This is a genomic window from Mycobacterium sp. DL99 (assembly GCF_004762045.1).
GTDB lineage: Bacteria > Actinomycetota > Actinomycetes > Mycobacteriales > Mycobacteriaceae > Mycobacterium.
In genome coordinates this window covers 2,193,300-2,247,859 of sequence record NZ_SJOM01000007.1, presented here as the reverse complement: position 1 = coordinate 2,247,859, position 54,560 = coordinate 2,193,300, and the positions used below count along the sequence as shown (strand labels likewise).

The following is a 54,560-nucleotide window of genomic DNA, read 5'->3' as shown; positions in this document are numbered from 1 at the left end:
CCCGCGGTAGTAAGTGTCGGAGTTGAGAATTCGCTTACACCCGGCGCGGTAGCGCGGCGTGAGCTTGCGACGCAGCTCGGGGTCTTTGATGCTGCGGTTGATGTTGTAGCGCCCCATCGCCTCGCCGATCTTGAGCAGCCATGGCTGCTGCGTCATGGCGAAGCCGACGCCCTCGTGGATCCAGTAGATCGCCGCGCGCATCGCCGCACGCGTGCCGGGCACATAGCTGAACATGCGCCGAATCGATTGCGGGAACTTGGTGTTCACCCGGGGCATCACCCAGGCCGGGGTGCGCTGGTAGAGGTGCAGCTCGGCGACGTCGTCGACGATCGCAGGCACGATCTGGATCGCGCTGGCACCGGTGCCGATCACCGCGACCCGCTTGCCCGTGAGGTCGGCACTGTGGTCCCACTGCGCGGAATGGAAAGTCACACCGGTGAATTCGTCGCGGCCTTCGATATCGGGGATCTGCGGGATGTGCAGGCCACCGGCGCCCGAGACCAGGAACTGGGCGATGAACTCCTGGCCGGTGTCGCTGAACACGTGCCAGCGCAGCTCCTGGTCGTCCCAGTGCGCGCGGTCCACATGGGTGTTGAACCGGGTGTACCGGCGCAGCCCGTACTTGGACGCCACACCCAGCAGGTAATCCTGGATCTCGGGCTGGAACGACCACATGTGGCTCCAGTCCGCCTTCGGCTCGAAGGAGAATGAGTACATGTGTGACGGGATGTCGCAGGCGCAACCCGGGTAGGTGTTGTCGCGCCATGTGCCGCCGAACTCGTCGGCCTTCTCCAGGATGAGGAAATCGACGCCGCGGCGTTGCAGCTCGATCGCCATCCCCATCCCCGAGAACCCGCTGCCGATGATCAGGGCGCGGGTGTGGATTGGTTGCTGACCCTGCGGCGAGGGTTGGGCAGCCGTCATAGCTCAGGTCCTTTTCTGGGAACGGCGGTACCGGATACTTCCCAGTCTCCGGACCTGGGACCCGACTGTCAACGAAATGGTCAGCTGGCGTGCTGGCGACGCTGGACACCCTCATGAAGCGGCAGGTCCGGGTCGATCCAGATGCCGAGCAGTTCACAGGTGCCGTTGATGGAACCGACCATGATCGTGGTCAGGTGGTTTACGAATTCCTGGGCCGGCATCCGGCGCGGGCTGTCCTCGTCGGTGCCCAGCCACCAGTCCGTGGCCGAGGCGCACGCCCCGAAGGTGGCGAAAGCGGCGAGTTCGATCGCGGCCCCGTCGAGTTCCATCTCGCGCAGTTCGTTGGAGAACATGTCGGCCATCGCCAGGGTGATGCCGCGGCCTTCGTTGAGTGCCCGCATGGTCGATTCGCTCTGTTCAGCGAACCGGCCCTGAATCAGGAACCGCAACACATTTGGGTGTTCGTCGACCAACCGCACGTACTGTTCGACGCTGCGCCGGATCACTTCCCGGGCCGGGTCTGCGCCGAGGTTGATCACCGGGAAGATCGCCGACCACAGCATATCGCGCAGCCGCTCACCGATTGCCTGGAACAGGTCGGACTTGTCGGCGAAGTGACGGTAGATCTTGGGTTTGGCCGTACCGGCCTCTTCGGCGATCTCCCTCAGGCTGACCTCGGGACCCAACCGGTCGATCGCCCTGAACGATGCTTCGACGATTTCCGAACGCACCTTCTTACGGTGCTCACGCCAGCGCTCACTGCGGGCGTCAACCTTGACGCCCGGGACATCGCTGGAATGTGATCTCGACGTTCGCCGCACGCGATCACTGTACCCGCCCTGATAGCGCTGACCTGCCCAGACCGCCCTACAACACGCGGTTTTACCGTTTGACCCGGGCGTTCGCCCGTCAAGCCGCCGACACCTCGCTTGGGTACTATCGCAGCCACAGTCAACCAATGAGACGAGGCTCATGACGCAGCGATACGACCTGGTCATAGCAGGTGGCGGCCCATCGGGGTCGGCAGCGGCGTGGCAAGCCGCTCAAACCGGCGCCAAAGTATTGGTGCTGGACAAGGCGGAGTTCCCTCGCGACAAACCGTGTGGTGACGGGCTGACCGCCCGCGCGGTGAGCTACCTGCAGAAGATGGGACTGGCCGACGAGGTCGCCAAGTTCCATCGGGTCAACAAGGTGACGGTGTACAGCCCCAGCGAGTGGGAGCTGTCCTTCCCGCGGCGTCCCGGCATGCCCGACCACGGCCACACCGTGAGCCGCACCGAACTGGACACGCTGTTGCTCAAGCACGCCGAGTCGGCGGGTGCCGAGGTGCGCCAGGGCGCCGAGGTGGCCGGGCCCGAGTTCGACGCCGCGGGCCGGGTGGTCGGCGTGGTGCTCAAGAGCGGTGAGAAGGTCTACGGCGACGCGGTCATCGCGGCCGACGGTGCCTACTCCCCCATCAAGCGCGCACTGAAGATCGACTCGGAGTACAACGGCTACTCAGCTATCGCCATCCGGTCCGAGATGCACGCCAACCGTCCCGACAGCGATGCCTTCGAGATCTACCTCAAGCTGATGTTCCAGGGTGACCAACTGCCGGGCTACGGCTGGGTCTTCCCGATGGGCGGCGGCCGGTTCAACATCGGCCTCGGCTATGTCAACAGCTACAAGAACTGGCAGTCCATCAACGCCACCCAGTTCCTCGGCGACTTCATGCGGACCCTGCCGGCCGAATGGGAACTGCCGCCGATCGAGGAACTCAAGAAGAACAAGAGCGTGCGGGCCTGGCGATTGCCGATGGGCTTCACCGCCTGGCCGCCGTGGCGTCCCGGTGTGCTGTTCGCCGGTGACTCGCTGGGCGCAGGCAAGCCGGTGTCCGGTGCGGGCATCTCCAAGGCGCTCGAATCCGGGCTGACCGCAGGCGAGTGCGCGATCGCCGCGCTCACCAACGGCGGGCCCGATGACTTCACCAACTACGAGCAGCGGATGCGCGCCGCGTGGGGTCGTGAATACCGCCGGGGCCGCTTCTTCAACAAGCTGGCCGGGATTCCCGCGGTCGCGGGAGCGGGCCTGAAGGCGTTGGACAACCACACCTTCCGCGACATGTTGCTCAAGTCGCTGTACAAGAAGGCGCAGAGTCCGCAACACACGTAGGCACGTGAGGACGCTCTCGGGACGCGGCGCCGATGCGAATCAGACTGTGGTTCATAGGCGCTTGGCCCCGGGCAGCAGGCCGACCACCCTCACGGGGATACGATCGTGGGGTGGGCCGTCGACTGTCCGGGGTGCTGGCGTTCGCGATCCTGTTGGCAGTAGTAGCCGGCACCGCATGGGAACAGCAACCGCGTGGCCACCGCGATACCTCCGCGCCCATGGAGATGTTCAGCGCCGAGCGCGCGCTCGACACGGTCAATGCGATCGCGTCGCGGCCGCATCCGGTCGGTAGCGCCGAACACGGCCGGGTGCGTGAACATCTCGTCGGCCAATTGCGAAATCTGGGTTTGGACACCGAGATCCGCTATGGCGTCGGCCGATACCCCGCGCAGCTGAAACACGACGTGCTCGGCATGGCGCGCGTGGGGAATATCGTCGCGCACCGACCCGGAAGCGACTCCACCGGCACCGTTTACCTGATGGCGCATTACGATTCAGTGCCGTCGGGCCCCGGCGCGAATGACGACGGCGTCGGAGTCGCCACCATCGTGGAAGCCGTACGCGCGCTGCAGGCGAGCGCAACGGCACTGCGTAACGACCTGGTAGTACTGCTGACGGATGCAGAGGAACCCGGCCTACTGGGCGCCGAGGCGTTTGTGGCATCGGGCGGCGTCGATCCGCGCGGCGGAGTGGTCATCAACCACGAGGCCCGTGGGGCGAGCGGCCCGCCGCTGATGTGGCGGACGAGCCGGCCGAGCAGCATGTTGATCAGGGCGGTAGGCGCTGCCCCGCACCCGAATACCGACTCGCTGACGACTACCCTGGCCGGCGCTCAGACCGGCAGCAATACCGATTTCGCCGCCCTCGACCTCAGCGGTCTGCAAGTGCTCGATTGGGCGTTCGTCGGCCGGAATGCCTACTACCACAATCCGTTCGACGATCCCAGCCATGTCAACCTCGCCACCGTGCAGCAGTTCGGTGACAATACCCTCGCACTGGCCCGCGATTTCGGTCAGCGCGACCTCGGCACATCCATAGAGGAGAACAGCGCGTACTTCCCACTGCCGTTCGGAGTGCTTGTGATACTGCCGCTCTGGGTGATCATCGTGCTCGCGGTCACCACGGTGCTCGTCGTCGGCTGGGTGATGTGGCGGATGCGGCGCAGCGGTGAGGCGAGCATGGTCCGCTCGCTCGGTTCGGCGGCGACGGCGGTACTTTCGGTACCGGTCGCGATGGCCGCCGTCTACGGACTGTGGGAAGCGATCGTCGCGATTCGGCCGCAGTACCGCTCGCTGTTCGTCGATCCGTACCGGCCCGAGTTCTACTACGCGGCCGTACTCGTCTTGTGCGTGGCCGTACTCGCCGCGTGGTATGCGCTGTCTCGGCGGTGGTTCGGAGCGTCGGCAACCGTCGCGGGACTGCTGGGCGGCGTAGCGGTGATCGCCGCGATATCGACGGCCATCGCACCGGCGGCCGCGGTCGTGGTCGTCGTACCTGCCTTCACTGCGGCGCTGGGTGTTTCGCTCACCTTCGTGGTGCCAGATCCGTGGCGGCTACCCATACTCACGATCTTGCTGGTTCCAGGTGCGGTAGTGCTGGGCACGATGGCATTCTCGGGACTACAGGCGGGAATCTCCGGCGCACCGTACCTCACGGCTCCGGCGGTGATGTTGATCGGCGCGCTGTTGCTACCGACGCTCACACACTCCTGGCCGTCGGCCCGGATCGCGATCATTCCGTCCACGGCACTGGCGCTCACCGTGGTGCTGGCGGCCGCGGGTCTGGCTGTCGACCGCTTCGATGATCGGCATCCGCTGATGTCCCAGATGTCCTATGCACTCGACGCTGACCATCATGAGGCACAGTGGGTTTCGCAGCAACGGCCCGATCATTGGACGCGACAGTTCGTCGAGCCGAGCCCGCCACGGATACAGTTCGCCGAGCTATGGCCCGAGGCGCTCGCCAGCGGCTCCGCTCCGGTCCACGCATTGACCGCACCCAGTGCCGAGATCCTTTCCGACACCACCGATTCCGGCTATCGCACCGTCGGACTGCAGTTGCGCTCAACCCGCGGGGCGAACTCCATCGCCCTGCGATACGACAGCCCACCACAGGCGCTGCGTGTCTCCGGACGCGACGTCACACCGGTGCCGCAGAAGGGTTTTCAGTTCTCGGCCGTTCCTGCCGACGGGATCGAGGTGCAGCTCACCGTACCGGCCGGGCCCCTCGAAGTTCGGGTCATCGACTACAGCTGGCTCCCGGACTCGCATCTGGCCGATCCGCCGGTGGACATCTTCTACCGTCAGGACAGCACGGTCGCGGTGTTCACGACCGTCACGGAACCCTGAAGTCAGCGTCGGCCACGCTCGGTCCGGCCCGGCTTGCGGGCGACCTTGCCCGCGGCGGCACGGGCGGCCTGCTTCGCGAGGGTCTTCTCCCGTGCGGTGCGTTTCGGTGCCGGCTGGGCCTGCCCGCGCGATGATCCGGGTTTACGGCCCCGCACAATCCCGATGAACTCCTCGACCAGTGCCGGCTGCTGCCCTTCGGGGAAGGCGAGCGCCACGTGGCAGGTGGGTGCGTCGGTGATCGGCCGGTAGGTGAGGTCCTTGCGGTGATGCAGCCGTGCCAGCGACTGGGGAACGACGAGAGCGCCCATCCCCGCGGCGACCAGTTCGATGGCATCCGCGGTGGTCTCCGGGCGGTGATCGACCGGCGTTCCGGGAGCACGCGCCCAGTCGACGACATCATCGAGTGGCAGCAGCGTCGGCTCGCCGTCGAGGTCCGCGGTGGTGATCGCGTCGACGGCACTGAAAATATGATCGGCCGGCACCACGGCCACCGTTGTCTCCTCGTAGAGCGGGATGACGGCCAGCCCAGAGGTGTCGGCGGGTAGCCGGAGCAGCGCCACGTCGACGGTGCCGGCCCGCACCGCATCGGCCGCGTCGGCCGCGTCGACAGAGCTCAACCGCAGCGGCACGTCGGGGTGGCGGTCCGCCCAGATCCGCGCCCACTTCGCCGGGGTCCCCCCGGGAACGTACCCGAGGGTGAGGGACAGCAGGGTCACTGCTTCAGGCTACCGATAGGCTGGTTCCATGAGCAGGCCGAACGCGCAGTCCATGAAGCCCGCCACGGCGGCGAAGAAGCTGGACGTGTACTTGCCCGCGACACCTGCGGAGTTCCAGGAGAACGCGATCACCAGGGCCGAGCTCGCCGCCCTCCAGGAGGACCCGCCGCAGTGGCTCAAGGAGCTCCGCAAGAACGGGCCGCACCCGAAGAACCTCGTGGCGGCCAAGTTGGGTATCTCGATCGCCGGCCTCGCGCGCGGCGGCGTCGGGGATGCGCTGACCACCGAGCAGATCGATCAGCTGCTCGAGGAGCAGCCGGAGTGGCTGATCGCCGAACGCGAGAGCTACACAAACGTGCTACAGGAGCAGCGCCGCCTGAAGGCGCAGCGCGCGGAGCAGGCTCGCGACGCCTAGACGTCGAATGGCCAGTTATCGCACGTTCTTTCGCGGTACGCGGGTAATAACTGGCCACTGGACGACCGACAACGCTAGCGGTCATATTTCGAGTGCTGTTTCCTTGTCTCCGCCGTTCCACAAGCGGGCGACTCCACGCAGTCGACCGCGGTACGCACCCCGACCCGACCGGCGAGGCTGACGACGGCTGTGCCAGTGGCACATCCAGCACGAGCACCACTTCTGGCCGGTGAAAGTCCACTCCCATCGGCAGCAGCCGGGACCTGTCGTCCAGCCGGCTTCCAGATCAGGAAGGGAGCAGAGCGCCGGATCACCACCACAGAGGTGGACCGGGTGATGGGTTACTTCATCTCGGAGCAGGCGGACGGCGAAGGGAGCGTGAGCATCGGTGCGAGACATGCGGATCCTCGGAACTGGGGCAGCCCCACCGAGTCCGCAGATCCGCTGCGGGGCAGGGCTACCGCGGTCTCCTGAGACCGCCGGCCGAGGTTGTGCGCATGAGCAGGAACGCTACTCCACCGGGATGACATCGTCGGAAAGTTCCGTGTGGAGCAGTAGCCGAAGTGCGGCAGACTACGAGACGTGACAGATTCCGTGCCAGCCACGTACGCGGTCGTCAGTGACGACCCGGAGTACGCCAGCGCGACCTACGTCCTGGACGACCTCGACGACGGCGTCTTGATCTACCTCGAATACCCCGACGGCAGCGCGCTCGATGCCGGCTACCTCTACGAGGAAGACGTGGAGGGCCTCAGCGAGAGCGAGTTGCTCGCCGAGGTCGACCAGGCGCTCCGCGACGGTCAACTGCCGCCGCGCGGCGAAATCGTGACACCGAGCTGACCCGACACTCAACGAGATAATCGTTCGCAAGGAACCAGTAATGGACGAGACGACAATCCGCGAGGTCTTCGGCGACTGGAGCAACGAATACTGGGTCCGGGCAGCAACTGTCGACACTGACTACGTCCCCGACTGCTAGGCGCAGGAATGGGTGGAGAAGTTGGTGACCGAAGCTCTGGCGGTGCTGGCGAACATCGGCATCCAGGTGACCCGCACATCCCTGCGCACGGCCGACGACAAGATTTACATCGCTCTCGACGGTCAGGAGATCCTGGCACGTGACATCAACAACGACTGCCTCGACGCCGTCCACACTGTCCTCGGTCGTCTCGAAGAGATCGCCGCGGAGCGCGGCCGACGCGAACGCTGGTACGTGTGCGGAGCCCCGGCCGGTTCTGCGTTCTTCGTCAGCCCCGAGGAGCTGATCACCTCAGCGGGGGTTGATGTGCGACAGCTGAATATCGGCGAACACTGGTACCAGATCACCTCGAAGTGGTAGGGCGTCCCACGACTACGCCCTGACGCAATGCAGGCTCGGTGTCTGCATCTCCACAGCGATCTCCTCAGCCGATGCCGGCCGCCGATCCCACGCCTCCAGCGACACGCAGATCGACCGCTTCCCCGACCGTCGCTGGTCCGAGTGTGTGTGTCCGTGGATCAACCACATCCCGAGGTTCGTCAACTGGTATTGGTCGAAGTTCTTGCGCGAGAACCTGTCCGGGACGTCGGCGTACGGGAAGTGGCTGAGTATCACGCCTTCACCGCCCACCTTCGTCCGCGCCACCTGCTGCACGCTGGCGAACACAGCGGCATAGTCGGCGAAATGCTTCTGCGCGCCCCCGTACATCGGATGCACCGGATCGTGATTACCGGTCACCAGGTGCATCGGCACCCGCAGCGTGCTCAGCTGCGCCAGAGCCGATTTCATGGACGCCACGCCGCCGGCGCAGATGTCGCCGAGCACCCACAACATGTCCTGTTTCGGATCAAGCTGGTGCAGCGGCGCCATCACCGCGGCGTCGTGCGCAGCCACGGTGTCAAACCCGCGCAAGCCCGCCAGCTTCGGGTGCGCGAGGTGCAGGTCGGCGGTGAAGAAGTCCACGCGCGCACGGTAGCGGGCGGGCCCGATACGTGGCGACCGAGTTTCCAGTCCCCGCCGGAGTCAGAGCGACAGAGTTTGGCCACGTTGTCGGTGTCATAGGCATTACCGCCATTTGCGCACTGCAAGCATCCAGATTCACCTAAATTGACGCTGCCTTCAATCATCGACACCCGAAAAGGACCCCAATGACCGCCAGCGGCACCGGCCGTACGCTTCTCTTGTTCGGACTAGGAATCGTCATCGGCGCAACAACTATCTACGCGCCCGTCGCCAACGCCGAAATTCCTCCGAACTGCGAGAATCGCCCGTGGGGCTTCCTCGGGTCGGAGACGCGTCAGATCTGCGACCAACCGATCCGCCCCGACGGGTCCTGGACACGACACCGAGTCATCGGAGTTCCTCGCCATTATCAGAACCCGACCAGCAGCTGCTCCAACTCCTATTTTGGCAGCAACTGCACCTATTACCCTGGCGGCTGGGTCGAAGACATGGTCAGGAGTGATGACACCTACGAGGTGCGTGCCGACAACGTACTTCCCGACGAACCCGGGCACATGCCCGACCCGGCGCCGGCTCCGCCGGCACCCCCAGAAGCGCCGGCGCCCTAGCTACCGACTCCGCGTGCGGGCTCAATCCGACTACCGCTGCCGGTTTTTCGAGCCCGTCTGGCCGTGCACTCACCCGGGCGCTGTCTAGCCTTCTGGGTAGAAAAGGAACAACACACACCCCTCCGCGGATTGCGGTACATGCCAGGACCCGGCCGGGGCGTGCAGGAATGTGCCTGCGGCGTAGTCGTTCACGCCGTCATTGAAGACACCGGAGACAACATAGACCTCTTCGGGGCCCGGGTCGTGTAGGTCCTCACCGACCCAGACGGCACCCGGCGCGATGGTTGTCACCGCCGCCTTGGCACCGTTGACACCCTGCCAGAGCAGTTGGACGGTGATCCCTGGAAAGACTTCGATCGGTTCGATGTCCGTAGTCGACTTCCATACATATCCAGGCGCATTGGGACCGAACGAAGCAACGTCACCGCTTGTTGTCATATGTGCACGAACCCTGCGCGCCGGCTCACAATTCCCGAACGCTCGGGCGTACTGCGGCGGTCATCACTGCGGCCGGGTGACCGACGCCACGATCACGCCATGCGCGACGCTACCGATCGAACATATCGCTCACGCGGTCGAAGAAGCGATCGATGCGCTGCTCCAGCCGCGTGCCTTTGCCCCACTTCTCCCACGCGTAGATCAGTCCAAATATCGCGACAACGATGCCGAGAACCAGAGCGGTGACAAGGATGGCCTCAACGGTCGTCGACATCGGAACATCTTCGCGTACACGTTCTCCCCTCCGGCCACGCGGCCCAGCCCGCGGACGTCAGCGCTTCCGGCCGAAAAGCGGCACGCCCTCGTACGGGTTCCAACTGGTACTGCCGCGGGTGACGTGGAGGAAGTAGGCCCAGTTCGCGGTGCTGGAGTAGAGCACGCCGATTGCGGCGCCGTAGGCGGCCGGCGGGAAGGTGAAGTTCAGGGTCAACTCGATGAGCGCGATGATGAAGCTCAACACGAACGAAATGCCGAAGAGGGTGAGGCCCTTGCGCCAGGGCCCCTTGATAGCGAAGTAGATCGGGCCGAAGAAGAACGCCGGACCGTTCGCTCCGAGCCGCATCCGCTGTCCGAACGAGAGCTGTTTGAACGCGGCCGTCGCCTCGGGCGAGGACCCGGGCTGGCCGTAGCGTGAGAAGAAGTCGAACCGGCTGCGCCACTTCTCTGGCACCTCGAAGGCCGCCGGACCCGGCGCGGGCGCCCCGTACGGGTTCGGCGCCCCATACGGGTTCTGCGCACCGTAAGGGTTCTGCGGGTCATGCGAGTACTGAGGAGGAACGCTGTTGTCGGTCACCGCGCGATAATAGCTGTCGAGTGAGACCTCGTGTTTGCCTGCGGCGCTGCCGTTCCGGCACCTCCCGCAGTGTGGCGGTCCCTACGCGCTGTGTGCGGCGCAGAGAATCAGTTCACCACTCGCTGTCGTCGTCGTCCTCAAGCGGCGGGCGCGGCTCGCGCATCACCAACACCGCCCAGATCACGCCGCCGATCAACGCCGCGACCATCGCGAAGAAGAGCAGCTGTCCCGCGATGTAGGCCATCGTCATTCCTCCTCGGAGCCGCTCAGCGCGGAACCCCGTCGCGACCGTTCGCGGCGAGCGTCTCCGTCATCGCAGCGACGACGCGATCGGCTGGCCAGTCGACCTGTAAAACATTTGCCATGCCAATCCCCCAACCGGCGAAACCCCTGGTCGTGAGGTTACCGGTGCCGGCAGCCCAGCAGGCCGCCCCCGAACAAAGAAGCAGGCCAGGGGATGTCGTCCCTGGCCTGCGACTCTGCTTGAACGCGCCTACAGCATGCAGGAGACGCAGCTCTATTATCAGCCGTCCGTGCAGGTAGGTGCTCCGCAGGAGACGGGGTCCACTCCCCCATGCCCCACCCGCGCCCCACGCGAAACCTCGACCCGCCGAAGGCATTCAGACCTGCTCACGAGCGCTTGTCACATCAGGTCTGCACAATGTTGACAGGTCGCGACTCCGAGCGTGGCCGTAGTCCCACGGGACTCCGCAGGCGAGTGCCGCACCAGCTGGACATGCCGCTCTGTTCCCGCCTCGGAGGGGACTGCAGAGGGCGCACCAGCATCGTTCGCGATGTCTGGAGTTCCCCGTGTCGAAGCTCGACCTCACCTCTCTCACCGTCGGGGGCATCGCCCCCTCGTTCCTCAGCGTGGAGCACGCCGCGCAGCTGATGGATGTCTCGCACTGGACCGTGCGCCGCTGGATCACCAACGGCCACTTGGACGCCCGCAAGATGCCAAGCGGCGGTCTCCGGATCGCCGTGGCCGACTTGGAGCAGATCGGAGAGCAGGCGCGCCCCGACCGCCACGGCAACGGTGCGGCGTAGCCCACCGGCGCCAGAGTCTGCATCGATGCCGGCAACGGGGCAATTCAGTTGCCGGTCTTACGCTTCGGGTACATGACCGAATCTGACCCTGTCACCGCCGCGATTACCGCGCTCGTCTCCGCCCTTCGGCAGGAGATCCGTGCTCAAGCGCCGCGTGATCGCTGGGCGGCGCCGCGTGAACTTGTCGCTGATCGTGTTGTACGTGCCGCCGCCGACCCTGGACAGGGCCGCGAAGTTCTACGGCGCGCTCCTCGACGCGGAGCCGTACGGGAAGCCTGACGGTGATCGGTGGGCGCCTATCTCACCCGGGACTACGTTCTCTCCATGGCGTGGGCGGAGGTGGCGCCAGACCGCTGCGAGCAGTGCGGTGAACCATTCGGGCCACACCCTCGTCGGCCGGGATCCGGGTAGCCCTGGCCACCGGGTGTATCACTGCGGCGGGTGCGGCACCGGGCGCGGAGCAGCACCGAGTAGCGGGGACACGAACCCGGTCGGCAACGTCGTCGTTCTTCTCGCCGCGCACTACTAGGTGCTCGGATCTAGACTCCGCTTCATGTTCAGCAACCGGCAGATCTTCCGGGACTCGGCCGTCGAACTCACCCCTGCGCAGGAATCCTCGGCCAGGAACGCGGCTCGGCGAGCGGCGCGGGAGGCTCGACGTTCGCTGCGCACTGCTCGTAGGCAGTACCGGCACTATCGCGCGGTCACGGGAGCCGTTTACCTGGACTGGCCGCGGTGGCACGGGGAGTACCTCAACGAGTATCACGGCGGTGGCGGGATCAACGAGGGTGGCCTGCAGGTCGGCACCAACGTTCCCGGCGACGCGATCTGACTGCGGACCGAGCGCGCCGACACGAGACAGTTACCCGCTATTGTTCATCAACATGCGTCCCACGACGTCGTTTAAGTCGTCCATCACCTTCCTGGCAAAGCTGGGCACAGCCATCGTCACCGCGCTCGCCGCGACCATCGCGCTCCCTGCTGCAGCTCCGGCCGGCGCCGAACCGATGACGGTGTGTCCGCCGAACCAGCCGTCGAACTGGAATGGTCAGCCGTGCTTCCCGCAGCCGTGCGTGCCGCCGTACGCGCCGGGCGTTCCGCCGTGCTTCATGCCGCCGCCGCAGATCGGGCCGAACGGGCTGCCGGTGTTCGGGTGAGCCTCGTCGAGCTGACCGGAAGGCGCTACCTCGTCGCGCGGGTCGCTCGCGTCACCGGAGACGTGTCGTGGTGGATCTTCGTCGTCGCCCGGCTCATGACCGAGATGACCTCGTTCGGGATGCCGCGCCGCTACGCCGACTACGACGAGTCGACCTTCGGGGTCGGGTTGGGCCAGAGCGACTTCGGCTGGACCGCCTACGAGCCGCTGACCGACCAGCCGCCGTCGACGTTGACCGACCCGTTCTACAGCGCGAACATCATCGCCACCGTCGCGGCAGCTGCCTTGGCGGTGACCGTGATCGCCGCGGTGGTCGAGGCGGTGGCGGTCGGCCGGTGGCCGGCGGGGATCGCCACGGTCGTCACGCCGATCTTCGGCTCGGCCCTGATCCTCACCGCGCTCCACTACCGGAGTGGGTTCGCAGGTGAGTTGCAGCTGAACCTCACCGCGGTGTTCGTGCTGGTGCTGATCGGGGTGGCAGTGCGTGAGGTGTGGAGCCGTGGGTTCGCGCCACGACCGAAGCGAGAGATCTGACATGGCAACGGATCCCAGGCTACCCGTACCCACCTTGCCCTGGTGCCGGCGTCCACCCGGCTGGCCCCTCGCCGCTCTTGCCGGGCTCGTGGCTGCGGCAATCCTGTACGAGGCCAGCGCTGCTCTACGTGCCCGCCGGGATAGCGGAGCCGGACCGGGACGGCGATCTGCGGATCGGCCCCGAGGTGATGCCGCGCCGGTGGTTCTACGACACCGACTGATCTCAGCGGGTAAACGTGACATAGACGACACCAGCCAGCTGCGCGCTTCTCGCAAGTCTGTGAGTTTTCTGAAAGCGAACCAGACGTTTGCTCGATAGGTTCCACTTGGTTTGCTCGGGGCCGACCGGCCCCGGCCCCTGCCCCTGCCCCGAGTGCAAGGAGATCCCGTGCTGAAGAGGTTTGCCGCAGCTGGCGCGCTGGCGCTGGGCACCATAATGGCCGCCGGCGGCGTCGCACACGCCGATGACGTGGTCGTGAGGGACGCCAACGGCATCCCGTGGAGCTGGCCGACGGAGGCGTCCTGCATCAAGGACGGACCCGACCAGCACCTGCAGAACACCGACGACGACGCGTTCCTCAAGTACTGGTACTGCGTGCAGCACGACGACGGCCTGTGGTACCTGCACAACACCGACAACCCGACCGAGCGGGTGAACTAGCCGCGTGCCATCGCGCCGCGGAGGTGAGGCAGCCCCGGCCGGGGGTTTCGGGGCTGCCGATCGGTGATCTCGCGCCACGGCGCGATCTGCAGCGCCGACTGGTATTCGACGGCGCGTGAACGTGAGGAGTGCGTGATGAATGTTCGTGGACTGGCGCTGGTCGGTGCCGCAGTTGCAGGTGTGTTCCTCGGCGGTGCACTGGCCGCCCCGGGTGTCGCCGCGGCGGATGAGATTCTGCCAACGGGTCCGAACGGGGTGACCTACATCCGAACCGAGTCGGGCCGCACGCTGTGCGGCGTCCAGGGCGACGCGGTGAACTGCACAGTGCAGTTCGTGAATCCACCGGTGACCGCGGCCGGTGATTTCGCGAACTCGGTGACGCTCAACCAGAACGGGACCTTCACGTACCTGGCCGCGGATCTCGGTGTGATCGACCCACCGCACACGATCCGCTACGACCAGACCTACATCGCCAACGGCTGGGCGGTCGAGGCGTTCAGCGACGGCACCCGGTTCACCAACAACCACACCAACGAGGGCTTCTGGGTCAGCGTCACCGACGTCAACGCCCTCGGCCAGATGTGACGTCGAACCGAGCGGCCGTCAAGAGGCTGGGCCTGCGCGGCGCGCTGATCGCGGGAGGGGCCCTACTGCTGGCGATCGCAGCCAGCCTGAGCATGTACCTGGTGCACCGAAATGCGAACTCCTCGACGGACTTCGGTGCAGTAGACGTTCCGGGTCGGGTCAACGTCCAAGTCTGGATCGGACATGTCGACACCACCAGTCAAACCATGTCGGTCGAGATTGTCGACGTGGAACCCACCGGGGCGCTGGCCGGCCCCGACGGCAGCTTCACCGGGGACACGGTTCTGACCACCTCGGCGCTAGGCGCGCCGATCACCATCGGCAAGGGGCAGACTGGCTCTGACGCACCCCAGACATTCGCTGTGAACGGAACCGTCACCGACTACCCGTTCGACCGGTACCACTCGCTGATGACTTTCTCCGCCACCTCCGACGGCGCGACCGTGCCCGTCGCAGTGGTGATCTCGAGTGCGGACCCGTTCTTCCGGAACGTACCCACCGCTCCGCCACCATCGACCGATCAACCCGACGGCCGCGTCGATATCGACCTGACGTCGACGCGGTCGATGCCGACACTGGTGTTCGCCGTGTTCGTGATGGTGCTGATGCTGGGTCTGGCAGCCGCGGCGGTCACGGCGAGCTACTACATCCTGCGGTGGCGGCGGGGGCTGCTGTTCCCCGCCTGCTCGATGATGGCCGCGATCCTGTTCGCATTGATCCCGCTGCGCAACGCAGTACCCGGCAACCCCCCGATCGGCTCGGTGATCGACTTTGCTTCGTTCTTCATCGCCGAGACCGTGATCGCAGTGGCGCTGATCGCCTCCGTGGTCATCGGCTACCGCACGGAGATCGCCAACGAACTCACTGCGGGCGAATCAGTGGGACCCGAGGCCAGAACCTAACGCCGGGGGCGGCGATCAAATGCCGCTCCGGTAGGCGGTCGGCGTCACCCCGACGCGCTGCTTGAATGCGGTAGCGAAGTGGCTCGGGGTCGAAAACCCGACGGCCAAACCAATTTCGGTCATCGACAACATCGTGGTAGCCAATAGGCTTTTAGCCCGGTCGATCCGACGGGTCAGGACGAACTGATACGGCGTCGTCTTGAATGCACGCACAAAAGCGTTGGTGAACTGGTTGGTGGACATCCCGGTGTACCGGGACAGGGCGGCGAGGCTGATGTCCGCGTCAAGTGAGTCTTCGATGAACTCCACGATCCTGATCTGCGTGGCCGGGTCCAGGACGCGGTGATCAGGTCGGCGCCGGATATTCGCATAGTGGTCGACCAAGTGCAGGCGCACGACATCGGTCAAAGACTCGCGGAGCAGTCTCGCGATCAGATCCTCGCGATCGGCGACGCTGCGTACCCGTCGCGTTATCTGATGCAGCAGAGGGTCCCGGTAGCTGAACCGTGGTGCGAGCTCACGATCTTCGAGCAGCTTCGTGGGTACCGTCACCTGGCTGAACTCAGCGCGGTCTCCCTGCGCGGTGATGCCGACATGCTGGCCCGCAGGGACCACCAGGATGTCCCCGATCTTCGGGAGGGTGCGGTGCGAAGGGCCACCGCGGTCGAACTCGGTTTCCTTCGAACGCACGAGACCGCCGGTGTAGATCGCGAGCACGTGGTGGGGTGCGTCGAATACCCAATCCGTAGGTTTCACAATCTTTTCGCTGATGAAGCCGAACTCAAGATCGCTCAACAGCGCCATCTCCATGTTCGGCCCCGCCCACGAATGGCGAGATCAAGGATGTAGACGTTCACACAGGCTGATGCTAATGGGGTGCTCAAGCCCTAACGGCTAGGAACACGGTCACCTTGCTGTCTATTGCGCCGCGTGGGCCGCATGAATCGATCGCCGGCGAGCAGCCGTTAAGGACAAACTTTTTCGGCAAATGCACGGCTGGATCTCGAAAGCCTCAGCAAACGAAGTTGGTTATTCTGGCTAACGCGTCGTACGAATAGGCGTCGTAGACGTGCGATCCGGTTGCCTCTTAATCCATGGGGGCAACCGGATTTCGCGTTGATGCCCGCAGACAGGCGGCGGGCGCGCTGTACCGTGAATCACTCGGCAACATCGGACGGCAGACCACAAGGAATAGACCCGGAACCAGTAGTCCCTCCAAGGAAACGAATGAGGAACCACATTGCTCACGCGCACACTCTTCTTCGTCGCGGCGCTGGTCGCGCTCACTCTCGCCACCACGGCGTGCGGCGACCCCACGAACCCACCCGCGCCGTCGTCCAGCTCCACCACCGCTCCACACGGCGCTGAACGTGGAACAAGTGGCAGCAGCAACGGTCAGCACACGCCCGCTCACGACAACAACAGCACCGAGCCGAACTGCACCGGGCCAGACCAAGGCACGGTCTGCACCAACCCCAACCACGGTGCTGGCGATGACCCATCGGAGAACGGCGGAGCCGTCATGCCAAACCCGAACGGCGACGGATCATCGGTGCCGTGCGAAGGCACCATCTGCACCAACCCCAACCACGGCGCCGGCACGGACCCGGACGAGAACGGCGGTGACGAAAATGCGACACCCGCACCGGAACAGCGGGACGACGATCCGGGCGGGAAGCCCTGCACCACCGGCATGGGTGTCTCCGGCACCTACATCTGGAGCGACGACTCCAACAGCTGGGTGTGCCAGATCAGCTAGGCCATCACAACGCAGATCAGGCCGGGAAGAAGGTGCTGTGCGCCGCCACCTCGTGACGATCTCAGCATGATCGCGAACACCGCGGCCGAGACCGCCCGGGTGGCTCAGACTCAACGTTCAGGATCTCGGCGACGCGGTGGGTAGACCACGAACCACACCAACACGACCACCAGTGTTATTGGGGCAGAACAGGAGTGGTGTTGCCAGGTGCGGACAGGCCGACCGGTCAGTCGCGTGTAGGTCCACGCCGCGTAGGCGTACGACAGCAGTGCCAACGCGAGTAGGGTCACGACGTTGAATCCGATGGCGGCCACGATGTCGCCGTGCTGCAATGAGTAGATCATCCGTAGCGACCCGCAGCCGGGGCAGGAGACACCGAACAGCAACTTAGTGGGGCAGACCGGCAGCGGACCCCCCGGTGTGGTGGGGTCACCGAACCAGATCGCAACACACCCACACCCGGCCGCGAGCGCCACCCCAAGAGCGGCGACCGGACGCCGATGTGTGGGTGTGCTGTTGGTGTTCACCACGATCAGTCGATCAGTATCCCGACGACGACATTCCGGCCATGCCATCCACCACGGCGATGATCACCCAGATCACCGCGACCACGACTCCCGCGGCTGCACCCCAGATAGCGAATTTCTTGGCATCATCGGCCGACTTCTGTGCTTCGGCGTAGCGGCCTTGTGCCCAGTAAGCCCGACACCTGGGTCGACTTTGACGATGGCCACGATGCCCAGCGGCAGACAACACAGCACAGTCGACAGAATCGCCCACATAAGGTTGCTGTCGGGCTGCCTACCTTGCGGCCCCTGAGGAGCGGGGTAAGCACCCGAGGGTGGCGGCGGGTAACTTCCGGGTGGCGGTGGCGGTTGCTGCGTGATGTACACCTTCCAAGATCAGGTTTGCTGAGGAAAAAGCCAGATCACCTCCGCACCAGCCACCCAGAGGAATAGTGCGTGACAGAAACCCAGCATTGGCGCAGCGTCGTGACAGTGCCGGTCAACGGGACATATGTGGTGGCCGCGGTGTCGGGGCGCAGCGGTTGCTCTAATCGCCGGCCTGTTGGACTTCTGAGGTTTGGCGAGTAGTTGAGTCACCGTCGTCGGCAACGATGTCACCGTCATCTACGAAGACGAGGTTTCCGTTGTCTAGGGATACGGCCCAGCGGCGTGCGGGATCGACGATGCGCTGGTCGCCAATGTCGACAGGGAGACCGGCGTCGTTTCCGAAGTCCTCGACAACCACTCCGGCCTGTTCCTCGGCGGTTCCCGGGTGTATCCGCGCCCGGTCACCAACACCCAATCCCATGTCGTCAGCAATCTCATCAGGCTTGCCAGACTCGAGCTCGTTTTCCACGCCGAGAAACCTACCCCGTTCACGACGCGGGACTTGAAGCCCCTGTATCGCAAGCGAGGCTCTGTTTCGAGTGATTTGCCAGGCCACACCGTGTGATGCGACACAGCGCAGATTCTGGCGCGCCGCGTGACCGCAGCCGCCGTGGCCTTGCAGACGCCGAGCACACTGAGCCCGGGACCAGTCGTGCCGGGACGTCGCACATGCGGGCCGCTGCCCGCGACTCGGGATCGTGCACCTGGTAGTGGCCGGAGGCGGTGTGAGGCGCGCCGCGGCATGGCCTCGTCGGATACCCGGGGGAGCTTCCGGTGCATGATGCTCCCGTAGTCGCAGCCGAACGTGAACTGCCGGACCTCCCCGCCCAACGTCGTCGGTTCAATCCCAACCGGGAGCTCAGCGCTCGGCCCCGGCTCCGTCTCGGCGCCCGGTCAGTCGCCCAGCTGGATGTGATCAGCGAGTTGCCTGACGCCTTCGGCGATCTGGGCAACGCTTGCGGCCCCGTAGGAGAAGCGCAGGAACGGCGCGGGTGGCTCATCCACGAAGAAGTGTCGTCCGTCGCCGACGAGCACCCCGGCCCTGTAGGCGTCCGCACACACCCTTCGTGTGTCGGCGCCCAGCGCCAGTCGCGCCCAGAGGTGGAGCCCACCACGCGGGGTGCCGACTATGCGCACCCCGGGCAGGGTGGCCTGGATGGCGGTCACGAGTGCGTCACGTCGTTCGCCGAGTTCGCCGCGGAGTCGTTTCAAGTGCCGCGGCCACACGGTCGAGGTGACCAAACTCAGTGCGATTTCCTGCACGATCGGGGCGACGCAGAGGTCGTCAGCGGTGCGGGATGCCCGGAGCCTGGCACCAGCCGGACCGCGAGCGATGATCGCACCGAGTCTGAGTCCGGGCGAGGCCGGCTTCGAGAGTGTGAGGATGGAAACGACATGTCCGTGCGGATCCTCGGTGAAGAGCGGAGCAGGCGCCTGCCCGTCGATGCCGAGGTGCCGCGCCCAGTCATCCTCGATGATGAACGCCCCGTGCCGAGCAGCGAGTTCGAGCACCTGCGTCCGCCGTTCTGCACTGAGGACCGCGCCGGTGGGGTTCGCGTAGCTGGGTTGAAGGTAGACCACTCGCGCCCGCGTGCGTTCGAGCTCGTCGCCGAGACGGTCGACCAGGATCCCGTTGGCGTCGGCGGGTACCGACGAGAGGTTGAGGCCCGCGCTCTGCGCAGCGAGGATCGCGCCCGGATAGCTCGGACTCTCCGTGATGACCGCCGATCCCGGCTCGGCAAGTGTGCGCATCGCGAAGAGGAGGCCCTGCTGCCCGCCAGATACGACGAGCACGTCGTTCGGGTCGGCGCGATACTCGGAGGCGAGGATCCGCCGCAGTTCCGGCGATCCCGCTGGCGGTGTCATCATCCATGCACGACCGCTCTTCGCCGCACGCGAGCCGAGGCGGTGCAGTTCCTCGTTCGGTAGTAGTTCGGGGGCGAGGTACCCCCAGGAGAGCGGGATGTGCTCCGGTGTGCCGTAGACGCCCAGGCGTGCGGCCCGGTCGGCGTCGACTCTGGCGTGGCCGAGAGCCTGGGACTGCCAGGAAAAGTCCGGTTCTGGTAGTCGTTCGCGGCCCGCTACAAACGTTCCCCGTCCGGGCTCTGCCCGCACCAGCCCGGCTGCGCTCAGTTCCGACAGCGCTGCAGAGATGGTCGCCGCGCTCGCGTGGAACTGCGCAGAGAGTTCCCGCACGCCTGGGAGCTTCTCGCCGGGGTGCATCGTCGTGATCCATTGTTGGAGCTGCATCGCAATGGCGGACGACCTGTTATCGTTGGACATGGAAATAGTAGATAACGTTACTCCGATTGCGGCAAGTCCGTTACTCTTCATAGAGAGCGCGGAACCGACTCCCCCGCTCACACAACCGTGACCGGCCGCCGTTCGATGTTGCGGGATGCGTCGGTCTCCGCCATCGTCGCAGGCTTCCTGTCAGCGCTCATCAACTTCGCAGGCCCGTTCCTGATCGTGCTCGAAGCCACCCGCGCAGCGGGTCTGGACGAGGCGCAGACCGCATCCTGGGTCTGGGCGTTGTCGATCGGAAACGGCGTGTGCAGCATCGCGTTGAGTCTGTTCACCCGCATCCCGGTGATCGTCGCTTGGTCGACGCCCGGAGCGGCGCTGCTGATCGCCTCACTCGGCGGGTTCTCCTTTGCTGAGGCCGTGGGAGCATTCCTCGTCGCCTCGGTCGCGGCCGCGGTGGTCGGGTACACGGGATGGTTCGGTTGGTTGCTCGCCAGAGTGCCCAGCCCCGTGCTGCAGGCTCTACTCGCGGGGATCCTGCTGCCGTTCGTCGTGTCCGCCGCAGGCGCGTTCGCAAGCGCACCGCTGATCGCGGGAAGCATCGTCATCGCCTTCTTCCTTGGCAAGCGCTTCGTCGACCGCTATGCCGTACTCGCAGCCCTCATCGTGGGGCTCGCGGTGACGTGGGCGACCGGGTCGTTCCACCCGTTCGCACCGTCGCTCACGCTCGGCGGTCCGGTCATTACGATGCCTGCGTTCACTCCGGCCGCACTCGTGAGCATCGCGCTGCCACTGTTCATCGTCACGATGGCCTCCCAGAACGCGCCCGGACTGACCCTGCTCCACTCGCAAGGGTACGAACCGAACGACCGCCTGCTTGTCGGCTCCATCTCAACGGTCTCCGCGATCCTCGCGCCCTTCGGCTGCCATGGGATCAACCTGGGCGCGATCACCGCTGCGATCGCGCTCGGCCCGGAGTCGCACCCGGACCTGGGCAGGCGTTACATCGCAGGCCTCGCAGGCGGTTGCACCTACCTGCTCGTCGGTTCCTTCGGAGGCGTGCTCGTGGCCGGGTTCCGCACGGTCCCTACCGAGACGGTCTCAGTGCTCGCCGCCGTTGCGCTGCTCGGATCAGCGCTCGCCGCCCTCAAGGGCGCGATGGGCGGTGACGGTCGCGCGGGGCTGGCCGCCCTGACGACTCTCGCGGTCACCATGTCGGGGGTCGCGGTCTTGAGCGTCGGCGCCGCGTTCTGGGGCCTCGTCGCCGGCGGTGCCGTGCACATGATCCTCGCCCCACGCCGGGAGAGGGCCCGCACCGAGGAATCGAAGGAGGCCCCCATGATCACGTAGCCCCCTCAGATACCGCATCGCGCGCTGCGCAAATGCACGACCGTACCGCGCGCGAAGCGCTCGCCCAGCGACCTGGCAGTGCCGATCCACCACTGAGATCCCAACCAATCGGAGCAACCTATGACGACGAACACCACCCCGACGATCCGTCCGCTCGCCGCCGCCGACGAGGCCCGCTGGCGCGTCCTCTTTCGGGCATACCGCGAGTTCTACAAGCTGACCGAGTCCGAAGAGGTCGTCTCACGCGCGTGGGGGTGGTTCATGGACCCCCGACACGAATGCAAAGCCCTTGTCGCCGAAGCGGACGGGGCGATCGTGGGGTTCGCGCATCACCGACGTTTCTCCTCGCCCTACACCGGCACCACCGGCATCTTCCTGGACGACCTCTTCACCGATCCCCAGGTTCGCGGCCGGGGCATCGGACGCGCGCTCATTGAGCGTCTCACCGAGATGGCCCACGCTGAGGGACGGGCCGTGGTCCAGTGGGTGACCGCGGACGACAACCACACGGCCCAAGCCCTGTACAACACCCTCGCCACACGCACGAACTGGGTCACCTACGAGGCCGAACCCGCCGCGAAGTAGTTGAACCGGGCCTGACCAATCCCGTCACTGCCGCCGCGCAACGTCGAGAGATTGTGCCCGGAACACCGGCACCCCCGGCCTTCCGATCCTCATTGAGGCCGGGGGTGCGTCGCGGGTCCCGCAGGGTGACCAGATCGCCGTCGCAATGCCCGTACGCAGCTCATCGCTTGGCGTCGACCGCCGACAGCGGCGCGTCGGAACCCTCCAGGGCCGCGAGGGCCTGGAGCGGCAACCACGCGACCAGGTCAGCGCAGACCCCAGGCGGAGCCAGCAGGTACGGAACGATCGAACGGTCATAGTTGGCGATCACGTTGAGCGACAACATGTTCGGTCGGGTTCGGCAAGGTATCCGGGTTCTCGTCCCCGGTGATGAACACCTACGCGCGGATCCGCTTCCAGCCCAACAAACGGCCCCCGAACAAAGAAGCAGGCCAGGGGATGCTTTCCCTGGCCTGCGACTTAGCTACAACGCGCTTACAACATGCAGGAGACGCAACCCTCTACTTCGGTTCCTTCCAAAGCCATTTGGCGAAGCCGGATGTAGTACAGCGTCTTGATTCCCTTGCGCCAGGCGTAGATCTGCGCCTTGTTGACCTCGCGGGTGTCGGCGGTGTCCTTGAAGAACAACGTCAGGCTAAGACCCTGATCCACGTGCTGGGTGGCCGCGGCATAGGTGTCGATGATCTTCTCGTAACCGATCTCATACGCGTCCTGGTAGTACTCCAGGTTGTCGTTGGTCAGGTACGGCGCCGGGTAGTAAACCCGGCCGATCTTGCCTTCCTTGCGGATCTCGATCTTCGACGCCACCGGGTGGATCGAGGACGTCGAGTGGTTGATGTAGGAGATCGACCCGGTCGGCGGGACGGCCTGCAGGTTCTGGTTGTAGATGCCGTGCTTCTGCACCGACTCCTTCAACTGCTTCCAGTCGTCCTGCGTCGGGATGTGAATGTCCGCATCGGCGAAGATCTGCCGGACCTTGTCGGTGGCCGGCTCCCACACCTGATCGGTGTACTTGTCGAAGAACTCTCCGGATGCGTATTTGGATTTCTCGAAGCCGCCGAAGCTCCTACCACGTTCGATCGCAATGAGATTCGACGCCCGCAGGGCGTGGAACAGCACGGTGTAGAAGTAGATGTTGGTGAAGTCGATGCCCTCTTCGGAGCCGTAGTGGATCCGCTCGCGGGCCAGGTAGCCGTGCAAGTTCATCTGCCCGAGGCCGATCGCATGCGAACTGTTGTTGCCCTGCTCGATCGACGGCACCGAGTAGATGTGGGTCTGATCGCTCACCGCGGTCAGTGCCCGGATGGACACCTCGATGGTCTGCGCGAAGTCCGGCGAGTCCATCGTCTTGGCGATGTTCAGCGACCCGAGGTTGCACGAGATGTCCTTGCCCACCTTGGAATAGGACAGGTCGTCGTTGAACTCCGAGGCCGTCGAGACCTGCAGGATCTCCGAGCACAGGTTGGAGTGGGTGATCTTGCCGGCGATCGGATTCGCCCGGTTCACCGTGTCCTCGTACATGATGTACGGGTAGCCCGACTCGAACTGCAGCTCGGCCAGCGTCTGGAAGAACTCGCGCGCCTTGATCTTGGTCTTGCGGATCCGGCCGTCGTTGACCATCTCGTGGTACTTCTCGGTCACCGAGATGTCGGCGAACGGAACGCCGTAGACCTTCTCGACATCGTACGGCGAGAACAGGTACATGTCCTCGTTCTTCTTGGCCAACTCGAAGGTGATGTCCGGGATCACCACGCCCAGCGAGAGCGTCTTGATCCGGATCTTCTCGTCGGCGTTCTCACGCTTGGTGTCGAGGAACCGGTAGATGTCGGGGTGGTGCGCATGCAGGTACACCGCACCGGCACCCTGGCGGGCTCCGAGCTGGTTGGCGTAGGAGAACGAATCCTCCAGCAGCTTCATGATCGGGATGACGCCCGAGCTCTGGTTCTCGATGTTCTTGATCGGGGCGCCATGCTCACGAATGTTGGTCAGCAGCAAGGCGACTCCGCCACCGCGCTTGGACAGCTGCAGCGCAGAGTTGATGGAGCGCCCGATGGACTCCATGTTGTCCTCGATGCGCAGCAGGAAGCAGGACACCGGCTCGCCGCGCTGCTTCTTGCCCGAGTTGAGGAAGGTGGGCGTGGCCGGCTGGAATCGGCCGTCGATGATCTCGTCGACGAGCTTCTCGGCCAGCTCGGTGTCACCGGCGGCGAGAGTGAGCGCGACCATCACCACGCGATCTTCGAAGCGCTCGAGGTAGCGCTTCCCGTCGAAGGTCTTGAGCGTATAAGAGGTGTAGTACTTGAACGCGCCCAGGAAGGTCGGGAACCGGAACTTCTTGGCGAAGGCCCGATCCAGCAGTGACTTCACGAAATTGCGGCTGTACTGATCGAGCACCTCGCGCTCGTAGTACTCCTTCTCGATCAGGTAATCGAGCTTCTCGTCCTGGCTATGGAAGAACACCGTGTTCTGGTTGACGTGCTGCAGGAAGTACTCCCGCGCGGCGAGCACATCCTTGTCGAACTGAATCTTGCCGTCGGCGTCGTACAGATTCAGCATCGCGTTGAGCGCGTGGTAATCAGTCTCGCCGGGCAGGGCGTGCCCGGGATTGGTTACAGGCTCTGCAGCTGTGACGGTTGGTGGCACGTCTGGTCCTTCCAAAAGTCTTTCAACCCCGCACGGACAGCGTCGACGTCGTCCGGGGTTCCCATGAGTTCGAAGCGATACAGGTACGGCACCACGCATTTGCGCGAGACCACGTTGCCCGCGTAGGCAAACTCCGCACCGAAGTTGTTGTTGCCCGCGGCGATGACGCCGCGGATCAACGATCGATTGTGTTCATTGTTCAGAAACGCGATGACCTGCTTGGGTACATAGCCGCCGTTGTTGAGGTCGGGGGTGGCACGGCCGCCGCCGTAGGTGGGAAGGATCAGAACGTAGGGCTCGTTCACCTCGATGCGGCCGTGCAGCGGGATCCGGGTGACTCGGTCTTCGGGCCACTGCAACTTCTGGACGAAGCGGTGGGTGTTCTCCGAGACACTGGAGAAGTAGACGAGATGACTCATCGTGTTCTCCGTCCTCCCCCGTAGTGATTGCCTTCCGTTACGCGGTGGCCGCGACCGTGCTGAGTGCCTTGATCCGATCCGGCCGGAAGCCGGACCAGTGCTCGTTGCCGGCTACCACAACCGGGGCCTGCAGGTAACCGAGCGCCATGACGTAGTCACGGGCCTCGCTGTCGAGGGTGATGTCGACCTTCTCGAACGCGACGCCCTGCTTTTCCAACGCCTTGTAGGTGGCGTTGCACTGCACGCATGCGGGCTTGGTGTACACGGTGACGGTCATCTTCGGTACGGCTCCTCTTGCGGAAAGTGAACAAACTAGACAGGTGACTGGCAACTGATCGGGTCTTACGTTTCGCTTAAGTTCAGCGACCTTCGGGCCGCCAAAATTCCTGCCGGTCGAAGCCGCCCTCCGGCTGGTCTTGAAACCGACTCAGCCGGATTCGCTGCGCTCCGGCCGGCTCCCGAACTGTGGTGGCCTGTCGGTCTCACAGACACTACACCTAGTGGCCGACAGTTCGAAGTCATACAACATGTTCTGAATAACATTTCTGAAATTCCCAGGTCGTAAGCTTGCCAGCAACCACGTCCACGGCGTGTCGCGCTCGACTTGACAGACCGTGTCGCGCCGCACCACTAGATGTAGCACCAGCCACCGACAAAGTGGCCTGGCACACACCGGGGCGCCCCCCAATAGCAAAGCCGCCGGCCGGGTCGGAGTGACCCAGCCGGCGGCAAGATTTTGCCGGAAAGCGGCGTGAACGGCAAAACGCGAAGACGAACCCTCAGCCGACCTCAACTGTGAGCTTGCCCACAATGTCGCGCAGCGCCTCGGCGACCTCCGCGTTCTCCCTCGGATGCTTGCCATCGAGCGCCTTGGCCGGCACCGAGAGCTTGAGATCCTCGACCACGCGCGGTCCGGCGATGCCGAAGGACTTGCGGGTCTCGTCGTGCGCCCACACGCCGCCGTACTGCCCGAGCGCGGCACCCACCACGGCGAGCGGCTTGTCCTTGAGCGCACCGTTGCCGAACGGCCGGGACAGCCAGTCGATCGCGTTCTTCAACACACCCGGGATGCTGCCGTTGTATTCGGGCGTGACGACCAGCGCGGCGTCGGCCTCGGCGGCCGCCACCCGGAGCGCGACCACGGGCTCGGTCACATCCGCGGTGTCAATGTCCTCGTTGTAGAACGGCAACTCCCCCAGCCGGTCGAAGATTCGCAATTCCACGCCGTCGGGCGCCTGCTCCACCGCCAACTCGGCGAGCTGCCGGTTGATCGACGCCGCACGCAGACTTCCTACCAACACCAGGACCTTGACATCGGCCATGTTCACCACTCCTTGTTCGTCTGACCCGATTCTTGCAACGATCAACCGGACTGTGGTCCGATTAATTCCACCTGAGTTAAAGTGCAGTTGTGGCAGCCTCCGACCGCCCGACCCAGCTCGCGGGCATCGACCAGGTGCCACAGGAACGCGGCGATGCCGCTCGAAACCGCGCCCTTATTCTCGATGCCGCGCGCCGGCTCATCGCCGAACGCGGGCCCGACGCGGTCAGTACCGACGATATCGCGGTCGAGGCAGGCGTCGGAAAAGGAACGGTGTTCCGAAGGTTCGGTAGCCGTGCGGGGCTGATGATGGTGCTGCTCGACGAGGACGAGACCGCCGAACAGAACGCCTTCATGTTCGGCCCACCCCCACTGGGGCCCGGCGCGCCCCCGCTGGAGCGGCTGCTGGCCTACGGCGCGGATCGGCTCCGGTTCGTGCACTGCCACCAAGCCCTACTGTCCGACGCCATCCGCGATCCCGCCCTGCGCTACGCCGGCCCATTCACCCTGCACCGCACCCACGTCCGGATGCTGCTCGAAACCGCGGGCACCACAGGTGATCTCGATGCCCAAACCGACGCCCTGATCGCGCTGTTGAACCCCGACTACCTGGCCCACCAGCTCTCCCTCGGCCGCAGCCTCGACGAGCTCACAGCGGCGTGGCAGGACACCGCCCGCAAGTTGTGTGGCCACTAGCACCATGACCGCTTGGGTGCTGCACGTCGACCTGGACCAGTTCCTGGCGTCGGTGGAGCTGCGCCGTCGCCCTGAACTCGAGGGCCTGCCCGTCATCGTCGGCGGCAGCGGTGATCCGACCGAACCCCGCAAGGTGGTCACCTGTGCGTCGTATCAGGCGCGTGAGTTCGGTGTGCACGCCGGAATGCCGTTGCGCACCGCGGCACGCAAATGCCCCGACGCCACCTTCCTACCGTCGGACCCTGACGCTTACGACGCGGCGTCCGAGCAGGTGATGGGTCTGCTGCGCGATCTCGGCCACCCGCTGGAGGTCTGGGGTTGGGACGAGGCCTATCTGGGGGCCGACGTGAGCGATCCGGTCGAGCTGGCCGAGCGCATCCGCACCGTGATCGCCGCCGAAACCGGGCTGTCCTGCTCGGTCGGCATCAGCGACAACAAACAGCGCGCCAAGGTGGCGACCGGGCTGGCCAAACCCGCGGGCGTCTACGTGCTCACCGAAGCCAACTGGATGTCGGTGATGGGTGACCGTCCGCCCGATGCGCTGTGGGGCGTCGGCCCCAAGACCACCAAAAAGCTTGCCACGCTGGGCATCACCACGGTTGCCGATCTGGCCGCCACCGATGCCACCATCCTCACCTCGGCGTTCGGGCCCAGTACGGGGCTATGGATCCTGTTGCTGGCCAAAGGCGGTGGCGATACCGAGGTGAGCTCCGAACCCTGGATTCCGCGATCACGCAGTCACGTCATCACCTTCGCCGCCGACCTCACCGAACGCAGCGAGATGGACGACGCGATCCGCGAGCTGACCCGGCGGACCCTCGACGAGGTGGTCGAGCAGGGCCGCATTGTCACCAGAGTGGCGGTCACGGTCCGCACCGCGACGTTCTACACGCGCACGAAGATCCGCAAGCTGAGTTCGCCCGGCACGGACGCCGGCGTCATCACCGAGACCGCGTTGGCGGTGTTTGGTCAGTTCGAGCTGGACCGACCGATCCGGCTGCTGGGCGTACGGCTGGAACTGTCCATGGATGACGGCAAATCCGAGCGTCCCATCGGCCCGGTTGTCACCGCCGACCAATAACCTCGACCCCATGTTGCAGACCATCGCGATTCGGGGCTACCGCTCATTGCGGGAGGTGATCCTGCCGCTGGCCGAACTCACGGTGGTCACCGGCGCCAACGGCGCCGGCAAGTCATCGATCTACCGCGCGCTGCGGCTGCTGGCGGACTGCGGGCGGGGCCAGGTAATCGGCTCACTGGCCCGGGAGGGGGGCCTGCAGTCAGTCCTGTGGGCGGGACCCGAACAGCCGAACGAACAGACCCAGGGCACCACCCGGACCCGCCCGGTGTCGCTCGAACTCGGCTTCGCCGCAGACGATTTCGGGTATCTGGTGGACCTGGGCCTGCCGCAGATGGCTGGATCGGGAGGCGAGCCGTCGGCATTCGCCCAGGATCCCGAGATCAAACGCGAAGTGGTGTTCGCCGGACCGGTACTGCGCCCGGCCTCGACGCTGGTGAGCCGCACCCGCGAATACGCCGAGGTGGCCGCGCAATCAGGCCGGGGGTTCGATGAGCTGACGCGCTCTCTGCCTTCCTACCGCAGCGTGCTCGCCGAATACGCACACCCGGACGCGCTGCCGGAACTGTCGGCCGTCTCGGACCGGCTGCGCGACTGGCGGTTCTACGACGGATTCCGGGTCGACGCGGGAGCGCCGGCTCGCCGGCCCCACGTCGGTACCCGCACCCCGGTGCTCTCCGACGACGGCTCAGATCTGGCCGCGGCAGTTCAGACGATCGTCGAAACGACCTTCGACGATCTGGCCCGCGCGGTGGCCGATGCGTTCGACGGGGCCACCATCTCGGTCGCGGTCAACGACGGGCTGTTCGATCTGCAGCTGCGTCAACGCGGCATGCTCCGCCCGTTGCGCGCCGCCGAATTATCTGACGGCACACTGCGCTTCCTGTTGTGGGCCACGGCGCTGGCCAGCCCCCGGCCACCATCTCTCATGGTGCTCAACGAGCCCGAGACATCCTTGCACCCCGATCTGGTCCGACCACTGGCCTCCCTCATCAAGACCGCCGCGAAACAGTCCCAGGTGGTCGTGGTGACGCACTCACGTGCACTGTTGGATTTCCTGGAAACCACGCCCGCAGCCGACGAGCAGCCGAGCACGGCGATCGAGGTGGAGCTCTACAAGCAATGGGGTGAAACGAAGGTGGAAGGGTTCGGCATGCTCAACACGCCCTCCTGGCATTGGGGAAAACGCTAGGGCTGCACGGATTTCGGCCGCAACGCCCGGCTGAACAGCACGTTGACCTGTCGCATCGCCACGCTGTAGGGCCACCACGCGGTGCGTTTGAACGCGTACAAGGCACGGATGTCCACCGAGGTGTAGATCAGGAAGCGGTTGCGTGCCACCCCGGCCAGGATCTTGTCGGCGGCCTTCTCCGCGGAGATCGCGTGGCCGGCGAACCGGTCCACCCACTTCTGCACATTCGGGTCCTCCCGATCCACACCGGCGATCTGAACCGTCTGCACCAGACCGGTTTTCACCGCACCTGGCACCACTACCGACACCCCGATGCGGTGCCGCGCCAGGTCGAAACGCAGCACTTCACTCAACCCGCGCAACCCGTACTTGCTGGCGCTGTAGGCACTGTGCCACGGCAACGCGACGATGCCGGCCGCCGAGGACACATTCACCAGGTGCCCACCGCGGCGGGCCTGCACCATCGGCGGCAGGAACGTCTCGATCACGTGGATCGGGCCCATCAGGTTGACGTCGATCATCGAGCGCCAATGTTGATGGGTGAGTTGGTCGACGGTCCCCCAGGCCGACACTCCGGCGATGTTCATCACCACGTCCATCGCCGAATGCGCCGCATGGATGTCGGCACCGAAGGCCGCCACCTGGTCGTAGTCGGAGATGTCCAGCGCCCGGTGTGCGGGCACCTGGGCGCCCAGCGCCCTGGCATCGGCAACGGTCTGGGCCAGCCCGACTTCGTCCCGGTCGGTCAGGTACAACTCAGCGCCCCGAGCTGCCAGGGCCAGCGCGGTGGCCCGGCCGATGCCGCTGGCGGCGCCTGTGATCAAACACCTCTTGCCACGAAAGTCGGCTCGGCCGTTACCCGCGGTATCACTCCCCATAGCGGTGACCTTACCTGTGACGCTAACCCGCTTGGCCACCCCACAGTGCGTTGAGCCACAGTCGCTCGACCACGTCGACCGCGCGGGCCGGGTCGGCGCCCCGCCCGACAAAGGCCGAGTCGTGCGACAGCGTCATCGCCGTCGTCGCCACCAGGGTGCGTACCAGCGCCGGGAGGTCGTCCGAGATCGGGCGGGCACCCGCATCCTGTTCGACGAGGCCGACGATCTGACCGATCACGGCGTCCTCGTAGTCGTTCATCAACTCCCGGATCTGGGCGTCGGTGTTCTGAGCGACGGTGCAGGCAGACATGATCGGGTCGTTGGTGGCGAACACGGTTGCCGCACTGCCTACCATCCGCTTGGCGAAAGCGGCAGGTGTTTCACCGGTATCCCGGGGCGCGTAGTTGTGCGTCAACGCGGCGAGTTGTTCCATCGCGTCGGACACGATCACGGCCAGCACCGCGTACTTCGAATCGAAGTAGAAGTAGAAGCCCGATCGGGCCACCCCGGCGCGTTCGCTGATGGTGCTCACCGACAAATCGGCGAACGACTGTTCCTCGAGCAGGTCCCGCACGGCCGCCACGATGGCCTCGCGTTGCCGGTCGCCCCGGCTGCGACGGGCCTGCGGACGCCCGGTGGAGCCACTACCGCTCCCCGGTATCGATTCGGCGGTCATGGCACTAGACCTTTGCACCGCGACGCGCCAGTTCAAAACTTGACATGCGTCAAGTCTGGCAGCCAGGATGGCCTCAAGTGGTGACATCGACCACACTTCGTCAGGCTTCAAATGATCAGGAGCGGCCCATGGCAACCATCAGCACCCCGCATTACCTGCTCGATCAGGCCAAGCGCCGGTTCACCCCGACGCCCAACACATTGCCGGGCATGGGCGCGCTGGAGAAGAGGCTGAAGGCCAAGGACTGGGACCAGTTCGTGTTCGCAGAACCGCCGGCCGGCAGTGGCCTCAAGCCGATCCTCGGTGACTCCGGTTTGCCGATCATCGGCCACATGATCGAGATCTTCCGCGGGGGTCCCGACTTCGTCCTGGAGCAGTACCGCAAGTACGGACCGCTCTACTACGCCCAGTCCCCCGCGCTGTCATCGGTGATGGCGCTGGGTCCCGACGCCACCCAGGCGGTCTTCTCCAACCGCAACAAGGACTTCTCGCAGCGGGCCTGGGATCCGGTGATCGGTCCCTTCTTCGAGGGCGGCCTGATGCTGCTCGACTTCGACGAGCACATGTTCCACCGCCGGATCATGCAGGAGGCGTTCACCCGCACGAGACTGAGCGGCTACATCCCCCACATCGACTCGGTGGCCTCGACCGTGCTGGCCGATGACTGGGTGGCCAACGACCCGCGGTTCCTATTCCACCCGGCAATCAAAGAGCTCACGCTCGATATCGCCTCCGAGGTGTTCATGGGCGTTGCCGCCGGCACCGACCGCGCCCTGGTCACCACGGTGAACAACGCGTTCACCACCACCACCCGGGCCGGCAATGCAATCGTTCGGACGGCAGTGCCGCCGCTGAAGTGGTGGCGCGGGATCCAGGCGCGCAAAACCCTCGAGGAGTACTTCGCCAGCCGCATCGGCGAGAAGCGGCGGTCGGAGAGCACCGACATGTTCAGCGTGCTGTGTCACTCCGCCGACGAGGACGGACAGACCTTCACCGACGACCAGATCATCAGCCACATGATCTTCGTGATGATGGCCGCGCACGACACGTCCACCTCGACGATGACGACGATGGCCTATCACCTGGCGGCCAATCCGGAATGGCAGGAACGCCTGCGCGACGACTCCGCGCGTATCGGCGACGGACCGCTGGACTTCGAGTCACTGGAGAAGCTGGAAACCTACGACCTGGTGATCAACGAGTCACTGCGGATGATGACGCCGCTGCCGTTCAACTTCCGCGAGGCAGTGCGCGACACCGAACTGCTGGGCTACTTCATCCCGGCCGGGACGAGCGTGGTGACCTGGCCGTCGATCAACCACCGGTTGCCCGAGCTATGGACCGACCCGGACAAGTTCGACCCGGACCGCTTCGCTGAGCCGCGCAGCGAGCACAAGCGGCACCGCTACGCGTTCGCCCCGTTCGGCGGTGGCGCGCACAAGTGCATCGGCATGGTGTTCGGCCAGTTGGAGATCAAGACCGTGATGCACCGGCTGCTGCGGCGTTACAAGCTGGAACTCGCCAGCCCGGATTACCGGCCGCACTACGACTACGGGGGCATGCCGGTACCGATCGACGGTATGCCGATCGTGCTGCGCCCGCTGCACTGAGGCATTCGATGACCGATTGGCCGGTTATTGCACGGAGTACGAATCACCGTGCGATAACCGGCCATTCGTCGTCTTTGGCGTCTACCGTCGCGACATGACCGCCGACGCCCCCAGGGAGGCCTCCACCCCTCGGGCCACCGACCGCCCCGGCGACGCTTCGCCGTTCGCTCTCGGATTGCTGCTGAGGCGCGCCCATTGGCATGCGGCAGAGGTCATGTCGGAGGCGCTTCATCCGCTCGGAATCGAGTTGCGCCATTTCGCGATCCTCCTCGAGCTCGTCAATCACGGCCCGACCGAACAACGGGACCTGGTGGAGGCAACGGGCTCCGACAAGTCCGCCATCATGCGCGTCATCGACGACCTGGAACACAAAGGCCTCGCGGTGCGTAAGCCGGTTCCCGGTGACCGTCGGGTGCGGGCAGTTGAGATCACCCCCAAGGGCCTCGAACTTTTCGATGAAGCGCACGCTGCCGCGCGGCCACTTGCCGAGCGACTGGTGTCGACGTTGCGCCCCGGCGAGGCCGATCACTTGAAGGAGATCCTCACCCGGTTCAGCCCCCAGCCGGAGTCTTGAGGCCCTGCTCGACCCGGGAATAATCTCGCCTGCGATTGTCTTGAATAAGATAGTCGCAAACGTGACAATAGTAGTCCCGGGAGGCACCCGATGATGGACGTCTATGACGCGGTCACCAGCCGACGGGCGGTGCGCGGATTCACTGATCAACCCGTCTCGACAGAAGTGCTGCAGCGCGTGCTCACGGCCGCCGCATGGTCGCCGTCCGGCTCGAACATCCAGCCGTGGACCATCTATGTGGTCACCGGAGCGCCGCTGGCCGAACTCAAGAAGCGGGCCACCGAACGCGTCGCGACCGGCATGCCGTGGGACGAGCGGGAGTACGAGATGTACCCGGCCGACATGAAGTCGCCGTACCGCGACCGCCGTGCCACCTTCGGCAAGGAGCGTTACAGCGCCCTCGGCATCGGCCGCGACGACTGGGAAGCCCGCCAACGCGCCGCGATCGCCAACTGGGACTGTTTCGGCGCACCCGCGGCGCTGTTCTGCTACATCGACCGCAACCTGGGCCCGGCCCAGTGGGCCGACGCCGGGATGTACCTGCAGACCGTGATGCTGCTGCTGCGCGCCGAAGGCCTGCACAGTTGCCCTCAGATGGCGTGGTCCCAGGTCCGCAGCACGGTCGCCGACGTGCTGTCACCGCCGCCCGAACTCACCTTGTTCTGTGGCATGTCGATCGGCTGCGAAGACCCGGCTGTCAGCTACATCCGCACCGGCCGCGCGCCGTTGAGCGAAACCGTCACATTCGTCGACGGGTAGCCGCTCACGCCGCGGTCATCAGCCGGTTGGCACAGGCGATCACGGCGTACAGCGCCGACTGCTCCGGATCATCGGCGAGCCCCATGGCCCACTCGCTGTGCAGGCCGTCGCAGCCTTCGATGAAAGTCGCGGTCCGACCGCCGGTGGGCAGCTGGTGAAACGACATGGTCTCGACCGTGATCCCCCGCGCGTAGAGCATCTCGGTGAGTGCGGCGATGGGCCCGCTCGCGGCCGCGGTCAAGGTACTGATGGTGTCGCCCAGGGCCAACGTGGCCTGGTAGTGGCGAGCCTGCGGCCCCAGCCTGCTGGCTGAACGCTCCGTATCGGTGCAGGTCCACTGGCCCAGTTTCAACACTCCCGGGCCGGCCGCGTATTCGTCCAGGAACTGGTCCCAGGAGGCGGTCCGGCCGGCTTCGCGCAGGCCACGCGGCAGCGGGTCGGCGAAATGGGCCGCGAACGACGACTGCGGAGTCGTTTCAGGAGAGGTGTGCATGTGCCGGTCTTCTCTGGTTAGAGGAAGTGACCGACGGAAGTAGCGAACGACCCACAGCGAGGGGTCGGTCTGATCAGACCCCGCTGCGGGTTGCTACTACAAGTCGCCTTGGCACGTTGGCGATGCTAGACGCAGCCCGGCCGGTCACGCAAACACCTTGAGTACGTAGTGTCGGCGGAGTGGGGACGGCATGAGCGTCGGTGAGGTCGTCCTGCTCGTCCTGGCCGGTATCGGCGGCGGACTCACCGGCAGTATCGCCGGACTGGCCTCGGTGGCCACCTATCCCGCACTGCTGCTCATCGGCTTGCCTCCGGTCACCGCCAACGTGACCAACACCGTGGCGTTGGTGTTCAACGGCGTCGGTTCGGTGCTGGGGTCGCGGCCCGAGCTCGCCGGGCAGGGGGCGTGGATCAAACGGATCATCCCGGTCGCGGTGGCCGGTGGGGCACTCGGCGCGGCCCTACTGCTGTGCACACCGGCCGAGGGCTTCGAGAAGGTCGTCCCCTTCCTGTTGGCGTTCGCATCGGTGGCGATTCTGCTGCCGCGTGGCCGCCAGCGGGAGTCGCGGGTGGCCGATCACCGTGAGCATCGGATCAAGGTGGCCATGGAGGCCGGGGCGATCTTCCTGATCACCATCTATGGCGGCTACTTCGGTGCCGCGGCCGGGGTGCTGCTGCTGGCGCTGCTGCTGCGGACCGGCGGCGCGACGCTCGCGCATGCCAACGCCGCCAAGAACGTGATCCTCGGTGTAGCCAATTCGGTTGCCGCGGTGGCGTTCATCGTGGTTGCCCCGGTGTACTGGCCGGCCGTCATCCCGTTGGGCGCCGGGTGCCTGATCGGCTCACGCCTGGGCCCGGTGATCGTGCGGCACGCACCCGCTGCTCCGCTGCGATTCCTGATCGGCGCGGCGGGTGTGGCCCTTGCCGTCAAGCTCGCGCTCGACACGTACTGATTTCCCCCGCGGCTCCCCCCGCGCGGATTACTCGGGACTACTCGAACGGGTTGTCCCCCTTGGCGACCCGAGTCCCCAGAGCGAGGAGGTTCTCCGCCGAGGCGTGAAGTTGCTCGCCGGCGTCGCGGCTGGCCCGCCCGGCCAGGTACCGCGACCAGGTGCCCTCGATGACGATGCCGAGTTTGAAACAGGCCAGCGCCACATACCAATCCAGCCGGTCGGTCTGGCGACCCCCGGCGGCGCGGTAGGACGCTATGAGTTCACTGCGGTGGGCCAGACCGCCGAGGGCGGCCAGCGCCGACCCCGCGTTGATCGGATTGGGATCGTCGGGCCAGCACACCAGCATCCACCCGAGGTCGAGCAGTGGATCGCCGATCGTGCACATCTCCCAATCGATGAACGCGGCCAGCTCGGGGGTGTCCCGGCGCAACAGGACGTTGTTGAGGTGTGCGTCGCCGTGCATGATGCCGGGTTCGGCGTCCGGTGGGCGGTTGTCCTCCAGCCACTGCGCCAACTCCCCCACGCCCGTCAACGATTCGGGTGAATACTGCTCATGCCGGTAGCTGTCGAGGAGCCCCAGGAATTGCGGAACCTGCCGGGCCAGAAAGGATCCCGGCCGGCGGATCGCGGCGAGTTCGCTGTTCTCCCAGGCGACGTTGCCCAGTTCGGCGAGGCTGCCGGCATACGACAATCCGACGCGGTAACGCAGGTCGGCATCGGCCTCATACGCCGGACTCACCTCGGTACCGGGGTTGAATCCGTCGACCTCCTCCATCAGGTAGAACACGACGCCGATGACGTCGAGGTCGGTGCAGGCGGCGATGAATCCTGGATGCGGCACGGCTGAACCGGCCAGCGTGCGCAGCACCGCGATCTCCCGCAGCATGGTCTTGTCACTGGTCGGACGGGGGTGTAAAGGCGGCCGCCGCAACACCATTCGACGACCGTCGACGCTCATGCCCACCACGATGTTCTGGGTCCCGCCGGTCAGCGGTGCCACGTCGGTCAGGGTCGTTCCGATCCGCTGATCCTGCAACCACCGCTGAATGGCGTCCTGATCGGTGGCACTGAGTGACGGCAATTCCTGAACATCGTCGGGCATGCAGTCATGGTGCCAGCTGCCCCCGGTCGCCCAGGGTGGTTCGGCCGATCAGCGTACGTCTGCCACTGTCAGCAGGTATTCCCACGGCATCGTGGAATCGGTGAGGAACCGGTCGCCGAGCGCGGCGATCTCGGCGTCCAGTGCCGCGACCCGATCGGTGTCTGCGGCGATGGCCCGGTAGGCCGAGATGGTCGGGCCGTAGTTGGCCTTGAAGTGGTCGCGGAACGCGGTGCCGTCGGTGAACGCGGTGACCTCCAGTTGCCGCCGCTCACAGGTCAACTCGCCGACCCGGTCCCCCAACAGGGTGCGCACATAGTCCTCGTCTCCCCACCGCGGCGGCGGGGACACCCCCGGTGGCGGCGCCGGCACGTACGGCTTCATGGTGGCGAACAGCTGCCCGATGAAACCTTCAGGCGTCCAGGCGATGAGACCGATCCGCCCACCCGGACGGGTCACGCGCAGGAGTTCGTCAGCGGCCCGCTGGTGGTGCGGGGCGAACATCACCCCGATGCAGGACAACACAATGTCGAAGGAGTGGTCGCCGTAGGGCAATGCCTCGGCGTTGGCCTCTCCCCAGTCGATCGCCACTCCGGCTTCCGCTCCGAGTTGACGTCCCTGTTCGACCAGTTCCGGGCACAGGTCGCTGGCGGTCACCCGCGCACCGGTCGCGGCAGCGGGGATGGCGGCGTTGCCGGTGCCGGCAGCCACGTCCAACACGTGGTCACCGGGCCCGACGCCGCTGGCTGCGACCAGCACGGGGCCCAGCGGGCGCACGATGTTCGCGGCGATCGCCGCGTAGTCTCCGAGCGCCCACAGCGCCCGGTGTTTGGCCTCAAGCTCACTGTCGGCGGTCGTGACGTTCATGGCCGGGCTCCCATCGTCCATTTCTCCGGTCGGTTCCATCGTCATCCCGCGAGGTGCGGCCATTCCAGTACCAGATCTGTAGTGGGCCAGGTTCTGGATCTGTACTGGCTTCCGGGCCACGACAGCGGTGTACTTAAGGCACTGCGCACTCTCCCGGGGAGGAAGACCGCCGATGTCGACATATGGCCAGTTCTGTCCCGTGGCCAAGGCCATGGAGTTGCTCGACGAACGCTGGACCTTGTTGGTGGTCCGGGAACTACTGCGGGGCAGCGCCCACTTCAACGATCTGCGCCGCGGTGTGCCGAAGATGTCCCCGGCACTGTTGTCCAAGCGGCTGAAATCGCTGACCCGCGCCGGGGTGATCGAACGCTCCGAAATAGACGGGCGCACAAACTATTCCCTCACTCCATGTGGCCAGGAACTCGCCGGCGTGGTCGATGCACTCGGGTCGTGGGGCGTGCGGTGGATCGGTGAGCTCGGCGAGCAGGATCTCGATCCGCACCTGCTGATGTGGGACATGCGCCGCACCATCCCCATCGGGGACTGGCCGCGCTCGCGCACCACGATCGCGTTCGTCCTCGACGGTGTCGCGCCCAAGTCGTCGAGGTGGTGGCTGACGGTCAGCGACGGGCAGGCCGACGTCTGCGATTTCGATCCCGGCTACGAGGTGGCCGGCACCGTACAGACCCACCTGCGCACGCTGATCGAGATCTGGCGCGGTGACGCCGGGTGGGCGCGTGCCGTGCTCGATGGCAGTGTCGCCTTGTCAGGTTCCGCTGACGTCCGCCGGGCTATCCCGAAATGGCTGGGCCAGAGCACTGCGGCTGCGATTCCGCGGCCGGCCTGAGCGGTCAGTCCAGGATCCGGCGGGCGACGTTGGTGGTGACAAGGTCCAGGAGTTCGTCGGCACGCCCCGCGAGGATCGTGCGGATCGCGTAGAGCGAGAACCCCTTGGCCTGCTCGACCGTGATCGCCGGCGGTATCGACAGTTCCTGGCGGGCGGTGAGCACGTCGATGACGGCGGGGCCGTCGTGCGCGAAGGCATCGGCAATGGCGCGCTCGAGGTCTGCCGGTTCGGTGACCCGCCGGCCGAACACACCCATGGACTGAGCGACTGCGGCGAAGTCAGGATTGACCAGGTCGGTGCCGAACGTGACGATGCCCGCGGCCTTCATCTCGAGCTCGACGAAATTCAACGACGAGTTGTTGAAGACGATCAGCTTGACCGGCAACCGGTTCTGGATCAGCGTCACCAACTCACCGAAGAGCATCGTCAGACCGCCGTCACCGGCCAGTGCGACCACCTGCCGGCCCGGGAACGCCGTCTGCGCTCCGATCGCGTGCGGCAGCGCGTTGGCCATGCTGCCGTGGTTGAACGACCCGACCAGCCTGCGCCGACCGTTCATGGTCAGGTAGCGGGCCGCCCACACCACCGGGGACCCCACGTCGCAGGTGAACACCGCATCGTCGGAAGCGAGCCGGTTGGCAAGCGCAGCAACATATTCCGGCCGGATCGGGGTCTTGTCGCGATCGTTGACGGCGAGCGAATCGAGGGTGGAGCGCGTCTTGCGGTAGTGGCGTAACGACTGGTCGAGGTGCTCCCGGTTGGTCTTGGGCCGCAGCAGCGGCTGGAGTGCGGCCAGGGTGTCGGCGACGCTGCCGCGCAGGCCGAGGTCGATCGGGGTGCGGCGGCCCAGATTGCGGCCGCGGATGTCGACCTGGATGACGGTGGCGCCCTCGGGATAGAACTGCTGATACGGGAAGTCAGTGCCCAGCATCAGCAGGGTGTCGGCCTCCTTGATGGCCTTGTAGCCCGAGGCGAACCCGAGCAGTCCGGTCATGCCGACGTCGAAAGGGTTGTCGTACTCGATGAATTCCTTGCCGCGCAACGCATGAACGATCGGGGCCTGCAGGGCTGACGCCAGTTCGATCAGGGCGTCGTGCGCACCGGCCACGCCCGCGCCGCCCAGGATCGTGACGCGCTCGGCGCTGTTGAGGATGTCGGCGGCCCGGCGCACCGACTCGTCGTCCGGGCGCACGATCGATCGGGTGGGCCGCACCGAGCGTGCCGTCCAACCGGTCTCCCCCGCACGCTGCAGGAAGATCTCACCGGGGATGACGACGACGGCGACGCCGTTCTCCTCGACGGCCGCTCGCATCGCCATCTCCAGGATGCGCGGCGCCATCTCGGGAGTGCTGACGAGTTCGCAGTAGACGCTGCATTCGCGAAACAGGTCCTGGGGATGGGTTTCCTGGAAGTACTCCGACCCGATCTCGGTGCGCGGAATGTGGGCGGCGATCGCCAGCACCGGGACGCGGCTGCGCTGCGCGTCGAACAGTCCGTTGATCAAGTGCAGGTTGCCCGGCCCGCAACTACCCGCACACACGGCCAGTTGCCCGGTCAGTGCGGCGTCAGCGGCCGCGGCGAACGCGGCGGTCTCCTCGTGCCGGACGTGCTCCCAGGTGATCTCGCCGCTGCGCCGGATGGCGTCGGTGAAGCCGTTGAGGCTGTCGCCGGGAAGACCGTAGACCCGTCGTACCCCGCTCAACGTCAGGGTGGAGATGACCTGGTCTGCAATCGTCGCCATGACGCCTCCCCGGTATGCGATTCCGGCGTGATCGGTGACGCTGGGCGCCCTCGATCACGCCGGATTCACTCTACTTGGGGGCGAAGCGCTGGCCGGCGTCCAGACGCAGGCACTGGCCGTTGAGCATCGGGTTCTCGGCGATCGCGACCGCGAGCTTGGCGTACTCCTCGGGCTTGCCCAACCGCTTGGGGAACGCGGCGTCCTTGGTCAGCACCGCGGCGAACTCGTCGGGGATGCCTTCGGTCAGTCCGGTGGCGAACAGGCTCGGCGCGATGGCCAGCACCCGGATCCCCAGGCTGCCCAGGTCGCGCGCCATGGTCAGGCACATCCCGGCGATGGCCGCCTTGGACGCGGTGTAGGCAACCTGACCGATCTGACCCTCGAACGCCGCGATCGAGGCGGTGTTGATGATGACGCCGCGCTCCTCGGCCTCGGCATCGACCGGCTCGTTCTTGCTCATGTGCCAGGCCGCCAGCCGGCTGATGTTGAACGTGCCGATCAGGTTGAGGTCGATGGTGGAGCGGAACGAGTCCAGGCTGTGTGGACCGTCCTTCTTGATGGTGCGCTCACCGATGCCGCCACCTGCGGTGGTCACGATGATGTGCAGGCCACCTAGCGCCGCGACGGCTTCTTCCAGCACCTTTTCGGTGCCGTCGAAGTCGGTGACGTCGACGGGGAAGAACGAGCCGCCGATCGCGTCGGCCACTTCCTGTCCCTTGGACTGGGGCCGGTCCAGCACAGCCACGCTGGCGCCACGCTTGGCCAATGCCTCAGCGGTGGCCCGGCCGAAGCCCGACGCGCCGCCGACGACGATCGCCTTCTTGCCTTCGATCTCCATCTAGCTTCCTTTCCAAAAATGACCGAAATCGTAAAGCAACCTATCCCATCAACCCTTCCGGTAAGCCTTTCGGGTTCCCCCTTTTTTGTTCTTCCTCTTCCGGTTCCCCTGCACCGCGACCGTCCATGCCTGTTCCCTGACACGCCGCATGTCGCCGGCATTCCGCGCTCCCTCACCGTCGACGAGCGTGCGAAAAACCCTCGACGCCGCCCCACGACCCCGTTAAGTTCGCCTGCCATGACACCTGCCCAGCACTGGCGCGACCGACTCCGCGAATCCCTGCTGTCGGCGCGCAAGTCCCGCGACGCCACCAGCGTCACCGCGATCCGATCGGCGTTGAGCGCCATCGACAACGCGGAGACGCCGCACGCCGACCAGACCGATACCCGCATCGGCGGACCGATCGCGGGTGCGGTGTCCGGGGTGGGCTCGACCGAGGTCGCCCGCCGGGCGCTCAGTGACGCCGAGATTCGCGGCCTCATTCAGACAGAGGTCGATGAACGACTCACGGCGGCAGACCAATACATCGCGAACGGGCATCACGAGCGGGCGGCGGATCTGCAATCGGAGGCCACTGTTCTGGCGCAGATGCTCAGCCAAACCCCGGAGGTTGTCTGAGCCCCGTGGCACGCTGAGTGCGTGTTGCTCGCCGACGTCACCGCCGCATCCGCCGACATCGCGGGGACGTCGGCGCGGGTGGCCAAGATCGACCGCATCGCCGCCCTGCTGTCGGTGGTCGCCGCCGAGGGCGACGCCCGCACGGTGGCGGTCACAGTGTCCTGGCTGTCCGGAGAGCTCCCCCAACGCCAGATCGGCGTCGGGTGGGCGGCGTTGCGTTCACTGCCGGCACCGGCAGAGGACCCGGAGCTGACAGTGGACGGGGTCGACGAGCGGTTCACCCGGATCGGCGCGGTCTCCGGGAAGGGCTCGCAGGCCCTGCGCGCCGAATTGGTGCGGGACCTTTTCGCCACAGCCACGGACACCGAGCAGACCTTCCTGCGCCGCCTCCTCGGTGGCGAGCTGCGTCAGGGCGCCCTGGCCGGGGTGATGGCCGACGCCGTGGCCCGGGCCTCCGGCATACCGGCAGCCGAGGTCCGGCGCGCGTCGATGCTCGCCGGCGATCTGCCCGCCGTGGCCGCCGCAGCGCTGACCGGTGGCCGCGACGCGCTGGCCGGGTTTCAGTTACAGGTCGGGCGCCCGGTGGGGCCGATGCTCGCGCAGACCGCGACCGGTGTCACCGATGCGCTCGAACGCCTCGGCGGCACAGCGATTCTGGAGGCCAAGCTCGACGGCGCCCGGGTACAGATCCACCGCAGGGGATCACAGGTGTCGGTGTTCACGCGCAGCCTCGACGACGTCACCCACCGGCTGCCCGAGGTGGTCGAGGCGACGCTGGCATTGCCGGCCACCGATCTGATCGCCGATGCCGAGGCCATCGCACTGCGGCCAGACAATCGCCCGCACCCCTTTCAGGTCACCGCAGCCAGGTTCGGCCGCAAGACCCCGAACGACCTCGAACCGCTGTCGGTGTTCTTCTTCGACCTGCTGCACGTCGACGGCCGGGATCTGCTCGATCTGCCCACCGACCAGCGACTGGCCTCCCTCGACGCGCTGGTTCCGCAGGACCGCCGCGTCGATCGCGTGGCTACGTCGGACACCGCGGTCGCGCAGGAGTTCCTGCACCGCACCCTGGCCGCCGGCCATGAGGGCGTCATGGCGACGTCACCGACGGCACCGTATGAGGCCGGCCGCCGCGGCGCCGGCTGGCTCAAGGTCAAACCCGTGCACACCCTGGATCTGGTGGTGCTGGCCGTCGAGCAGGGGTCGGGGCGGCGCACCGGCAAGCTGTCCAACATCCACCTCGGCGCGCGCGATCCCGACACCGGCGGATTCTTGATGCTGGGCAAGACCTTCAAAGGCATGACCGACGCGATGCTGGCCTGGCAGACCGAGCGCTTCCGGGAACTGCAGGTCGATGACGACGGCTGGGTGGTCACCGTCCGGCCGGAGCAGGTCGTCGAGATCGCCTTCGACGGGGTCCAGCGGTCGAGCCGCTACCCCGGTGGCGTCGCGCTGCGCTTCGCCAGGGTGCTGCGTTACCGGGACGACAAAACCCCGGATCAGATCGACACGATCGACACGGTGCGGTCGTATCTCGCCAGCCCGTGACCACAATCGGTCTCCCATGCGAGGCAGCGTCGCCGAGAATGGCGACGTGGACAATCGGGAGCCCGAGAAGCAGATGGCAGGAGTACGTGCTCTGCTCATGGAGTGGGACGCCATCGGCGTTGCGGACGCCGTCGAATGCCAAGACGAGTACGACTGCATGATCGGTCCGCTTCTCGGCCACATTCGGAGCGGAGCCGACGCCGTGTTCCTGCACGGCTGGATCGCACGCGAACGGGTCGACCACTTCGGCCTGAACCCTGATTTCGGCGCAGATCGCAAACTGGCAGAGGCGCTCGTTTCCTGGCGCGACGGCGAGTAGTCCGATGGGCGAATTCACCGCCGAGGACTACGAGTCCATCGATCGGGCATCCCGCGAACTCCACGCTCGCGGATGGCGCAAGGCATTCACGGTGAATGAGATGTTCGCTGCATGGGCTTCACTCGTCGCAGAAGTCGAGCGGGGCTACGACCAGATGGCGTATGAGTACACCAACGACATGGCTTGCCGGGACTGGCTTGCCCTCGTGTGGCCGATGCTGACCGACCGCGTCCGCGGCGCACGCGTTGGGGAGCTGGAGGCGCTCGACGCCCGCTTCCGCGCCGCAACGGTGGACGACGGAGGCCTCGCAATTGGCAGGTTCTACCGCATCGAGAACAAGGACGGCTGGTGGTGGCATCGCCGGCCGATCAACGTCGCGGGCGAGTTTGCGGCTGACATCGCAGCCAACTGACTTCGCGGGGCTTGACCGCGTGATGCTGACGCGGCAGACCGAGCACGATCGACACCGTGCGCGCATTCCTCACCTGACCTGCCGACGATTTCCCGGTTACGGTTCGGAAACCGGGATTCGATGCCGCGCGGTTTGGCGCGATGAAAAGATCACAGACGACGCGTATGACACTGGGTGAGCGAGGAGAGACCGTGGCAACACCGGACGCCCCACCGGCGGACCGCATCGAGGAGCACGACGGCGACGTCACCTATATCCGCACCGACAAAGATCTTCCGCCGGTGGCGATCATCGACCGCTCTCCGATCACCGCCAAACACAAGGCGATCTTCGCGACAGTCGCGGTGCTGGGCGCAGTGGCCTGGGCGGTCATCGCCTTCTTCCGCGGTGAAACCGTCAATGCGGTCTGGTTCGTGATCGCCGCGATCTGCACCTACGTCATCGGCTTCCGGTTCTACGCCCGGTTGATCGAGATGAAGATCGTCCGGCCTCGCGACGACAATGCCACTCCGGCCGAACTTTTCGACAACGGCACGGACTACATGCCGACGGATCGGCGGGTGCTGTTCGGTCATCACTTCGCCGCGATCGCGGGTGCCGGCCCGCTGGTCGGCCCGGTGCTGGCCATGCAGATGGGCTATCTGCCCGGCACGATCTGGATCATCATCGGCGCCGTGGTGGCCGGCTGTGTCCAGGACTACCTGGTGCTGTCCATCTCGGTGCGCCGCCGCGGCCGGTCGCTGGGCCAGATGGCGCGCGACGAGCTCGGCCTGGTCGGCGGTGTCGCGGCGATCGTCGGCGTGCTGGTCATCATGGTGATCCTGCTTGCGGTGCTGGCGCTGGTGGTGGTCAACGCGCTGGCCGAAAGCCCCTGGGGTGTCTTCTCGATCGCGATGACGATCCCGATCGCCATCTTCATGGGCCTGTACCTGCGGTTCTTCCGCCCCGGCCGAGTGTCGGAGGTCTCCCTGATCGGTGTCGTACTGCTGCTGCTCGCGGTGATCGCCGGCGGTTGGGTGGCCGAAACATCCTGGGGCGCCGATTGGTTCACCCTCTCCAAGGTCACCCTGTCGTGGTGCATCATCATCTACGGCCTGGCCGCCTCGGTGCTGCCGGTGTGGTTCCTACTTGCCCCGCGTGACTATCTGTCGACATTCATGAAAGTCGGCACCATCGCACTGCTTGCCGTCGGCATCCTGATCGCCCGGCCGGTGATGCAGGCACCCGCGATCTCGCAGTTCGCCACCAGCGGCACCGGCCCGGTGTTCGCCGGCTCGTTGTTCCCGTTCCTGTTCATCACCATCGCCTGCGGTGCTCTATCGGGCTTTCACGCGCTGATCTCCTCGGGCACCACGCCCAAGCTGCTGGAGAAGGAAAGCCAGATGCGGCTGATCGGCTACGGCGGCATGCTCACCGAGTCCTTCGTCGCGATCATGGCGCTGATCACCGCGGCGATCCTCAACCAGCACCTCTACTTCGCGATCAACGCACCAACAGCCGCTACCGGTACGACGGCACAGACCGCGGCCGACTACGTCAACGGCCTTGGCCTGTCCGGTCAGCCGATCACTGCACAGGAGATCACCGCAGCCGCCGAGGGCGTGGGCGAGCACTCGATCGTGTCGCGGACGGGCGGTGCACCCACCCTGGCCTTCGGCATGTCCGAGGTGCTGCACCAGGTGTTCGGCGGCGAGAGCCTCAAAGCGTTCTGGTACCACTTCGCGATCATGTTCGAGGCGTTGTTCATCCTCACCACGGTCGACGCCGGCACCCGGGTCGCGCGATTCATGTTGTCGGACGGCCTCGGCAATCTCGGTGGGCCGCTGAAGAAGCTGCGCAATCCCAGCTGGCGGGCCGGCGCCTGGGCCTGCAGCGTCATCGTGGTCGCCGCGTGGGGTTCGATCCTGCTGATGGGCGTCACCGACCCGCTGGGCGGCATCAACACCTTGTTCCCGCTGTTCGGCATCGCCAATCAGCTGCTGGCCGCGATCGCATTGACGGTGGTCACGGTGGTGGTGATCAAGCGCGGGCTGGTGAAATGGGCCTGGATTCCGGGTATTCCGCTGCTGTGGGATCTGACGGTGACGATGACGGCATCGTGGCAGAAGATCTTCTCCGCCGACCCGAAAGTCGGTTACTGGAAGCAGCATTCGCAGTACGTCGCCGCCCAGGAGGCCGGCAAGTCGACATTCGGTGCGGCGAAGAACCCCGATCAGATCGACGCGGTCATCCGCAACACCTTCATCCAGGGCACCTTGTCGGTGGTCTTCGCGGTGCTGGTGCTGATCGTGTTCATCGCGGGCGTCGTGATGGCGCTGCAGGCGCTACGTGGAACCGGGCGACCGCTGGCCGTGGATGAGGAGGTGCCCTCGCGCATCTTCGCCCCATCAGGTCTGATCGCCACTTCGGTCGAGAAGGAGGTGCAGAAGCAGTGGGACGCCTTGCCCGGAGCACACGCCAGGCCGCACGCCACATCGGGTGGTACTGGTCAACATTGATGGGCGACAACCACTATCGGCGCTACCTCGCCCATCGGGAGCGCACCCATCCGGGTGACCCGGTGCTGTCCGAGCGGGATTATTGGAAAATGCGGCACCGCAACACGGAGGCCAATCCAGGGGCGCGCTGCTGCTGAACCGCGAATCTGCTGATGGCCTGGCCTGAAGCCGTCACGCCCGGCTAAACTGTCGTCCATACGGTAAGGCCGTCGTGAATGGAGCGCGTTCGTGAACAAAGACGACATGATCCTGATCAGCGTGGACGATCACATCGTCGAACCGCCTGACATGTTCAAGAACCACCTGCCGAAGAAATACGCCGATGAGGCGCCGCGTCTGGTGCACAATCCCGACGGCAGCGACACCTGGCAGTTCCGCGACATCGTCATCCCCAACGTCGCGTTGAATGCGGTCGCCGGCCGGCCCAAGGAGGAGTACGGCCTGGAGCCACAGGGCCTCGACGAGATCCGCAAGGGCTGCTACAACGTCGACGAGCGGGTCAAGGACATGAACGCCGGCGGCATCCTCGGCTCGATCTGCTTCCCGTCCTTCCCCGGTTTCGCCGGCCGCCTGTTCGCCACCGAGGATCCCGAGTTCTCCCTGGCCCTGGTCCAGGCCTACAACGACTGGCACATCGACGAATGGTGTGGCGCCTACCCGGCCCGGTTCATCCCGATGGCACTTCCGGTGATCTGGGACGCCGAGGCGTGCGCCGCCGAGGTCCGCCGGGTGTCGAAGAAGGGTGTGCACGCGCTGACGTTCACCGAAAACCCCGCCGCGATGGGTTACCCAAGTTTCCACGACGACTACTGGACCCCGCTGTGGAAGGCGTTGTGCGACACCGACACCGTGCTCAATGTGCACATCGGATCGTCGGGCAAGCTGGCCATCACCGCCCCGGACGCGCCGCTGGACGTGATGATCACCCTGCAGCCGATGAACATCGTGCAGGCCGCCGCGGATCTGTTGTGGTCCAAGCCCATCAAGGATTACCCGGATCTCAAGATCGGGCTGTCCGAGGGCGGGACGGGCTGGATTCCGTACTTCCTGGAGCGCGTCGACCGCACCTATGAGATGCACTCGACCTGGACGCACCAGAATTTCGGCGGCAAGCTGCCCAGCGAGGTGTTCCGTGAGCACTTCCTGACCTGCTTCATCTCCGATCCGGTCGGCGTCGCGTTGCGCGACAGGATCGGCGTCGACAACATCAGCTGGGAGGCCGACTACCCGCACAGCGACTCGATGTGGCCGGGCGCCCCCGAGGAGCTGTGGGACGTGTTGACCGAGAACAACGTGCCCGATGACGAGATCAACAAGATGACTCACGAGAACGCCATGCGCTGGTACTCGTTCGACCCGTTCACGCACATCTCGCGCGATCAGGCGACGGTTGGCGCGCTGCGCAAAGCCGCTGAGGGTCATGATGTTTCGATCCAGGCGCTGAGCCACCACGAGCAGGGCACCCGCGGTGACGCGCTGCACGCCGCGGCGCGGGGGAACTCGGGGTCGAGCTAGTCGACACCGGGTCCGACCCGCGAGGCGTACCTTTCCTACTGACCCGCCAAGTGGTTCCCACGAGGGTCAGGAGGGAAGGTGCATCGCATGCTCGATCCACCCCCGGGGTACCACACGGTCACGCCCCGCATGGTTGTCGGCGATGTCGCGGTAGCGGTGAATTTCCTGCGGACAGTCTTCGGTGCCACCGGCGACGTCCATCCTGATCGCCCTGCCGAGATGCGCATCGGCGATTCACTGGTCATGGTCACCTCGGTCGGCGAGCGCGGGCTGTTCCCCGCCTTCCTCTACATCTACGTCGACGACGCCGACCGCGCCTATCAGCGGGCCCTCACCGCCGGCGCGACGAGCATCGAAACGCCGCGCGACACCCCGTACGGCGACCGGCGTGCCATGGTGGCCGACCCACAGGGCAATCTCTTTCAGATCGCCCATCGCAGAGCCGAGTGATGCTCGGCGCCCTACCGCAGCGAGTAGCGCACGGGCAGGTGCTTGAGCCCGCCGACGAACGTAGTGGCCATGTGCTGCGGTGCGCCGGTGAGCTCTGCGGAGCGCAACCGCGGTAGCAGCTCGGAGAAGAAGCTGTTGATCTCCATCCGGGCCAGTGCGGCACCGAGGCAGAAATGCACACCGTAGCCGAACGAGATGTGTCTGTTGGGATCTCGACCGACGTCGAAGCGGAACGGATCGACGAAGACATCCTCGTCGCGGTTACCCGAGACATAGGACAGCAGCACCGACTCGCCCTTCGCAACGCGTACACCGCGAATCTCGTAGTCCTGTTGCGCGGTACGCATGAACTCCTTGACCGGTGTCGACCACCGGACCATCTCCTCGACCGCCAGCGGCATCAGACTCATGTCATTCTGCAGCCGGGCCAGTTGGTCGGGATTCTGCAGCAGCGCGTGCATGCCGCCAGAAATGCTGGCACTGCTGGTGTCATGGCCGGCCGCGGCGATGATCGCGTAATAGGAAACCGTGTCGATATCGGACAGCGGCTCCCCATCCAGGGTGGCGTTGGCGATCGTCGAAGCCAAGTCGTCGGTCGGATTCGCCCGACGCGAGGCAGTCAGTTCGGTGAAGTACTGAAACATCTCGAGCAGCGCCATGCCCTGCTCTTCCATGCTGGTGCCGCGCTTGAACTCGTCGTCGTCGCTGCCGAACAGCTCCTGGGTGAGCTTGAGCATGAACGCAAAGTCGGACTCGGGCACACCGAGCAGCGTCATGATCATGTACAGCGGATAGTTCACGGCGACCTGCTGCACGAAATCGCATTCCGGCCCCTCATCGACCATTCTGTCGACGAACTGCTTGGCCAGTTCATCGGCGCGATCCTTCAACGCGCGCATGGCCTTTGGCCGAAACCAGTTGGCACCGATGGCCCGCAGGTCGCGGTGCAGAGGGTCGTCCGTGTGGATCAGCGTCCGGATTCCGATGGCGGCCTGCTGCTCGTCACCCTCGCGGGTGACCAGTACCGGGCGGGGAGAGTTGGTGAAGATGTCGTTGGCACGCTCGATCTCCATGATGTCTGCGTGCTTGGTGATCGCCCAGAACGGGGCATACTCGGGCACCTCGACCCAGGAAACCGGGGCGTTGGCCCGCAGGTGGGCCAGGTCCGCATGGATTGTCGCCTCGTCGGTATAGGCCGACGGGTTGGCGAACATCTTGGCGACATCGTCGATCGTGCGGACGGTCATACGTTGCTCCTCACTGGCGGGCATTCGCGAAACTCCTGCAACACCGCGTTCACGGTTTCCGGGGATACAGCGGCGGGAAAGCCTGGAAGCACGCGGTCGATGACGCCGTCACAACGGCGCCGCAATGCCACGGCAAGCTCTGGGATCGGGGCGACCACGGCGAAGGTGCCGAGCACTTCGTCGTCGATGAGCTCGCCCATCGCGTCCCACTCCCCGGCGAGCGACAGCCGGTGCAGGTCGGTATGCAGATCGCCCCAGCCGTGCAGCTCCAGGACTTTGCGGTAGGCCGGTGTCGAGCCGTAGAACGCGAGCTGTTTGCGGGTTGCGACCGACGCCGCGGCCATCTCCTGTTCGTCGGCACCGGTGACCAGGAAGACCGGGCAGGACAATTCGAAGTCGTCACGGTCGCGCCCGCTGCGGTCCATGCCCCGCTGCAGCGCGACCGTGGTCACCTCGTCCAGATATCGCCGGGTGGTGAACGCATGGGCCAGCAGCCCGTCGGCCACCTCACCGCACACCTCGGTCATCAGTTCACCCACCGCGGCCAGGAACACCTTCGGAAACGGCAGCGTCGACGGCTCCGGGGTGAACATCGGAGTCATGATCTTGTGGGTGTAGAACTCCCCCTCGAACCGCAGCTTGGTGCCATCGCGCCAGCAGCCCCAAATCGCATGCAGCGCTTCGATGTACTCTCGCATGCGGCGGGCCGGATGACTCCACGGCATGCTGAACCGCCTCTCGATGTGCGGCTGGATCTGGGTGCCCAATCCGAGAATGAAACGTCCTCCCGAATAGGTCTGCAGATCCCAACCCAACTGGGCCATGCTCATCGGATTGCGCGCGAAGGCCACCGCGATGCTGGTGCCGATCTGGATCCGCTCGGTGTGTTCGGCCGCGATCGCCAAGGGCAGGAACGGGTCGTGGTTGATCTCGCCCGTCCAGCACCCGTCGTAACCGCTCGCCTCGAGCTCACGGGCGATGTCCGGGACATCGGCCAACCGGCTGGGGACGCCTCGGTCGACTTTGACAACGCGCGGAACGGGGTCACTCATCGGCGACGCATTCCTTTGCCAGCGTGTTTCACCATGTGCAAAGCGACCACCTGATCGACGCTACAGTAAGCAATTCAGTATGGTCAACGGCGGTAGGCTTGTGCACCCAAGCGCGAACGCTCGACAAAAGGACGGCGGCATGACGAACGACCCGGAGTGGAAGGAAACTCTCGAGGACCTTGCTCGTCGGCGTGAACACACCCATGGCATGGGCGGTCCCGATCGGTTGACCAAGCACCACGCCAAGGGCAAGCTCGACGCCCGTGCGCGGATCGCGCGCCTGCTGGATCCCGGCACCTTTCAGGAGTTCGGGACGCTGGTCGGCGGCGACATCGCCGCCGATGGCCTCGTCGCGGGGGCGGGCCGTATCGACGGCACACCGGTGATGGTGGGCGCCGAGGATTTCACCACCCTGGCCGGCAGTATCGGCCCGGGCGGCAACGCCAAGCGGTACCGGCTCGCCGAGTTGGCGCTTCGCAACAAGATTCCGCTCGTGATGCTGTTGGAGGGCGCAGGTTTTCGCCCCAGCGGTGAGCACTACGGGCGCACGCCGACCGATCTGATCGCCCAGGCGAGATGTTCGGGAAAGGTGCCCACGGTATCGGCGATCCTCGGCCCGTCTGCCGGCCACGGTGCCCTGGTGGCCCCGGTGTGCGACTTCAGCATCATGAGCCGTCAGGGAGCGATCTTCACTGCCGGCCCGCCGGTGGTGAAAGAGTCGACCGGAGAGGATATTTCGAAGGAGGATCTGGGCGGCCCGAACGTGGCATTGGCCAGCGGCGTCATTCACAACTACGCCGAGGACGACGAGACGGTCATCGACGACATCCGGCGCTACCTCTCCTACTTCCCGTCCAGCGCATGGTCGTATCCGCCGACCCGGCTTGCCGACGACACCGCAGACCCGAGACTCACCCCGGAAATTCTCGACATCGTGTCCCGCGACAACCGCCAGATCTACGACATCCGCGCGGTGATCGACGAGATCTTCGACCGGCCCGACTGGTTCGAGGTGCAACCCAAGTTCGGTCGCGCGATCATCTGTGCGCTAGCTCATCTGGGCGGCTATCCGGTCGCGGTGGTGGCCAACCAGCCACAGGTGATGGCCGGTTCGATCGATGCCGACGCCGCCGACAAGGCAGCGCATTTCATCACCGTGGCCGACTCGTTCCATCTGCCGATAGTTTTCCTTGCCGACAATCCCGGAATGCTGCCGGGCAGCCAATCCGAACGCAGCGGCGTGCTGCGCAGTGGGGCACGCATGTTCGCCGCCCAGACCGCCGCCACCACTCTCAAATTGCACGTGACGTTGCGCAAGGCCTTCGGGTTCGGGTCAATGGTGATGTCGCTACTGGGGTTTGACGATCAGGTGGCGACATTCGCCTATCCCGGAGCCACGATGGGCGCGATGGGCGCGGCCGCACTCAGCGCCGCCACCCACGCCGGCGAGGACTACACCGAGGTGCTCAAGCGGATGGAGCTGGAGGCGTCCTTCCGGTCGGCGGGTCACCTCGGTTTCGACGAGCTGATCTCCCCCGAAGAAACCCGCAACGCCCTGCTGACGACGCTGCAGCACGGCATCTTCAGCCGCCAGGCGGTCGCCGAACCAGTGTCGCGCACCGTGATCACGCCCTAGCCCTCCACCGCGCCGCGGCGTCTCAGGACGCCAGCACCTGATCGTCGAGTGATTCCAGCTCCTGCTGGGCGCGGTCGATGTCAGGTGAGCGGTACTGAACCTCGGGGATGGCGGCGAGTCGCGATGCGGCGATTGAGGTGGGCTGCTGGGTGTCGCACCCAGCAGCCCACCTCGCTCGAACGCCTGACCAGATTGCTTGTGGCCGTGATCCGTTGAGCATTCGGGTATCAGGCGTCGGATACGACCGCCTCGCTAGGCCTGCGGGATCAGACCCAGCTGTTTGAGGGCGGTCACACCGTCATCAAGACCGATCTCTTCGACAATCAGGCCGTCGACGACCTTCAGAACACTGGTCCCGGAAAACCGCATCGCCTTGCCGGTTCCCGCCGGCAAGGACCCCACCGGGATGTCATCGAACGCGTCACCAGTTTGGGCGCCGCCGCCGATCCACTGTCCCACCACATAGTCGCCTTCGGCGATCAGATCAGCGGTACCGCCGAACGCCAAATCAGGGAAGGCGGCGCGGAACTTGGTCGCAAATGCGCGGACCTCATCGCGCCCGCGGCACGGTGCATGCATCGAGTACTCGAATCGGATGTCCGGCGCAGCGAGTTCGTCGATGACCTCCGGGTTGAAGTCCCGACCCCAGAACTCAGTGAACCAACGACCGACGACCGCTTTATTCTCCTCAATCGACATTGCTCATCCGTCCTTCCATCAGATTCCGAGAGGTCCCCGAATCAGGTACCTGCCCACGTAGACGGACGGGAACGACGAAACGTGAGATCGCCGCGCAGAATTTTTCAAAAGCCGGACGCTGCCGCGGGAGCAGTAGCGTTATGACACCTTGGTCGCCCGGTACTCGGCGACGATCGGCTCGAGCTCGTCGGGGGTGGCACCGTGCATGATCACCGCGTCGGCGCCGTAGTCGAACTCCTTGCGGATGCGGTCCACACATTGGCGTGCCGATCCGGTGGCCGACGGTTCCAGCCACTCGTCGGGGATCAGGGTCGCGATGTGTTCGATCTGCTCGGCACTCGCCTTGTGGTCGATACCGCCCGGAATCGACGTGACGACAGCGTCTTCCCGGAAGCGTTGCAGCACAGCCGGATCCCAGTTGTTCGTGCCCACCAGCAGGTCGCCATAGCCCTGCAGGTAGGTGGCGAGCCGAGCCACGGTCTTCTTGAGCCGCAGTTCCTCGGGCAGGTGGTCGCCCACGGTGGCAAAGCACGACCAGACCCGCACGCTGGCGGGGTCGCGGCCGGCCTGCTCGGCGGCTTCCTTGACCGTCTTCACCGCGCGTTGCAGCGTCTCGGGGGTGAAGTAGGTGTGCAGGATGACGTCATCGAACTCCCGCCCGCCCAACGCCAGCGTCTTCGGTCCGAAGGCCACGATCGCCAGGCGGATGTCCTCGTTGAAGTCCGGGTCGAGAAACAGCACCTGGTACTTGCCGATCGGGCCGTCGTGGTTGAAGACCACCTCGCCGTGCCACAGTCTGCGCATGACCTGCGCGAAGTCCTCCATCTGCGCGGTGGTCACCGCGGGTACCCCGAATGCGTTGTACATGGCCGCAACGCCGCGACCGATGCCCAAGGTAAATCGGCCGCGTGACAGCCGGTGCATCGTGGTGGCCCATGACCCGGTGATCAGCGGGTGGCGGGTGTTGTGATTGGTTGCCGCCGTCGCGATCTGCATGCGTTCGGTCACCGCGCAGGCGGCGCCGACGAGCGAGGATGCTTCCTTGACGTTCCACCGCTCTGAGATGAACGCGGTACCGAAGCCGAGTTCCTCGCCGCGGCGCGCCTCGTCCATCAGCGTGGCCGGGCCTTCACCGCCGGCGCCGGCCAACAGGTAGTAGCCAAGTTCGTCGAGAACCACTTCGCTCATGCCCAAACTCCTTGTTTGTAACCACAGTTCCACACCTCGGTGATGCGACCGTCGACCACGCGGAAGATCTCCATGCTGCTGACGGTCATGGCGTTGCCGTCCGGGAACGTCATCGGGGATTCGTACACGATCGCGACGTGCTCAGCGTCGTCACCGGCGACGATCAGGTTCAGGTCGAACCGGATCGTCTCGAACATCGCCCAGTGGTCGATCACCCGGTTCACCGCCTCTTCATGGGTGAGCACGTTGACCTCGCCCACATCGTGACGGGTGACTGTGTCCCCCAACAGTTCATCGGCGAGGGCGAAGTCCTTCTCGTTCCAGACCACCCAGTTGTACTGCTCCACGACTTCACGCGCCGTCCTCATGAAAACTCCTCCAAGGCGTCGATGTCCTCGATGGCCGCGACGGCGCGGTCGATGAGCGTCAGACACAGCTGCCGGGACCGCTCCGGTGCGACGTCCCAGGTGAGCAGCGCCACCACCGGCATGTACATCAGCAGGGCGGTCGCAAAGCGATAGTGCCGCCAGGCCTCATCGAACGAATACCCCTCGACCTGGCTGACATACTCGCGCAGCAAC

The 54,560-nt window shown here is 65.6% G+C and carries 63 protein-coding genes and 1 pseudogene (2 of these 64 cut by a window edge); 33 read left to right on the top strand and 31 right to left on the bottom strand.

Going from position 1 to position 54,560, the window contains the following annotated elements:
- Positions 1-924, bottom strand: the 5' portion of a protein-coding gene (locus EYZ64_RS11300; protein WP_135453519.1) for a flavin-containing monooxygenase. 618 nt of this gene lie to the left of the window's left edge; the window shows 924 of its 1,542 coding nt (coding positions 1-924); its start codon is at positions 922-924; its stop codon lies off the left edge, out of view.
- A gap of 80 nt (positions 925-1,004) precedes the next feature.
- Complete coding sequence (locus tag EYZ64_RS11295; protein ID WP_135453518.1) at positions 1,005-1,745, bottom strand: TetR/AcrR family transcriptional regulator; 741 nt, start codon at positions 1,743-1,745, stop codon at positions 1,005-1,007.
- A 151-nt stretch (positions 1,746-1,896) separates the two neighbouring features.
- On the opposite strand from EYZ64_RS11295, the gene EYZ64_RS11290 reads away from it, so the two are divergent.
- Positions 1,897-3,075 carry an NAD(P)/FAD-dependent oxidoreductase gene (locus tag EYZ64_RS11290; RefSeq protein WP_135453517.1) on the top strand — a complete coding sequence of 393 codons (1,179 nt, stop codon included), beginning with the start codon at positions 1,897-1,899 and terminating at the stop codon, positions 3,073-3,075.
- Between the two features lie 110 nt (positions 3,076-3,185).
- The gene (locus tag EYZ64_RS11285) at positions 3,186-5,423 is read left to right on the top strand and encodes a M20/M25/M40 family metallo-hydrolase (RefSeq protein ID WP_167857785.1); all 2,238 of its coding nucleotides are present in this window, start codon (positions 3,186-3,188) and stop codon (positions 5,421-5,423) included.
- A 2-nt stretch (positions 5,424-5,425) separates the two neighbouring features.
- Here EYZ64_RS11285 and EYZ64_RS11280 read toward each other — a convergent pair whose 3' ends face one another.
- On the bottom strand, positions 5,426-6,139 hold the full coding sequence (locus EYZ64_RS11280; protein ID WP_135453515.1) for a LysR family transcriptional regulator substrate-binding protein: 714 nt from the start codon (positions 6,137-6,139) through the stop codon (positions 5,426-5,428).
- Between the two features lie 28 nt (positions 6,140-6,167).
- On the opposite strand from EYZ64_RS11280, the gene EYZ64_RS11275 reads away from it, so the two are divergent.
- The 3 genes from EYZ64_RS11275 (at position 6,168) to EYZ64_RS11265 (ending at position 7,893) form a co-directional block, all read left to right on the top strand.
- Positions 6,168-6,554, top strand: coding sequence for a DUF5997 family protein (locus tag EYZ64_RS11275; RefSeq protein ID WP_135453514.1), 387 nt, complete (start codon positions 6,168-6,170; stop codon positions 6,552-6,554).
- Positions 6,555-7,136: 582 nt separating this feature from the next.
- Positions 7,137-7,394, top strand: coding sequence for a hypothetical protein (locus tag EYZ64_RS11270; RefSeq protein ID WP_135453513.1), 258 nt, complete (start codon positions 7,137-7,139; stop codon positions 7,392-7,394).
- Positions 7,395-7,557: 163 nt separating this feature from the next.
- On the top strand, positions 7,558-7,893 hold the full coding sequence (locus EYZ64_RS11265) for a hypothetical protein (RefSeq protein ID WP_135453512.1): 336 nt from the start codon (positions 7,558-7,560) through the stop codon (positions 7,891-7,893).
- A gap of 12 nt (positions 7,894-7,905) precedes the next feature.
- On the opposite strand, the gene EYZ64_RS11260 is transcribed toward EYZ64_RS11265, so the two are convergent.
- On the bottom strand, positions 7,906-8,496 hold the full coding sequence (locus EYZ64_RS11260) for a metallophosphoesterase family protein (RefSeq protein WP_135453511.1): 591 nt from the start codon (positions 8,494-8,496) through the stop codon (positions 7,906-7,908).
- A gap of 185 nt (positions 8,497-8,681) precedes the next feature.
- Between EYZ64_RS11260 and EYZ64_RS32760 the strand changes: the two genes are divergently transcribed.
- Positions 8,682-9,104 (top strand): CDGP domain-containing protein, encoded by a 423-nt coding sequence (locus EYZ64_RS32760; protein ID WP_502702954.1) that lies wholly within the window; start codon positions 8,682-8,684, stop codon positions 9,102-9,104.
- Between the two features lie 84 nt (positions 9,105-9,188).
- Here EYZ64_RS32760 and EYZ64_RS11255 read toward each other — a convergent pair whose 3' ends face one another.
- From EYZ64_RS11255 to EYZ64_RS32390, 4 genes are all read right to left on the bottom strand, one after another.
- A complete protein-coding gene (locus EYZ64_RS11255) occupies positions 9,189-9,542 on the bottom strand; it encodes a cupin domain-containing protein (protein WP_135453510.1) in 354 nt (117 codons plus the stop codon).
- 109 nt (positions 9,543-9,651) lie between these two features.
- Positions 9,652-9,816 (bottom strand): hypothetical protein, encoded by a 165-nt coding sequence (locus EYZ64_RS32015; RefSeq protein ID WP_167857784.1) that lies wholly within the window; start codon positions 9,814-9,816, stop codon positions 9,652-9,654.
- 57 nt (positions 9,817-9,873) lie between these two features.
- Positions 9,874-10,395 carry a DUF2628 domain-containing protein gene (locus EYZ64_RS11250; protein WP_135453509.1) on the bottom strand — a complete coding sequence of 174 codons (522 nt, stop codon included), beginning with the start codon at positions 10,393-10,395 and terminating at the stop codon, positions 9,874-9,876.
- A gap of 112 nt (positions 10,396-10,507) precedes the next feature.
- Positions 10,508-10,639, bottom strand: a complete 132-nt coding sequence (locus EYZ64_RS32390; RefSeq protein WP_286174777.1) for a hypothetical protein — start codon at positions 10,637-10,639, stop codon at positions 10,508-10,510.
- Positions 10,640-11,205: 566 nt separating this feature from the next.
- On the opposite strand from EYZ64_RS32390, the gene EYZ64_RS11245 reads away from it, so the two are divergent.
- From EYZ64_RS11245 to EYZ64_RS11215, 7 genes are all read left to right on the top strand, one after another.
- Positions 11,206-11,442 (top strand): helix-turn-helix domain-containing protein, encoded by a 237-nt coding sequence (locus EYZ64_RS11245; protein WP_135453508.1) that lies wholly within the window; start codon positions 11,206-11,208, stop codon positions 11,440-11,442.
- A gap of 553 nt (positions 11,443-11,995) precedes the next feature.
- The gene (locus EYZ64_RS11240; RefSeq protein ID WP_135453507.1) at positions 11,996-12,274 is read left to right on the top strand and encodes a hypothetical protein; all 279 of its coding nucleotides are present in this window, start codon (positions 11,996-11,998) and stop codon (positions 12,272-12,274) included.
- Positions 12,275-12,326: 52 nt separating this feature from the next.
- Positions 12,327-12,599 (top strand): hypothetical protein, encoded by a 273-nt coding sequence (locus EYZ64_RS11235; RefSeq protein WP_135453506.1) that lies wholly within the window; start codon positions 12,327-12,329, stop codon positions 12,597-12,599.
- Positions 12,596-13,132: a hypothetical protein gene (locus tag EYZ64_RS11230; RefSeq protein WP_135453505.1), complete on the top strand. Its 537-nt coding sequence runs from the start codon at positions 12,596-12,598 to the stop codon at positions 13,130-13,132. Before EYZ64_RS11235 ends, EYZ64_RS11230 begins: the two co-directional genes overlap by 4 nt.
- Positions 13,133-13,520: 388 nt before the next feature.
- Entirely contained in the window at positions 13,521-13,793 is a 273-nt protein-coding gene (locus EYZ64_RS11225; RefSeq protein WP_135453504.1) for a hypothetical protein, read from the top strand.
- A gap of 135 nt (positions 13,794-13,928) precedes the next feature.
- Positions 13,929-14,378 carry a hypothetical protein gene (locus EYZ64_RS11220; RefSeq protein ID WP_135453503.1) on the top strand — a complete coding sequence of 150 codons (450 nt, stop codon included), beginning with the start codon at positions 13,929-13,931 and terminating at the stop codon, positions 14,376-14,378.
- Positions 14,375-15,280, top strand: coding sequence for a DUF8686 domain-containing protein (locus EYZ64_RS11215; RefSeq protein WP_286174772.1), 906 nt, complete (start codon positions 14,375-14,377; stop codon positions 15,278-15,280). The genes EYZ64_RS11220 and EYZ64_RS11215 overlap by 4 nt, the downstream gene beginning before the upstream one ends.
- Positions 15,281-15,295: 15 nt before the next feature.
- Here EYZ64_RS11215 and EYZ64_RS11210 read toward each other — a convergent pair whose 3' ends face one another.
- Positions 15,296-16,084 carry a helix-turn-helix domain-containing protein gene (locus EYZ64_RS11210; protein WP_286175275.1) on the bottom strand — a complete coding sequence of 263 codons (789 nt, stop codon included), beginning with the start codon at positions 16,082-16,084 and terminating at the stop codon, positions 15,296-15,298.
- Between the two features lie 436 nt (positions 16,085-16,520).
- On the opposite strand from EYZ64_RS11210, the gene EYZ64_RS32220 reads away from it, so the two are divergent.
- Positions 16,521-17,039, top strand: coding sequence for a hypothetical protein (locus EYZ64_RS32220; RefSeq protein WP_210115718.1), 519 nt, complete (start codon positions 16,521-16,523; stop codon positions 17,037-17,039).
- A 110-nt stretch (positions 17,040-17,149) separates the two neighbouring features.
- Here EYZ64_RS32220 and EYZ64_RS11200 read toward each other — a convergent pair whose 3' ends face one another.
- The 4 genes and pseudogenes from EYZ64_RS11200 to EYZ64_RS11185 form a co-directional block, all read right to left on the bottom strand.
- Positions 17,150-17,569 carry a DUF2752 domain-containing protein gene (locus tag EYZ64_RS11200; protein WP_502702953.1) on the bottom strand — a complete coding sequence of 140 codons (420 nt, stop codon included), beginning with the start codon at positions 17,567-17,569 and terminating at the stop codon, positions 17,150-17,152.
- Positions 17,570-17,579: 10 nt separating this feature from the next.
- Positions 17,580-17,926: pseudogene (locus tag EYZ64_RS32650) on the bottom strand (CD225/dispanin family protein).
- A 166-nt stretch (positions 17,927-18,092) separates the two neighbouring features.
- Positions 18,093-18,401: a hypothetical protein gene (locus EYZ64_RS11190; RefSeq protein WP_353653675.1), complete on the bottom strand. Its 309-nt coding sequence runs from the start codon at positions 18,399-18,401 to the stop codon at positions 18,093-18,095.
- Positions 18,402-18,826: 425 nt separating this feature from the next.
- Positions 18,827-20,215: an aminotransferase-like domain-containing protein gene (locus EYZ64_RS11185; RefSeq protein ID WP_135453500.1), complete on the bottom strand. Its 1,389-nt coding sequence runs from the start codon at positions 20,213-20,215 to the stop codon at positions 18,827-18,829.
- An 87-nt stretch (positions 20,216-20,302) separates the two neighbouring features.
- Here EYZ64_RS11185 and EYZ64_RS11180 point away from each other — a divergent pair, with 87 nt between their 5' ends.
- Positions 20,303-21,526, top strand: coding sequence for a benzoate/H(+) symporter BenE family transporter (locus tag EYZ64_RS11180; RefSeq protein WP_286174770.1), 1,224 nt, complete (start codon positions 20,303-20,305; stop codon positions 21,524-21,526).
- 120 nt (positions 21,527-21,646) lie between these two features.
- Positions 21,647-22,111 (top strand): GNAT family N-acetyltransferase, encoded by a 465-nt coding sequence (locus EYZ64_RS11175; RefSeq protein WP_135453499.1) that lies wholly within the window; start codon positions 21,647-21,649, stop codon positions 22,109-22,111.
- A 160-nt stretch (positions 22,112-22,271) separates the two neighbouring features.
- Here the strand turns inward: EYZ64_RS11175 and EYZ64_RS32010 are convergent, their stop codons facing one another.
- The 5 genes from EYZ64_RS32010 to EYZ64_RS11155 all read right to left on the bottom strand — a co-directional run bounded on the left by EYZ64_RS32010 (position 22,272) and on the right by EYZ64_RS11155 (position 26,495).
- Entirely contained in the window at positions 22,272-22,436 is a 165-nt protein-coding gene (locus EYZ64_RS32010; protein WP_167857783.1) for a hypothetical protein, read from the bottom strand.
- A 149-nt stretch (positions 22,437-22,585) separates the two neighbouring features.
- Complete coding sequence (nrdE, locus tag EYZ64_RS11170) at positions 22,586-24,703, bottom strand: class 1b ribonucleoside-diphosphate reductase subunit alpha (protein WP_210115642.1); 2,118 nt, start codon at positions 24,701-24,703, stop codon at positions 22,586-22,588.
- Between the two features lie 17 nt (positions 24,704-24,720).
- The gene (nrdI, locus tag EYZ64_RS11165; RefSeq protein WP_135453497.1) at positions 24,721-25,173 is read right to left on the bottom strand and encodes a class Ib ribonucleoside-diphosphate reductase assembly flavoprotein NrdI; all 453 of its coding nucleotides are present in this window, start codon (positions 25,171-25,173) and stop codon (positions 24,721-24,723) included.
- 37 nt (positions 25,174-25,210) lie between these two features.
- Positions 25,211-25,450 carry a redoxin NrdH gene (locus EYZ64_RS11160; RefSeq protein ID WP_135453496.1) on the bottom strand — a complete coding sequence of 80 codons (240 nt, stop codon included), beginning with the start codon at positions 25,448-25,450 and terminating at the stop codon, positions 25,211-25,213.
- Positions 25,451-25,952: 502 nt separating this feature from the next.
- A complete protein-coding gene (locus EYZ64_RS11155) occupies positions 25,953-26,495 on the bottom strand; it encodes an NADPH-dependent FMN reductase (RefSeq protein ID WP_135453495.1) in 543 nt (180 codons plus the stop codon).
- Between the two features lie 89 nt (positions 26,496-26,584).
- Here EYZ64_RS11155 and EYZ64_RS11150 point away from each other — a divergent pair, with 89 nt between their 5' ends.
- From EYZ64_RS11150 to EYZ64_RS11140, 3 genes are read left to right on the top strand one after another with little or no spacing between them, the layout of a single operon-like run.
- Positions 26,585-27,190: a TetR/AcrR family transcriptional regulator gene (locus EYZ64_RS11150; protein WP_135453494.1), complete on the top strand. Its 606-nt coding sequence runs from the start codon at positions 26,585-26,587 to the stop codon at positions 27,188-27,190.
- A gap of 4 nt (positions 27,191-27,194) precedes the next feature.
- Positions 27,195-28,271, top strand: a complete 1,077-nt coding sequence (locus tag EYZ64_RS11145; protein WP_135453493.1) for a DNA polymerase IV — start codon at positions 27,195-27,197, stop codon at positions 28,269-28,271.
- A 10-nt stretch (positions 28,272-28,281) separates the two neighbouring features.
- The gene (locus EYZ64_RS11140; protein WP_135453492.1) at positions 28,282-29,460 is read left to right on the top strand and encodes an AAA family ATPase; all 1,179 of its coding nucleotides are present in this window, start codon (positions 28,282-28,284) and stop codon (positions 29,458-29,460) included.
- Here the strand turns inward: EYZ64_RS11140 and EYZ64_RS11135 are convergent.
- Both EYZ64_RS11135 and EYZ64_RS11130 read right to left on the bottom strand, forming a co-directional pair.
- Positions 29,457-30,338 (bottom strand): SDR family oxidoreductase, encoded by an 882-nt coding sequence (locus EYZ64_RS11135; protein WP_135453491.1) that lies wholly within the window; start codon positions 30,336-30,338, stop codon positions 29,457-29,459. The genes EYZ64_RS11140 and EYZ64_RS11135 overlap by 4 nt on opposite strands.
- 22 nt (positions 30,339-30,360) lie before the next feature.
- Positions 30,361-31,014: a TetR/AcrR family transcriptional regulator gene (locus EYZ64_RS11130; RefSeq protein ID WP_135453490.1), complete on the bottom strand. Its 654-nt coding sequence runs from the start codon at positions 31,012-31,014 to the stop codon at positions 30,361-30,363.
- A 128-nt stretch (positions 31,015-31,142) separates the two neighbouring features.
- Here EYZ64_RS11130 and EYZ64_RS11125 point away from each other — a divergent pair, with 128 nt between their 5' ends.
- From EYZ64_RS11125 to EYZ64_RS11115, 3 genes are all read left to right on the top strand, one after another.
- Positions 31,143-32,624 (top strand): cytochrome P450, encoded by a 1,482-nt coding sequence (locus tag EYZ64_RS11125; RefSeq protein ID WP_135453489.1) that lies wholly within the window; start codon positions 31,143-31,145, stop codon positions 32,622-32,624.
- Positions 32,625-32,718: 94 nt separating this feature from the next.
- On the top strand, positions 32,719-33,198 hold the full coding sequence (locus EYZ64_RS11120) for a MarR family winged helix-turn-helix transcriptional regulator (RefSeq protein ID WP_135453488.1): 480 nt from the start codon (positions 32,719-32,721) through the stop codon (positions 33,196-33,198).
- Between the two features lie 93 nt (positions 33,199-33,291).
- Positions 33,292-33,957: a nitroreductase gene (locus tag EYZ64_RS11115; RefSeq protein ID WP_167858098.1), complete on the top strand. Its 666-nt coding sequence runs from the start codon at positions 33,292-33,294 to the stop codon at positions 33,955-33,957.
- A gap of 4 nt (positions 33,958-33,961) precedes the next feature.
- Here the strand turns inward: EYZ64_RS11115 and EYZ64_RS11110 are convergent, their stop codons facing one another.
- Positions 33,962-34,450, bottom strand: a complete 489-nt coding sequence (locus EYZ64_RS11110) for a 2-isopropylmalate synthase (protein WP_135453486.1) — start codon at positions 34,448-34,450, stop codon at positions 33,962-33,964.
- Between the two features lie 190 nt (positions 34,451-34,640).
- On the opposite strand from EYZ64_RS11110, the gene EYZ64_RS11105 reads away from it, so the two are divergent.
- Positions 34,641-35,402, top strand: coding sequence for a sulfite exporter TauE/SafE family protein (locus EYZ64_RS11105; RefSeq protein ID WP_135453485.1), 762 nt, complete (start codon positions 34,641-34,643; stop codon positions 35,400-35,402).
- Between the two features lie 37 nt (positions 35,403-35,439).
- On the opposite strand, the gene EYZ64_RS11100 is transcribed toward EYZ64_RS11105, so the two are convergent.
- Both EYZ64_RS11100 and EYZ64_RS11095 read right to left on the bottom strand, forming a co-directional pair.
- Complete coding sequence (locus EYZ64_RS11100; protein WP_135453484.1) at positions 35,440-36,504, bottom strand: phosphotransferase family protein; 1,065 nt, start codon at positions 36,502-36,504, stop codon at positions 35,440-35,442.
- A gap of 48 nt (positions 36,505-36,552) precedes the next feature.
- Complete coding sequence (locus tag EYZ64_RS11095; RefSeq protein WP_135453483.1) at positions 36,553-37,368, bottom strand: class I SAM-dependent methyltransferase; 816 nt, start codon at positions 37,366-37,368, stop codon at positions 36,553-36,555.
- Positions 37,369-37,540: 172 nt separating this feature from the next.
- On the opposite strand from EYZ64_RS11095, the gene EYZ64_RS11090 reads away from it, so the two are divergent.
- Positions 37,541-38,215, top strand: coding sequence for a winged helix-turn-helix transcriptional regulator (locus EYZ64_RS11090; RefSeq protein WP_135453482.1), 675 nt, complete (start codon positions 37,541-37,543; stop codon positions 38,213-38,215).
- A gap of 4 nt (positions 38,216-38,219) precedes the next feature.
- Here EYZ64_RS11090 and poxB read toward each other — a convergent pair whose 3' ends face one another.
- A complete protein-coding gene (gene poxB / locus EYZ64_RS11085) occupies positions 38,220-39,956 on the bottom strand; it encodes a ubiquinone-dependent pyruvate dehydrogenase (protein WP_135453481.1) in 1,737 nt (578 codons plus the stop codon).
- Between the two features lie 70 nt (positions 39,957-40,026).
- Complete coding sequence (locus tag EYZ64_RS11080; RefSeq protein WP_090424937.1) at positions 40,027-40,794, bottom strand: SDR family NAD(P)-dependent oxidoreductase; 768 nt, start codon at positions 40,792-40,794, stop codon at positions 40,027-40,029.
- Positions 40,795-41,031: 237 nt separating this feature from the next.
- On the opposite strand from EYZ64_RS11080, the gene EYZ64_RS11075 reads away from it, so the two are divergent.
- From EYZ64_RS11075 to EYZ64_RS11040, 8 genes are all read left to right on the top strand, one after another.
- Positions 41,032-41,412, top strand: coding sequence for a GatB/YqeY domain-containing protein (locus EYZ64_RS11075; protein ID WP_135453480.1), 381 nt, complete (start codon positions 41,032-41,034; stop codon positions 41,410-41,412).
- A gap of 21 nt (positions 41,413-41,433) precedes the next feature.
- The gene (locus tag EYZ64_RS11070; protein WP_167857782.1) at positions 41,434-42,963 is read left to right on the top strand and encodes an ATP-dependent DNA ligase; all 1,530 of its coding nucleotides are present in this window, start codon (positions 41,434-41,436) and stop codon (positions 42,961-42,963) included.
- A 16-nt stretch (positions 42,964-42,979) separates the two neighbouring features.
- Positions 42,980-43,282, top strand: coding sequence for a hypothetical protein (locus EYZ64_RS11065; protein WP_210115496.1), 303 nt, complete (start codon positions 42,980-42,982; stop codon positions 43,280-43,282).
- Positions 43,283-43,286: 4 nt separating this feature from the next.
- Positions 43,287-43,694 (top strand): hypothetical protein, encoded by a 408-nt coding sequence (locus EYZ64_RS11060; RefSeq protein ID WP_135453479.1) that lies wholly within the window; start codon positions 43,287-43,289, stop codon positions 43,692-43,694.
- A gap of 191 nt (positions 43,695-43,885) precedes the next feature.
- Positions 43,886-46,192, top strand: coding sequence for a carbon starvation CstA family protein (locus EYZ64_RS11055; protein ID WP_135453478.1), 2,307 nt, complete (start codon positions 43,886-43,888; stop codon positions 46,190-46,192).
- Complete coding sequence (locus EYZ64_RS11050) at positions 46,192-46,329, top strand: YbdD/YjiX family protein (protein ID WP_502702952.1); 138 nt, start codon at positions 46,192-46,194, stop codon at positions 46,327-46,329. The genes EYZ64_RS11055 and EYZ64_RS11050 overlap by 1 nt, the downstream gene beginning before the upstream one ends.
- A gap of 91 nt (positions 46,330-46,420) precedes the next feature.
- Complete coding sequence (locus tag EYZ64_RS11045; RefSeq protein ID WP_135453476.1) at positions 46,421-47,707, top strand: amidohydrolase family protein; 1,287 nt, start codon at positions 46,421-46,423, stop codon at positions 47,705-47,707.
- An 87-nt stretch (positions 47,708-47,794) separates the two neighbouring features.
- Positions 47,795-48,157 (top strand): VOC family protein, encoded by a 363-nt coding sequence (locus tag EYZ64_RS11040; protein WP_286174766.1) that lies wholly within the window; start codon positions 47,795-47,797, stop codon positions 48,155-48,157.
- A gap of 11 nt (positions 48,158-48,168) precedes the next feature.
- Here EYZ64_RS11040 and EYZ64_RS11035 read toward each other — a convergent pair whose 3' ends face one another.
- Both EYZ64_RS11035 and EYZ64_RS11030 read right to left on the bottom strand, forming a co-directional pair.
- Positions 48,169-49,404, bottom strand: coding sequence for a cytochrome P450 (locus tag EYZ64_RS11035; RefSeq protein WP_135453475.1), 1,236 nt, complete (start codon positions 49,402-49,404; stop codon positions 48,169-48,171).
- Entirely contained in the window at positions 49,401-50,456 is a 1,056-nt protein-coding gene (locus EYZ64_RS11030) for an LLM class F420-dependent oxidoreductase (RefSeq protein WP_135453474.1), read from the bottom strand. Before EYZ64_RS11030 ends, EYZ64_RS11035 begins: the two co-directional genes overlap by 4 nt.
- A gap of 139 nt (positions 50,457-50,595) precedes the next feature.
- On the opposite strand from EYZ64_RS11030, the gene EYZ64_RS11025 reads away from it, so the two are divergent.
- Positions 50,596-52,092 (top strand): acyl-CoA carboxylase subunit beta, encoded by a 1,497-nt coding sequence (locus EYZ64_RS11025; protein WP_135453473.1) that lies wholly within the window; start codon positions 50,596-50,598, stop codon positions 52,090-52,092.
- Positions 52,093-52,344: 252 nt separating this feature from the next.
- Here the strand turns inward: EYZ64_RS11025 and EYZ64_RS11020 are convergent, their stop codons facing one another.
- From EYZ64_RS11020 to EYZ64_RS11005, 4 genes are all read right to left on the bottom strand, one after another.
- Complete coding sequence (locus EYZ64_RS11020; protein ID WP_135453472.1) at positions 52,345-52,791, bottom strand: ester cyclase; 447 nt, start codon at positions 52,789-52,791, stop codon at positions 52,345-52,347.
- A gap of 138 nt (positions 52,792-52,929) precedes the next feature.
- Positions 52,930-53,979 carry a TIGR03857 family LLM class F420-dependent oxidoreductase gene (locus tag EYZ64_RS11015; protein WP_135453471.1) on the bottom strand — a complete coding sequence of 350 codons (1,050 nt, stop codon included), beginning with the start codon at positions 53,977-53,979 and terminating at the stop codon, positions 52,930-52,932.
- On the bottom strand, positions 53,976-54,347 hold the full coding sequence (locus tag EYZ64_RS11010; RefSeq protein ID WP_135453470.1) for a nuclear transport factor 2 family protein: 372 nt from the start codon (positions 54,345-54,347) through the stop codon (positions 53,976-53,978). The genes EYZ64_RS11015 and EYZ64_RS11010 overlap by 4 nt, the downstream gene beginning before the upstream one ends.
- Positions 54,344-54,560 carry the 3' portion of a phosphotransferase gene (locus EYZ64_RS11005; protein ID WP_135453469.1) on the bottom strand. It continues 830 nt past the right edge of the window, so only the last 217 of its 1,047 coding nucleotides appear in the window; its start codon lies beyond the right edge, outside the window — the gene reads right to left on this strand; its stop codon occupies positions 54,344-54,346. Before EYZ64_RS11005 ends, EYZ64_RS11010 begins: the two co-directional genes overlap by 4 nt.

Excerpts from the sequence above, each read along its gene's own strand:
- EYZ64_RS11145 (WP_135453493.1), top strand. The coding sequence starts at position 27,195 with ATGACCGCTTGGGTGCTGCACGTCGACCTGGACCAGTTCCTGGCGTCG.
- EYZ64_RS11075 (WP_135453480.1), top strand. The coding sequence starts at position 41,032 with ATGACACCTGCCCAGCACTGGCGCGACCGACTCCGCGAATCCCTGCTG.
- EYZ64_RS11130 (WP_135453490.1), bottom strand. The coding sequence starts at position 31,014 with ATGACCGCCGAATCGATACCGGGGAGCGGTAGTGGCTCCACCGGGCGT.
- EYZ64_RS11115 (WP_167858098.1), top strand. The coding sequence starts at position 33,292 with ATGGACGTCTATGACGCGGTCACCAGCCGACGGGCGGTGCGCGGATTC.
- EYZ64_RS11050 (WP_502702952.1), top strand. The coding sequence starts at position 46,192 with ATGGGCGACAACCACTATCGGCGCTACCTCGCCCATCGGGAGCGCACC.
- EYZ64_RS11065 (WP_210115496.1), top strand. The coding sequence starts at position 42,980 with ATGCGAGGCAGCGTCGCCGAGAATGGCGACGTGGACAATCGGGAGCCC.
- EYZ64_RS11060 (WP_135453479.1), top strand. The coding sequence starts at position 43,287 with ATGGGCGAATTCACCGCCGAGGACTACGAGTCCATCGATCGGGCATCC.
- EYZ64_RS11275 (WP_135453514.1), top strand. The coding sequence starts at position 6,168 with ATGAGCAGGCCGAACGCGCAGTCCATGAAGCCCGCCACGGCGGCGAAG.
- EYZ64_RS11080 (WP_090424937.1), bottom strand. The coding sequence starts at position 40,794 with ATGGAGATCGAAGGCAAGAAGGCGATCGTCGTCGGCGGCGCGTCGGGC.
- EYZ64_RS32760 (WP_502702954.1), top strand. The coding sequence starts at position 8,682 with ATGACCGCCAGCGGCACCGGCCGTACGCTTCTCTTGTTCGGACTAGGA.
- EYZ64_RS11135 (WP_135453491.1), bottom strand. The coding sequence starts at position 30,338 with ATGGGGAGTGATACCGCGGGTAACGGCCGAGCCGACTTTCGTGGCAAG.
- EYZ64_RS11140 (WP_135453492.1), top strand. The coding sequence starts at position 28,282 with ATGTTGCAGACCATCGCGATTCGGGGCTACCGCTCATTGCGGGAGGTG.
- EYZ64_RS11035 (WP_135453475.1), bottom strand. The coding sequence starts at position 49,404 with ATGACCGTCCGCACGATCGACGATGTCGCCAAGATGTTCGCCAACCCG.
- EYZ64_RS11220 (WP_135453503.1), top strand. The coding sequence starts at position 13,929 with ATGAATGTTCGTGGACTGGCGCTGGTCGGTGCCGCAGTTGCAGGTGTG.
- EYZ64_RS32390 (WP_286174777.1), bottom strand. The coding sequence starts at position 10,639 with ATGGCCTACATCGCGGGACAGCTGCTCTTCTTCGCGATGGTCGCGGCG.
- EYZ64_RS11030 (WP_135453474.1), bottom strand. The coding sequence starts at position 50,456 with ATGAGTGACCCCGTTCCGCGCGTTGTCAAAGTCGACCGAGGCGTCCCC.
- EYZ64_RS11015 (WP_135453471.1), bottom strand. The coding sequence starts at position 53,979 with ATGAGCGAAGTGGTTCTCGACGAACTTGGCTACTACCTGTTGGCCGGC.
- EYZ64_RS11020 (WP_135453472.1), bottom strand. The coding sequence starts at position 52,791 with ATGTCGATTGAGGAGAATAAAGCGGTCGTCGGTCGTTGGTTCACTGAG.
- EYZ64_RS11095 (WP_135453483.1), bottom strand. The coding sequence starts at position 37,368 with ATGAACGTCACGACCGCCGACAGTGAGCTTGAGGCCAAACACCGGGCG.
- EYZ64_RS11100 (WP_135453484.1), bottom strand. The coding sequence starts at position 36,504 with ATGCCCGACGATGTTCAGGAATTGCCGTCACTCAGTGCCACCGATCAG.
- EYZ64_RS11105 (WP_135453485.1), top strand. The coding sequence starts at position 34,641 with ATGAGCGTCGGTGAGGTCGTCCTGCTCGTCCTGGCCGGTATCGGCGGC.
- EYZ64_RS32010 (WP_167857783.1), bottom strand. The coding sequence starts at position 22,436 with ATGTTGTCGCTCAACGTGATCGCCAACTATGACCGTTCGATCGTTCCG.
- EYZ64_RS11120 (WP_135453488.1), top strand. The coding sequence starts at position 32,719 with ATGACCGCCGACGCCCCCAGGGAGGCCTCCACCCCTCGGGCCACCGAC.
- EYZ64_RS11155 (WP_135453495.1), bottom strand. The coding sequence starts at position 26,495 with ATGGCCGATGTCAAGGTCCTGGTGTTGGTAGGAAGTCTGCGTGCGGCG.
- EYZ64_RS11090 (WP_135453482.1), top strand. The coding sequence starts at position 37,541 with ATGTCGACATATGGCCAGTTCTGTCCCGTGGCCAAGGCCATGGAGTTG.
- EYZ64_RS11010 (WP_135453470.1), bottom strand. The coding sequence starts at position 54,347 with ATGAGGACGGCGCGTGAAGTCGTGGAGCAGTACAACTGGGTGGTCTGG.
- EYZ64_RS11235 (WP_135453506.1), top strand. The coding sequence starts at position 12,327 with ATGCGTCCCACGACGTCGTTTAAGTCGTCCATCACCTTCCTGGCAAAG.
- EYZ64_RS11110 (WP_135453486.1), bottom strand. The coding sequence starts at position 34,450 with ATGCACACCTCTCCTGAAACGACTCCGCAGTCGTCGTTCGCGGCCCAT.
- EYZ64_RS11160 (WP_135453496.1), bottom strand. The coding sequence starts at position 25,450 with ATGACCGTCACCGTGTACACCAAGCCCGCATGCGTGCAGTGCAACGCC.
- EYZ64_RS11025 (WP_135453473.1), top strand. The coding sequence starts at position 50,596 with ATGACGAACGACCCGGAGTGGAAGGAAACTCTCGAGGACCTTGCTCGT.
- EYZ64_RS11185 (WP_135453500.1), bottom strand. The coding sequence starts at position 20,215 with ATGTCCAACGATAACAGGTCGTCCGCCATTGCGATGCAGCTCCAACAA.
- EYZ64_RS32015 (WP_167857784.1), bottom strand. The coding sequence starts at position 9,816 with ATGTCGACGACCGTTGAGGCCATCCTTGTCACCGCTCTGGTTCTCGGC.
- EYZ64_RS11125 (WP_135453489.1), top strand. The coding sequence starts at position 31,143 with ATGGCAACCATCAGCACCCCGCATTACCTGCTCGATCAGGCCAAGCGC.
- EYZ64_RS11290 (WP_135453517.1), top strand. The coding sequence starts at position 1,897 with ATGACGCAGCGATACGACCTGGTCATAGCAGGTGGCGGCCCATCGGGG.
- EYZ64_RS11040 (WP_286174766.1), top strand. The coding sequence starts at position 47,795 with ATGCTCGATCCACCCCCGGGGTACCACACGGTCACGCCCCGCATGGTT.
- EYZ64_RS11210 (WP_286175275.1), bottom strand. The coding sequence starts at position 16,084 with ATGGCGCTGTTGAGCGATCTTGAGTTCGGCTTCATCAGCGAAAAGATT.
- poxB (WP_135453481.1), bottom strand. The coding sequence starts at position 39,956 with ATGGCGACGATTGCAGACCAGGTCATCTCCACCCTGACGTTGAGCGGG.
- EYZ64_RS11240 (WP_135453507.1), top strand. The coding sequence starts at position 11,996 with ATGTTCAGCAACCGGCAGATCTTCCGGGACTCGGCCGTCGAACTCACC.
- EYZ64_RS11175 (WP_135453499.1), top strand. The coding sequence starts at position 21,647 with ATGACGACGAACACCACCCCGACGATCCGTCCGCTCGCCGCCGCCGAC.
- nrdI (WP_135453497.1), bottom strand. The coding sequence starts at position 25,173 with ATGAGTCATCTCGTCTACTTCTCCAGTGTCTCGGAGAACACCCACCGC.
- EYZ64_RS11255 (WP_135453510.1), bottom strand. The coding sequence starts at position 9,542 with ATGACAACAAGCGGTGACGTTGCTTCGTTCGGTCCCAATGCGCCTGGA.